This window comes from Legionella waltersii (assembly GCF_001468085.1).
GTDB lineage: Bacteria > Pseudomonadota > Gammaproteobacteria > Legionellales > Legionellaceae > Legionella > Legionella waltersii.
Genome location: NZ_LNZB01000038.1, coordinates 152,425 through 205,246, shown reverse-complemented (window position 1 = coordinate 205,246; position 52,822 = coordinate 152,425). Strand labels below are relative to the sequence as shown.

The following is a 52,822-nucleotide window of genomic DNA, read 5'->3' as shown; positions in this document are numbered from 1 at the left end:
TGATTTATTCAATAAATCGGACAAAGCCGCTAAAAAGGCAACAGAACATGAACAAGCGCAGCGAGTGCTCTATGAAAAAATCGGGGAACTTACAGTAGAGCGAGATTTCCTAAAAAAGTGCTGGAGCAAACTCCACGGGAACAACGGCGACAATTCGTGAACGTTGATAACAAGGATATCAGTCTAAGACGGCAATGTACGCTCCTTGGAGTAAATCGTAGCACGCTGTATTACGCCTCTAGAGCAAGAGATGTAGATGATGTGGGTTTGCTCAATGAGATTCGAGATATCTGGAACAAGTACCCATTTTATGGTTATCGCCGCATTACCATCGAATTACGAAAGCAAGGGCGTTCGGTTAATCGCAAACGTGTTCAGCGGCTAATGGCTCTTGGAGGTATATACGCAATTTATCCGGGGCCAAACACGAGCCGGCGCAATAAAAGGCATGCAGTGCACCGATATCTGCTAAGGGATATTGAAATTACAAGACCGAATCAAGCATGGATGGTTGATATAACGTATTTGCGCTTGGAGTCGGGCTTTGTGTATCTGGTGGCGCTTATCGATGTGCATAGTCGCTATATTGTCGGTTGGAGCCTATCGACTACACTTGAAACTGAGTTTTGCATGGATGCTTTAAAATCAGCTCTGAAAAACGCAACACCCGAAATAATTAATAGCGACCAGGGATGTCAGTTTACTAGTGAGGAATGGGTAAGTTGTTTACAAGAACATGGCATACAAATAAGCATGACAGGCAAAGGTCGGTGTCTTGATAATGCTTACATTGAACGATTTTGGCGCAACATCAAAAGGGAGGAGTTTTATCTTAACGCATATGATTCTATAAAAAACTTGAAAAAAGAGATTGCTAAATACATGAATTTTTATAATCATGTCAGGCCACATCAGGCACTCAGGTATAATACTCCCGCAAGCTTCTATTTTAATGAAGCGCCTGCGGCGGCTTCCTGATTTAAATGGGGTTCCACCCCAAACCCCGGGATATTTAAAGACGTGATTTAATTAACCGGAAAAAGGATTAGGACGGAATAAACCGCCCTAAATCACGTCACGGTCATCGGCGTCCCCGCCTGCACCGTGAACAAATTTTAACATAAATAAGAATGGCTGGGATCTCTCAAATATTTTTCGGATCGTGGTCTAGACATTGGGGTCACTTCAAATCAAATCACTATGTGAAGTATTAAATGAAAATAACATGAGGTTATTGAAAATAATTGCTGAGCAAAAGCCTGAATCAATTAAAGCGCTTGCTGTCCTAAGTATGCGTGAGCCGAGTAATTTGAGTCGGACACTAAATACAATGGCTCGTTATGGAATTATTGAAATACAGAAAACTGGGAAAAATTCTAAACCAATTGCTAAGGCTTTAGATTTTAATATTCAATATAGTGCTGCTTATTATATTCTTTAATTTTGAACTATCCGGAAATCCCGGATAGTTCATTTTGAGAATCTAAGCAGTGGGTTCCAAAATGGAACATACTGATGCTTAGATTTTTGAATTTGGCAGACACTGTCTATCATTTTTTTTGTTTTCTCTAATTTGGTACACGGTGTGTTCCAAATTAGAGATGATGATATATGGAACGCAGTGCGTTCCGAATCTATGTTATAAATTTACTTATAATTTGGATCTCATTGCGATCCAAATTGGATACGTTTGGCTTCACCATTAGCCTATGATTAATTGATGAACGGCCTCAAATTTGGGAGAAATTTCATTAAACGGAAGGTGCGTATTTATCAGATCGTATATATTAACTTTTCAAAGCATCCAAACTAGTAGTCAATTTTTTCATTAACGAAGTGTTATTTGCTTCTTTAAGTAATTCATCCCAATTATCTGGAGGATGTCCATTTTCCAGCATCTTTCGAAAAATATGAGAAGCATCTGCTTTACTCTCATATGCTCTTTTAGAACTGTCATCATTAACCCAAGCATAAATAATTATTTTACTTTCTTGATGGTATCTAAAAAATAATCGATATTGCTGAAAAAATTTAGCTCGAAACCAATGTTTGTGGTTATTTCCTAATGTTGATCCTTGTCGAAATTCTGTAGCTGCAGGATCGTTTGGAATTTTTTCAAAAGCTAATTTAGCAATGGCTGCTAATTTTTTTGTCGAGTTTCGTGTATGAAAATTTGAAGGGTCCTTTTCTTTTGCATTTTCTACCTCATTAGCCAATGCCTCTACTTGTTGCAAAAAAAGAGGATGGCATAAAATAACCCAGCCATTTATTGTTATTATTGAATTATCAACCATTAGCGAGTTACTCGGTTTTCAGTTAATTGTTCATCCTCGGTTAAAGGTTCATCTAAATTGACTTCAACATTTGCAACTAAAGAGTTGATGCGAGTTACTAAATCCTGATTTAAAGTTGTCAGATTTTTTGGGTTATTTTGAATGTCTTTAGCAATGAAATTCAAAAATTCAGCAATTACTGGATCTTCCTCTTCCTCTGCTCGAGTCATAAGAACATGACCGTCAGATTGAACGGTGTATCGAATTTTATCTCTTTTTCCTAGATGCAGGGCTTTTCTCACAGCATCTGGTACAGTTGTTTGATATCGATCTGTGAGGGTGGATTCGGTTTGTAGTAATCTAGCCATGATTTTCTCGATAAAAATGTATATATTATATGGTAATGCATATGCATTGTCTTGTCAAGATTCGTACATTTATTCAAATCCATGAGGCTCTTTTTTTATTTGTTCTAATGATATTATTTCCGCAGATTTTACTATGCCCATACATTTCAAAATGTAGTCTGTAATAAGCTGCATAGGCTTTCGTAACCGTTCAACATCAACAATAATATACCCAGCCGTCACATCATTACTCATTTTATGATTCATTAAACGCTTCAATGCATAAGCAGGGATATCCAGACTTTCTGCAATGGTGATAAAAGTTCTTCTCAAATCATGAACTGTGAAATAAACACCGGAGTTTTTTATCACATGTGCCATAGTCTTACGTGGTTCGATAATATGACCTGCAGCACCTGGTCCCGGGAAAATATAGTCATTAATTGCTTTTTCTTTTCTGGCAATCAGTAGATCATAAAGAAAATCAGAAAGCGGGAGGGTATGGGATTCATTGTTTTTGGTTTTATTGATAGTGAATGATTTTGCTTTTAAGTCGAGATCAGACCATTTCAAAGTCGCTGCTTCTTGTCGGCGTAAGCCCGTTAATAAGATTAATAGCAGATAGTCGTGTAATGTTTCATTATGGATTTGCTGTAAACCAGCATACCATGCTGCTAGCTCATGAGATTTAATATAGGTTTTTCGTCGTTCAATGCGATACCAGGCGCGTGTTTGTGACAGGCGTTTTACTGGGTTATCGATGAAAAGGGAGTGACCACTATTGTCTTCATACTGGCCGGCTGCAAAATTGAATAAGGCTCTTAGGATACGCATGGCTAAATTAGCATAAGCTTCTCCATGTTCGTTGCCCAGCTTTTCGTGGTATTTAGCTATGCGATCTCTGGTGATTGATAACATAGGTTTACTCTTCCAGCTCGTGAAGGCTTTATCTAATATGTGTTTGTAATTATCTATAGTTCTGGGCTTTAAGTTCTTTCTGGTTTTTAGGTAGTCTTTAAAGACTTGATTCAAAGTTATATCTCGAACCTCAGTTGCCTTCTTCTCAGCAACTGGATCAATGCCCATGGCGATTTGCCCTAAAAGATGCAGGGCTTTGTTTTTTGCCATTTCAGCAGTCAATTCCGGGTAATGCCCTAAAGTAATGCGACAACGTTTCTTATTTATGAATTTTTCAACGAAAAAGGCTTTTGCTCCTCCAGAAGTCACACGTATGCCGAAGCCTTTCAGGTTGTCATCGTAATATCTTTTTTGTGTCGTTTTTCCTACTTCCGTTGCCTGAGGAAGAGGGAGGTTTTCTACGTTTGTTTTGGTTATTTTCATAATTAACTTTTACACTCGTTTTTGAATGTGTCGCAACTGTGTCGCACTTGTGTCGCACAAATATTTAAAATCCATTAATAGAACTTATAACGTAATAATGCTGTAACATCAAGTAAATAAAGGGATATTAAAAGAATTTCAAAGAGTGTCTAATTGGCTAAAACCCATAATTCACTAATTCGTAATCAGAAGGTCCGCAGTTCGATTCTGCGCAGCGGCATAGTAAAATCAATAAGTTACAGATAATAAGTTAAAAATTGTAAAAATTTGGTACCTTTTTTGGTACCAGTTTTGAAATGTAATTGATAGACATTAATTGATATCAAAGTAACATTGGGTATTCTCTAAAATCTTGGCCACCCTTACATCCAATCACAACACCCTATGTCATACTCTATAATATAATGTTATTTCATTGCGATCTTTTATACATTTTCCAAATTTAGTAAAACAAGTCATTAATCAAATCAGGGTAGAGCTCAAATGTATCTTGAATCCAAGCAAATTGTATTCTCACCATCAGATCTCACACAGTTTATGGAGAGTCCTTTTGCTTCATGGATGGAACATCTCACAATCATACATCCGGATTTAATACCCTCCCCTGATGAAAGTGATGAGTTGCTGGATGTTTTGCATGACATGGGAAATCAACATGAGTCAGAAGTATTAGCTGAGTTTGAAACTAAAGGGTTAACAATTGCTAATTTGCGTAAGCGGTCTGATTCATACCAAGCTACTATTGATGCTATGAAAAATGGGGCAGATGTCATTTATCAGGCACATTTAGAATTGTTACCCTTTAAAGGGTATGCGGATTTTTTAATTAAGGTCCCAGGTAAAAGTATTTTTGGAGATTATTGCTATGAGATTTGGGATACCAAATTAGCAAAGTCAGTTAAAGCCTATTTTCTGGTGCAATTATGTTGTTATGCTGAAATGCTTGGAGTAATGCAGCAAAAGAGGGCTGAGCATATCACTATTATTCTAGGTAACAAGGAACAAAAACGATTTAGACTTAATGATTATTTTTATTTCTACCAGAATCTTAAACAAAAATTTTTATCTGAGCATCTACATTTTGAGCCAAATAAATGTCCAGATCCAGCCTCATCAAGAAGCTGGGGAAGATGGAGCACATATGCCGAAAGTCTGTTATTAGAAGCTGATCACCTGATACAGGTCGCTACCATTACTTCAGGACAAATCAAGAAATTGAATAAAGCTGGCATCAATACCATGACTGCTTTAGCCGAAGCAAATAGTAACACTGTAAAAGGCATGAAACCTGAATTATTTGAGCGACTAAAAGCTCAAGCCAAAATCCAAAAAGAAAGTATTGGAAAAGAAATACCAGCTTACCAATTAATCAATAATGATGATGGAAAAAAGCAGGGATTGGCTTTACTACCCCCACTATCCAAAAATGATATCTTTTTTGATATTGAAGGATTCCCGCTGGAAGACGGAGGTTTGGAGTATCTTTGGGGTGTTACTTATTTTGACGATAATAACCAGCGTCAGTACATGGATTTTTGGGCGCATAACAGAGATCAAGAACAAGAGAGTTTCAGAGCATTTATTGAATGGACTTATCAACGATGGCAACAAGATCCATCCATGCACATCTACCACTATGCCAGTTATGAAATTACAGCTTGTCGTAAACTAATGGGCAGATATGGTGTGTGTGAATATGAAGTTGACCAGTTACTACGCAATGAAGTATTTGTTGATTTATATAAAATTGTAAAAGGTGCCTTGTTAATAGGCGAACCACGTTATTCGATTAAAAATGTTGAGCATTTATACCGTGCCAAACGAGATACGGAGGTAGGTTCTGGAGGAGACTCGGTTGTTGTTTACGAACGGTGGCGAGAAAATCCTGACGGTGATACCTGGCAAACCTCCAAGGTATTGAATGATATCCGTTCTTATAATATTGATGATTGTAATTCTACTCAAGAGTTAGTAGTCTGGTTACGAGACAAGCAAAAATCCAGCGGCATTTGCTTCCTTGGTAAAACAGAATTAGTTGAGCCTGTAATTAAAGAAGAAATTAATGAGGGTATTAAGCTTCGCAATAACTTGCTGGCACGAGTCTCGCAATTAAAAGATGAGGGTAAGGAACAATTATCTAAAATTAATACTGTGATGGCATGGTCAATCGAGTTTCATAGACGTGAATCAAAACCCGTGTTTTGGCGTCTGTTTGATCGATTAGGGCTAAGTGAAGAAGAATTACTCGATGATATTGATTGCCTGGCCTTTTGTCATCGAACTGCAAAACTACCTTATAAGCCAACCCCCAAAGCTCGTAATTTAGTTTATGAATATTCATTTGATCCAACTCAGGAATTCAAGGGTAATGCAAAAGATTACTATTTGTTAGGGAATGAGACTCCGGATGGTAAAAACATTAAAGCGGCTTATCATGCAGAAGGTAGCGATTTGGATCATGGGATTATTGCACTGCAGATAAAAGATGAGCCAGATAGCCCGATCACTTTGATTCCGAATGAATATATTAAGCCTGACCCAATACCTCAAGCAATTACAAAGCAGGCGGAAGCGTTTGCAAAAGGGGAGCTTGCGCAAACAGCTATAGTTGATTTTCTGGGTAAATCTATCCCCAGAATCAATGGACATAATTCAGGTCAGCCAATCGCTCCTAGTCATGATCCTAAACAACGATTGAATGAAATCATTCAGGCAGTTATGAATCTGGATCACAGTTATCTGACGATACAAGGACCACCAGGAGCTGGTAAGACCTACACGGGTAAACATTTAATTGCTGAATTGATTAAACGAGGTAAGAGAGTAGGCATATCTTCCAATAGCCATAAAGCGATTAATAATTTATTGATTAGCACTGCTCAATACTGCCATAAAGAGGGAATTACGGGATATTTTGCTTGTGCAAGTAATACTGACCCAGCTATTGATGATTTGAAGATTAGTGTGCTGGAAAATAAAGATATTGCTGGCTTTTTGCAGGCTGGCTGTGTTGTAGGAACTACCGCTTGGGGTTTTTCCAGAGATGATCTTGAAAATGCCTTTGATTATCTGTTTATTGATGAAGCCGGACAAGTTAGTGTTGCCAATTTAATTGCTATGAGTCAATCAACCTCCAATATCATCTTAATGGGGGATCAGATGCAATTAGGTCAGCCTTCACAAGGAAGCCATCCAGAGGACAGTGGCTTATCGATTTTGGATTATCTGTTACATTCGACCCCAACTATACCTGATTCCATGGGTGTATTTTTGGGAACAACATACCGTATGCATTCGGCTGTAAACCACTTCATTAGCGAAGCTATATATGAGGGTAAATTGGAAACCGCTCCAGAGAATGATGAGCAATTAATAACTGTACCTGCAGAGTATCATGGTGTATTAAACAAGGAAGCTGGAATAATCACTGTACCCGTGATGCATGAAGGCAATACGCAAGCTAGTGACGAAGAAATTGAACAAATTGTTGTTTTGGCTCATGAATTGTTGGGAAGGACTTTTAATGCTAAAAACGGTCAACAAAGAATGATTGATTGGAACGATATATTGTTTGTTGCTCCATATAATTATCAGGTCAATAAACTCAAAGCGGCTCTTGGAGATAAGGCTAGGGTAGGGAGTGTAGATAAATTCCAAGGGCAAGAAGCGCCTGTTGTGTTTCTAAGCATGTGCGCAAGCAGTGCTAACGAGTCTCCTCGCGGGTTAAATTTTCTTTTTGATAAAAATCGCATTAATGTTGCGGTATCAAGAGCACAGTGTATGGCAATTGTGGTTTATTCTCCAGCGTTGCTGGATTCCATACCAAATAACGTTGATCAAATCACTATGATGAATTTGTTTTGCCAATTAGTAAATAGCAGCAATATTTGATCTAAATACAAACAAAATACGAGATAAATAATCATTTTGTGGGTTTATATAGATCATAGTGTAAAAAAACACTCCTTAATATGATTGTCTTGATGAAATAATGAAATTATAATCCGAACTGTTATTCAAGGATATTAATAAGGAGATGCTATGAACGTATATTATTCTAATAGAATTGATGCCGATGAAGATAAGGATGAATATATGCCTTGGTAAATAAAGGAGATATAAGTATCTCCTTTGATAGTTTTATATTGATATGAAATTAGTTTTTAACAATGATGTTCTCGCGGTCATTGATAACTTTCTAGAGCAACCATCTTTCGAAAAAATTTGGAATTTTATTCAAACTGAAAAATTCAAGTTTGTTCACTCTTCTAGATGGGTAAATGCTTTTACTCTTGAGGATGGTTCTCCTTTATGGGGAAGCGTCACTATTTCTCATCCTAGGCCTGAAGTTTGCACAACAGAGCAAATTTACCCTACAAACACTACCATTGATTTATTTATCAATGAATTAATTGCAAGATCCTCTGATTATTCTCATTTAATTGGTTTCAAGGATAGAGATTGGGATTTCTTCTATGCTAGACCTTATCTATATCCTAGAGGCTCAGGACTTTCTTGGCATACTGATGGTAAGTATAAAATTTCAGGAGCCTATGTATATTACTGCCATCCCATTTGGGACATAAATTGGGGAGCTGAATTATTGATTAATCCTACACCTCAACTTGACTTCGATTATCCTGAAGTGACGTTAATCAATAATAAGAAGAAAAAGGTAGGATACCATCTTAATAGCTCTGAATTGAATAAGTATGCTGATGACGGAATTGGATATTATATTGTTCCCAAACCCAATAGATTGGTTATTTTTAAAAATAATATTCTGCACTGTATAAAAAAAGTAGAAAATGCGGCAGGAAATCATGTAAGGGCATCGATAACAGGGTTTTTTATGAGTAATGACAAAATACATGAAACGAAAGAGGCAGAAAAAGAACATTCAATCTGACAATTATTTGAATTAGTTTAGTCCCGCCAGATTATAGATAACTATCAATCTTAATATATATGATTGGAATTAATTAATGAATTTAGTGCATGAAATCACACCTACACTAGCTCAAGAAAAGGTAAATTTTGTTATTTTGGTACCCAATACTGATGAGGCAGTTTTATCTAACTTTATACTTAGAGTAGAGGATATTCCTTATAATGAACAACCTGGTCATTATCAATTTAAAAAATGGTCTGCTTGGTGTTCTGCTCATTTCTCTTCTTATTACTACTATATTAAGTATAAAAATGCTCTCTTAAGATGTAAGCAATTTTTGTATGACTTTGGACCATTATCAACATTAGATCACGCCGCTCTATACGATCATTGGGTTTGGGAAATGAAACCCTATGTATTGAATCAGGAAAATGTTTGTTGGATTGGCTATGACTATTCAAAATCGAAAACATTAACTTATTTATCCCATGGGACTAATATTGAACTCCGTCTACTTGAAGGTAACTTGAACGATGAAGAGTTCTTAGAACTTTGTAAATTTTTTTCTCCTCTTTCATCATCAAATGAAATCTTAAAAAAGAATTTTTTTGAACTATCCTATTGGTCTCGTTACAACAACTGCCTAGAGAATGCATGTATTAATAGAAATGAATATAAACCACCTTCAAGTATATGGAATTTAAGATGGCCATTACATAATATTCTTAGAAGCAGCAAACCGGATCTCAATATAAAGTATTTAAACCAGCTTAACTTAGATTTTAATCTGGATAGTCAAATTATTTATGGTAATGGAAATCAAATTGAAGAGATTCAATTTGTTATGTTTCCGAAAAATGGAAAGAAAAACCAAATTGCGTGGTTTCGTGTTTTTAATAAAGCCTCCTTTCCAATAAAGAAACCAGCACTTTCTAGATTGCCTAATATGAACTCATTTAGTGGATATAGTAATTTTAATTTAACAGTCCTAAATCCGAAGAGTGGTTTGATTTCGAGCAATATATATATTGCAAGTTTTAATAATTGTTATGGACCACATGATGCACTTTGGTGGGATAATGAAAATGCTTATCTACTGCAACTGAGTGCTAGCACTAATAACTCTATAGAGTATTTGAAAGGAATTTTTGTTAACTTATAGAAGACAAATGATCAATAGATTTATGTATCTTTAGTATGGATATATTAAGCTAGCACCCAAAGCTACCAGGAATGCTCCAATCCACTGATATTGGGAAATCTTTTCACCAATAAAATAAGCAAATATTTGGGCAAATACCACTGAGGTATTACGAAGAGTAAGGGCTAGCCCAGCTTCAGCATGACGTAATCCAATTAAAAATAGTAAAAAAGATAATGCACTTATCATTCCGCCTATAGAAGTTATTTTCCAGTTGGATTTAAGTTGTTCTTTGAATATTTTCCTTTGTTTTTTCTTCATTAAAAGAAAAACACAGGGTAAAGCAATCCATAAAGCTGCAGAAAAGAGTGCAGCTGGGTTTGCACCATAGGCTAAAGACCGACCATAGCATAAATGATAACCAGCAATGCAGATGCCACATAGAACCGGAAATAATAATTGCCTTGATTGATCGGGGTTAAAAGTTTGGCTTGTAAGTATCAATCCAAAAAGAACAGAGGATACACCAATGGTATTAGATAAATTTATATTTTCACCAAGGAAGCATGCCGAAATAAACCAGACAATTACCATGGCGCTTCCTCGCATAATAATATAGGCTTTCCCAAGTGAAGACTGACTAAGACTGATAGCTAATGTGATTATGTAACCTCCTTCAAATAAACCAGAGGTTAGTGCCCATAAAAAGGAATCAGGTGTTTCAAACAATGGACCAGAGAAAAAAGGAATAAATAGAAGCGAAAATAGTGTTGCAAAACTCATAATTCCCAATACTTCGTAATAGGGTGTTGAATTGCGTTTGGCAAATGTATTCCATGCTGCATGGAGGATTGCGGATAAAATTATAAATACACCAGAACCCATTTCAGTTCATTTCGAGATAAATAATCGATTATTGTAACATTGGACCGACAGGCTATAACATAAATTTTTTAAAACCTAATAGAAGTTACAAAGTGATTTTAGAGCTTCAAGTTTTAAAAAAGATGCCCCAACGAGGGGCTTAATAGCTTGAAAAAATATATGCCTGTCTACCAAACTTTACCGAACAATAATCACTAATAAAAAGATCCCGTGCAAAAGCATCAAAATCAAAGTAGCAGATCAAACTATCCGGCATTTGATGGGCATAACAGTCATCAAATAACTGCCTGGCAAAATCAATCTCTGAATCATAACTACCCTGGTAATGTTCCTCCAACATAGTTTGTGCATCATCTACTGAATAATCACATAGAAGGGCTAAGCCTAGCTCTCCGTGTTCTTGAATAAATGAGGCATACTCCACAATATTGCTTATTCCTTCGTACTCATGGATTTTGATGCTGCCGAATCCTTCATAATCATGTATGGCGTATTCTTCAGCATTGGGTTCAGGGCTGTTATCCAACATTTCCCAGATTTCTTCCATGATGTCGTCTTCGCTTTGTGTGGCATCTATCCATACACCATGTAGAATGGCGTTGTTGTAAGAGGCTAAACAGGCGACGTAGATTGAAGGGGTGTCCATGAGATTATCTCCTTATGTAAATGGAGCAATCCCACACGGGAGCTTGCTCCCGTGGTAGGGTATGATTAAAACGGAATTTCTTCTGAATCCGGTTGCAACATTTCACGCATCTGAGCCATGTGTTGTTCTGCGGTTTTGTTACTGGATTCATCAGCTGATTTGGGTGGGCTGAGAAGCTGAATGTGGCTAACAATAATACTTAAAGCTTGACGCGCTTTGCCTTCATTATCAGTCCATTGATTGGAACGTAATTTACCTTCGAGGTAGACCTGCGAACCTTTCTTTAAATATTCAGCGACCTTTGTCAGCTTGCCAAAAAGCACCAGCTGATGCCATTCCACTCTGGTTTGCCATTCATCATTCTGTTTGAATGACTCATTAGTAGCCAAAGTGGCAGTGACAAAAGATTGTCCGTCTTTTCCGGCGATGCTTTTAGGATCAGCACCGAGATTACCTATTAATTGAACGCGATTTAAAGATGCGGTCATTTTATTCTCCTGTTATTGTTGGCGTGGATGGCATAACAGAAAAAGACCCGCATAGGCAGATGGTTTTCTGTTATGCGGATAAGGCTTTAATTACTTCAATTAACAAGCGATTCGTTGAGTATTGAACTGTTTGACAAAGGAGAGCAGTGATTCCAATTTGTTTAAACTTAGCTCTGCTTGCTGAATGTCATGGGTGTTAATTTGAAGTCGGTGGCGGCTTAAATCATTTACACAACAATTCAGCTCAAAGAGCAAATGTTCAATCTCAAGTTGTACTGGTTCCTGTTGTTGCATGGTATGCTCCTTAGGGGTAGGGAGGATTAGCCCCAAAAGGACTATTAATCCCAATTGGGTTATGCAAAAAAGATCACCGAAACATCGGTTGATTTACCTGGTTATTAATGATGACGTGCTTAAAGCACTCCTCGGGCGTAAAGCCTTAAAGATATCTCCTAATGGGTTTCCCTGCTAAACGCTTTGCCATGGAATTAGGGAACAAGATGGCATATCACAAGACCTAGGTTTCGTCAGAATTGCACTGACTCATCAGTTGTGTTGATTTCAGATTATCAAGCCAGTATGGGAAATCAAGAACTTTTTCCTGTTGATATTAAATGAACGTAATTGAATCATGATTAACTTTAATGTATTAGATATAAAATATTTATTCAGAGGAAATAATGAACCAACTTTACATATTAACTGGACCTCCAGGCAGCGGTAAAACATCAATTTTAGCTGAATTATCAAAGCGAGGTTTCCCCATTATTGATGAGCCTGCCAGGTTGGTTTTAGCACAGCAAAGGCTCATTGATGGAGATGGTGTTTATGACAAAAATCCCTTTTTGTTTAAAGAGTTGATGTTATCGCGGATGCTTTATGATTATGAGAGTGCTCCCAAACATGAGTTGGTATTTTTTGACAGAGGCCTTCCTGATCTGATTGCATATAGTAAATGCTTTAATTTAGATATCGGTTCTGAGCTAAAAGCTAGCCATGCTCATCGATATAATCCAACAGTGTTTTTTACTCCGGCATGGGAGAAGATTTATATCAACGATGCGGAGCGAAGACTTACTTTTGATGCGGCTCAGGTATTTGAAAATGACTTGAGACAGGCATATGCAGAACTGGGATATCAATTAATAGATATTCCTCTGTTGTCGGTTTCTGAGAGAGTGAATTTTATCTTGAATATTATTCAAAGTGTTTGAATAACAATTTATCATCCGGTTTTTTTTAATAATATCATGTTACGTATTACCTCCAACAAGGTCTCATTTTAACAAGGCCAATCGATACTTTCCAATTTCGTGAAAACCAAGGGCAAGGTATGCGCATATAGCGGAATTATCATTAGTGAACAAAATAGCTCTTTTAACTTGTTGTGTGGCTGCTTGCTTTAAACAGAGATACACGGCAACTCTGGCAAAACCTTTATTTCTTAAAGAGGGAGGGGTATAAACGGGACCGAGCTGTACAATATCAGGTAGATTGGCATTAAATCCACATAAGGAAACAGGAGTGTTATTTACAAACAAAACCCATCGATTTTGGCTAAGCTGTGTATCTTGAATTTCATCAATAATGGATTGTTCAAGTTTGGGGTTATTCGCATCGTCCCCAAGTGCTTCTATATGATAAGCGATAAGCCATTCTTTGATGACATCCATGTTACACTCTTGCATTGTTTTGAGTGTGTAGCTGTATGAATGAATAGCTTGAGGTATTGTCATTTTTTCAAGATTAAGGGAGAATAATTTTTCCTGATAATTAATAGCAAACAGTGCTGATTGTAAGCCCAGCTTTTCGATGACAAAATTGGCTTGAGAGTCTTCGCCCAGTATTCCAGCAATTGGTCTTGACCTTTTAAGTTTAAATTCATCTATTAATGATGATAATGCACAAAAATTTTCAGCTTGCATCATCACATTACCATTCCAATAATGAGCTAAAACGCCATTAAGCTGTTTGTTCTCAAAGGAGCCATAATATTCTCCGTGAAATGGTGCATCTTGGTAGGTAATTCCCGAGTGGTATAGATTATTCCTAATGAACATGGTCGTTTCTTGATAATGATTGAGATAGGATGACAATTCATCTACATGCAATTCGTCTAGTTTTTTTATCGCAATCATTTTTTCCTCGGTATGATGAATATTTTTAATACACTTTTAAGACCTATGTTAAGATAGCCCACTATTGAATATTATTAAATATAAAATCTTAGAATATGATTACCTTAGAGCCTCATAATCCTGCATGGAAAGCTGCATTTGAAATTGAAAAGGAACAGCTATTACAATTGGGTATCAAGAATATAACCCAAATTGAACATATTGGCAGTACAGCTATACCTGGCATTTATGCAAAACCAGTGATTGATATTTTAATTGGTGTTAAGTGTTTGAGTGAATTCACTTCCGAAGATATCCAAAAAATTGAATCATTGGGTTATCGATATAACCAGGTTTTTGAAACAGTTTTTCCACATCGGCGTTATTTCCAAAAAGACAATGAACAGGGTGAGCGAACGCATCAGATTCATTTGGTTACTTATCCATCTTCATGGTATGCGAAGCATCTGTTGTTTCGCGATTATTTGAGTCTTTACCCCAATATTGCCAAAGAATATGAAGCACTTAAGCTCAACTTGAGCAAAATCCATGACAATACGATTGATTATGCCAATGCCAAGAATGAATTTTGCCAGCTTATAGATAAGAAAGCCTTTTTACATTTTGGCTTTAATAAACCATTCATTGAAACCCCCCGCCTTATTGCATTTATTCCCCAAGTGGCTTTTCACGAAGACTATGCAATAATGCTTTCAAATCCTGAGTTTATTCAATGTTATGGTGTTTCATACAATGAGGATCAGGCTTTAAATCGTTTGGAATCGGATATGACGCATTACAACCAATATGGTTTTGCTCCCTGGATGTGGTATGACAAAGAAACCCACAACTACGTTGGGAGAGGGGGATTAAAGACTTTTATATTTGAGGGAAAAGAGGAAGTTGAGTTAACTTATCAAATAGCTCAAAGCTATTGGGGAAAAGGTTTAGCATTTGAAATAGGGCAAGCATCCTTGGAGTATGCCGAAGAGCACTTGGATTTGGCTAGCACTATTTGTTTTACCGCATACAATAATTATCCATCATTGCGCGTTATGGAAAAATTAGGTTTTAAATTTGAGTTTGATTTTGAGCATGCAGGTATTACGCACAAGTTTCATAGAAAATCTACAATAAAGAAACTATAGAGGGCTTAATGGATAAAATAAAAATTGACACAAATTTAGTCCAAAAGCTCATTGCCGAGCAATTTCCACAATGGAAATCACTACCAATACAGCCAGTTGCGCAAAGTGGTTGGGATAATCGAACGTTTCACTTAGGTGAAGAAATGGTGATTCGTTTGCCTAGTGATAAGGAGTATGAGCCACAGATTAATAAAGAATATCGATGGCTGCCATGGCTCTCCAAACAGCTTTCATTCCAGATTACACAACCTATTGCATTAGGAAAACCATCACCAGCTTATCCTTGGCATTGGAGTATCAATCGTTGGATTAAAGGGGAGTCTGCTTCAAGAGAGAATATTCATGATGTAAAATGTTTTGCAGAAGAATTAGGGAAAAGTTTAAAAGAATTTCAATCTGTAGATGCTATAGATGGGCCTTTGGCTGGCGCACATAATTTTTATCGGGGCAGTTCATTAAAGGCATATGATCATGAAATGCAACTTTCAATTCCTAAAATTAAAAACGTCCATGAACAAAGAGCTGCAGAATCTTTATGGAAACAGGCGCTTTCTTCTGAATGGCGTTTAAAGCCAGTATGGGTTCACGGAGACATTGCTGTTGGAAATATTTTAGTTCGTAGCGGAAGACTATGCGCTATTATTGATTTCGGCCAGCTTGCTGTAGGTGATCCTGCGTGTGATTTGGTAATAGCATGGAATTTTTTTTCCAGCGAAGAACGAGAAGTATTTAAAAATGCAGTTCAAGTGGATAATGATACCTGGATACGAGCTTTAGGATGGGCATTTTGGAAAACCTTATGTTGGCCAATTAAAGGTACTGATGTAAGAAGGGTTTTGCATGAAATTTATTCGGATTATGATACGATTAAATAACCCTGTCGGAAGTATTCAGTATTTAAAATGTGGGTATACAAATACAAACCAATCTTTTATCCAAGCTATATGAGTTATTCAATTATGAACATGAATATTGAGAGCAGATTTCATTTTAAACCAGTGAATAAAACACAAGAAGACCTTGTTCTTGACTGGATTAGTCAGCCACATATTAATGAATGGCTTCATGGTGATGGTTTAAGTAATACAATAAAAGATATTCATGAATTTTTGAATGATGGAGAATCTTGGGCTACTCATTGGATAGCATATGATCAGGAAATCCCTTTCGCTTATTTAATTACTTCTGAAATAGAGAAATCAGAAGAATATCCTGATGGTGCGGTTACATTAGATTTATTTATTTGCAGGTTGGATTATATTGGGAAGGGATTATCAGTACAGATGATACATGAATTTATCCTAAGTCAATTTTCTGATTCTAAAATCGTACTTATCGATCCTGAAATTTCAAATGAGCGAGCGGTCCATGTTTATAAAAAGGCTGGATTTAATATCATTGGGGAGTTTATAGCTTCATGGCATCCCGTACCGCATTATAAAATGCAATTGTGTATTGATGACTTAAAAAAGCAAAGATTGTCAGCCTAAGTAGATTTTTGTAATACTCAATCTCGAATGCCCAAGGGACTGGCTAATAATTTCCCTTGCGGTTCTATCCCAATATTTTTCAAGGGGATTCAGTTCTTTATATATTCTGCCTCCTTGAATTGGACAAATAAGTCCATTGCCCGTTTTGTCATAGGATTTTGTAATTTCATGATATCTTCGTTGAGCATAAGCATGGCGAAGGCCATGGCATTTGCTTAAGCCCATTTTTTCTATCACTTCATGATACTGAGCTAGATGATTTTTATAAGTCTTTTCTTTAGGAATGAGCGATTGTCCAGCAGGAACTTGCTTTGTAGCATTGAGTAGCCATAGTCGTTGTTGCTCATTCGTTAGTTTAATATCACGTCCTATTCCACCTTTTGTCCAACTGGGCTTTATAACCAATTTATTTCCTTGCCAGGCATCGCTTAGTACAATCTTCATGGATTCTTCACGACGGAGACCAAAAAGGGATTGAGCTTCCAAGGATAAACGGATCATCGGGTCTGAGCATTTGGAAAAATCAACGTTGTTGATTGCTTTATTATATTGAGGAATGTAATTACGTTTATTGATTTGATAGCTGTCGTTGCCTTGTTTAACCAGTTCTGGCTTGTTTAGCACTAAAGCTACTTTTCGTAATTTTGCCATGTAATTTTTTATTGTCGCAGGGTTTTTATTCTGGGCTTTCCAGAGATCAACCAGGATGTGAATGTGTTTTGGTTTTAATCCTTTTACGTGTGTGACCATGTAACCTAATTCGTGCAAGTCTTTAATGCATCGATTCAACATGTGTTTCATATCTGCTCGGCTGGCGTGGGAGTAGTTTTGGATTTTCTTAATACATTCATTGATTGAATACTGGGCATTTTTAAGTTTGGACTTACTCATTAAGATACCTCCATAATGAATCACGAGATTTGATGCCCATTTCGCTGTGAATAACCCAAAAGGCTTCGTATTTCCCCAACAGTGGTAAAAGATACTGAGCCATCTGTTTTGCGTAGAGATAGCGGTAGGCTTTGTTAATTGGTATGGCATGTTTTTTTAAAGTCTTTCGCCAGGCAATTTTGGTGTCTTCATAATCATTAAATTCAGCAATGGATTTACCGTGAGTCAGCTCTTTAATTTCATCGAGGATTGCTTTTTGCACTTCAAATCTGATAGGAATTGTTCTATCTAAGGAATTAAATGCAATGTTCCTGGTTATCCAGATGCTGTCATCTTGGATGTTAATTTCAGGTTTGATATAAATGGCCTCTTTAAAGGTCAGACCAAATTCTGTTTGTAATGCCATGATGAGACGTGGTATTGGATTGTCCCATGAGTGCCAGTGGTCGTGCTGGATTTTGAGTTTTCTTTTACGTTTCCTGTTGGTTTTACTAAGTTGTAAGGATTGATTGTCTATATTGGGAATAAGGCAATCAATGCTGGTTAGATAATGCCTGACTATAGTCATGTGATTCATAATCGTGCTGGCACGTATTTTACTCTTTTTCCAATGGGCTACCAGTTGATGAATATGGTGTGATTGGATTTTTTTCCAAGAGGAGGGTACCTCATCAATGGTATAGAGATCATCGATCATTTTACGAATGACATATGCCCGCTGTTTTTTGATTTTGTAGCTGCCTTGATTGCCGAGCTTTAAATATTGATTGGCAGTTTGTCTTAAGCTGTATTTTCTCATCATCCCATCCGATAAAAATTTATTTGCCCTGTCTTTGGTTTAGTGTTGAACGAGCGGCTCACTCAAAGATGAAACCTGGCCAAAGCCATAAAGCTCGAAGTAGGGGGCAAATCAATCGTTATAAGGCAAACGATCTCGCCGATTTACAACAGTTTTTGAGTGCTTATTTTCTCCTTGTTTTAATGATTAATAAAAACGACAAGACAATGGCTCTTGTCATACAAGTCCATGGTCAAATTGAAATAAATTGACTTAAACTCCCGAGGGAGTTGCCCTGCCGGATGACAGAGATTCCTAGATGGTTTTCCCTACTGAACGTCCAGCCACGGGGTTAGGGAATGAAGTGGCCTAGCATAAGACGTCGGTTGACGTTTCGCCGGGGTTTCACCAGCTCATCAGTTGTGCTTGATTCCAAATTAGCAAAGCGGTGCTTGCTTCGCAAGGGGTTTTGGAAAGAATTTTGTCCAATCCCGATTGGCGGGATCGGACAAAATGCTGAAATGTGTTGATTTTACGCGGTAAAATCAAGGTGATTTTTCTGCGTCACTGCTGGGAAATTTGCAGTGACGCAGAAATGCTATTTATCAAATTCAGTATCCTCTTCTAATGCTTCTTCAAGATTTATTTTGGTAAAATATTGTATTGCATAAATCACATTCACTAATAATGAAAAAAATAACCAAAAGAATAGTATTTTTCCAATTAATTTAATGCAAAAGTAAGGGATGTGTAAGCTATTAAATACTACTAGCAGTGTTAGTAGTATTGTACTTGTGAAACAGATGTAACCTAATAATAATGAGATAAATGATTTTCTGGAATGATTGATCTTTATTTTGTGCCCATTTTTATAGCAATGATAGATAACTGGTATTACTACTGAACTAAATAATTTATTACCCCATATTTTTTCAGATAGATGTTTTGATTTTAAGTTTGAAAAGCTAATCAACGCTGCAAATGAAAAAGCTGAAATAAAAGTCAGTACTGTATAACCAGAGTTTACAAGTTTATCCGTGTCGGATGTTCCAAAAATAGTCAATATGAGTGTCATCATCAAGGGAATAATAAAATGATAGGCTAATTTAGGATATCCTTCTGTATAAAATACATAATCAAGATATGGTTTAATCAAAAATTTTAAGCTTCTCATTGGTAAGTACCTCGTGGAGAACTTTTTGTACTACTTTCGGTATTACGTGGGTATAATTTACATCGATTACATTTTCATCAAATTCTAATATTTCCTTATGGAAAAAATATTCTTGTAATATCCCTTCTGGTGTCGTTTGATTGGAAAGTTCATATTCATTAGTTTTTGTTGTACCCGATAGATCTACTGTGACTTTTAGTCGATCATACTCTAACTTCTTTGTTCTCACCACTGTAGCTAAACCTTTTAACTGTTCATCTGGGGTGAGGTCTATTTTCTTTGGTGGAGTTAAAACAAGTTCACTTTTTCCTGTATATACAAAGGGTGATTCATCTTGATTTTGGTTTACAGGATGATTTCGTGTGAGTTTTATACCTATAACTTTACCGGATTTTAAAATTTCTTCGAGAGTTTCACCTTTTAATGCTAGTACTTCTACCTGGGGATGTACTGATATTTTTCGTTCATCTCTTTGATACTCAGTAGTCCAATCTCTTAAGATGGCATTTAATCCTTTTTGGATTTGATTCGGGTATATGTATGGGCGAGCTTCTAATGCTACAAAAAGATGAGATGATTTTGTTATTTTACTTCCAATAACTTTCATGATTATGTGAGAAACTAGGCGGACTCCTTCATAATCCTGTTGTTCAATTTTTCGCTCTGAATTTGTATTGAAATTATACAAATCATTTGCGTGTATATTTCTATTTGCATAGAAGAAAAGGCAAGCTGAGACTGTTTTTTGCTCATCGATAAACTGAAAATCATTAAATTTAATAAGAACGTTTTCTAGTGAATGAGTTAATTGAGTTGAATTTAAGTAATTTAAAAGATTTTCGATAGTGTATTTTTTTTTAAAATCAATATCATTTTTTAGCAACGAATCAAAAAATGTACGCTTATTTCGTTTTTTTTCCTCATCTGTAAGTTCGGGATCATTTTGAACAAAACGACCTGTTAAAGACAATTTAAGTTCAAAAATGTAAAATTGCGTTTCGTTATTTTTAAGCCCCATTGCTCATCTCCCGATAGGCCTTTTTTTAATCCATGAATGTCAAATTTGAGACATATAAACAATTTTCTGATTATAGCATTAAATACAATGTCATGTTACGTTGGGGGAGATTTGCACGTATGTGAGTCTAATATGAAAGGGATTCTAATTTCCAAACTTCATTTCCATTTACCAGAATATATGCCTGTCCTTTAGGCAAAGAGATAATATCATCGACCCAATCATAGGCACTAAAAAAGTCTGAACCCGATCCTCCTTAGTCGTATTAAAATATACTCCTTCACAAAAATAAATATTTATTGCTCACTTGGTTGAAAATAATGACTCTAATAATGGCTTTAGAAACGCTTCTTCTGATCTAATATATTTTATACACGGGATCATTTTTTCTTCGATAATTTCACGACCTTTTCGTATTTCAGCCTCATCAGTAGAAACCTCGCCTAACATACGATGTATGTTAAATTCAGTCCATGCCAATACACAATGCCCTAGCCACCCCATGAATGCTTGATGAGAAGATGTTACCCATGTTTTAGAAATATGTTGATTGTATGTGGTGATTAGTTTCTGCAAGAAAGGAACATTTGCCTTTTGATATAAAATAATACCACTCCATTCCAACCCATATCCGATTATTTCCAGCATAGGATTCATCAAACCGGCACTTTCCCAGTCAATAATATGTGGTTTATTTTGATTATCCCAAAGCACATTTTGAATGTGCATGTCTCTATGTGTAATAACAGATTCTTGTTTTAGAGCTGGGATTGCCTGAAAATAGGCTTGATTCCAATCTGAAATTACTGGCAATAGCGCCATCAAATCAGAGTGTTTGGAGCGCTCAATAAGTTTTACCCAATGCGGGTCTTCAAAATAATCGTACTGAGCTTCATCTATTTCAGCGTGATGAATATCTGCGGTATGAATTAACGAGTACAACTCGCCGATCGAACGTGCATGCTCAAGCGTTAACTTATACTCATCAAGTAAATGACCGTCGATATATGGATAGATTATGTAATGATCTTTAGCGATGTTAGTAACATACTCATCATTAAAAGATAAAGCATTCACCGCAGGTATTGCATTTTTAGCCATTTTATTGGCAATCTGTTCGGAGCACTCATACGACTTTTTAAAATGACTTTTATCGGTAATATGCGGATTTAATCGTTTAATTGCAAAGATACCTTTGCTTGTTTCTATTTTAATCATGGTATGTAAAGCACCGCCTTTAAGTAATTCAGGCTGTGTTTTTAACTCACCAAGTTGTAGCTTATCTACCAATGGTTGCATATTCATACTATTCTTCAATCAGGTTGATACAATTTGTTATCAAGTTGGTGACTTTATCAATCGAAAAATTGGGGCAATATCGAGGATACTTTCTATTCAAACCACCGGAATTTTTTTCTAATAATTGCAGGTTATATTGGAGCATATCCACTATATCAAATTTGTCCTTATCCCACTTGTTTTCTTGATGAACGCCAAAACCACCATCAAAAAGCAACCCGTTTGGTAATCTAATTAATACATGCCAACATTCATCAGAATTTTTTACCATGATAAAGGCAATATTTACTTTTTCAGTAAATTTTTGATTCCAAATTGTATAAAAAACATTAGCAAAAGGTCCACATGGGCCTGAGTTTATTGCCGGTTCCCCAAAATTTTCACCAGCAATTTTGACAAAGCCATATAGGTTATTTATTTGTTCTGATAGTTCATTTAACAGAATTAAAGTTTTATTTTCGTCCATATGATAATTCATGGCAATAGCCCAATTAAACGCATAGGCGCTTCGGTCGCTTGTCTAACTTTCAGTGGGAAGGCCATGACAAAACTACCTATAGATGGTAATTGCTCACTAATTGCAATGTTTTCCACGATGTATCGTCCTGAACCTAACAAGATGCGATGCACAGGATAACCATCATCTGGTCTATCAGGCGATAAGGTATCTATACCTAAACCCATAATATCCCGTGATACCAGCAAAGTGGCTGTTTCAGCCGAGATAGAGGGAAACTTATGGTTGTTACGATATTGAGTGGGGTTGTCCCAGAAGCGTGACCAGCCCGTTTTGATGATGACAAATGAATCAGGAGGAATAAGGTCATGTGTTTTTTCAAAATCAGCGATATCTTGGGGTGTCAGGCTGTAAAGTTCATGTGCCTTTTGGGATACATCAATAACTACACAAGGAGCGACTAATTGATCCAGCGGGATTTGATCTATAGAGAGGCCATTAGGGCAGCAGTGCGAGGGGGCATCCATATGCGTTCCCATTCCGGCTGGCATCGTGAAATGTTGGACGCGAAATGGAGTTTCACTAGTACAGTCCGCGTAATCCAATACTATTGATGACGTAAAACCACAGTTTTTTTCCCAGGCAGGACTGTTTGCATCTAAAGTATGGGTTAATTCGACGAGCTGAAATGGAAATTTCATTTGGTCATTTCACCTTTTTAGTAAACCATAATATCAAATCATCATCCAAACAAACCATTTTTCCTGGCTCAACTGGTTTATAGTCATAAGTGACCCCCAGTCCATCAGGAATATAGCCGCGTTTGATGTAAAGCCGTTGCGCTTGTCCATATCCCCCATCTTGTCCGACATATAAACCAACGCCAAGACCTACACGATCATGCTGACTTGCTGCTTTTTCTTCAGCGGTTGTTAGTAAAGTAGTTCCTATTCCAAATTTGCGAAAGGAAGGCAATACATTTAAGTCCATAATTTCTGGGATTTGTTTATGAGCAAGGGGTTCATAGAGTGATGTCCACTTTAAAGTAACATAGCCGGCAATTTGGTCTTTAAAATAGGCCAACCACACCATTCGCTCAGCGTCTTGCTGTTCTTGGTAATACTTTTCAAATAATGAGGCCGGCTTTTGCCAATTTGCTTTTTGAAAAGCATCGACCAGGCAGGGTATATCGGATAACTCCAGTGCTTTAATAACAATTGCTTGTTGGTTTATTGCTAGAGGTTCAAGCTGTTTCATCATATACGCCATATTCCACTCATATCCGGCGGGTTTTAAATCAAAAAGAGCTTTAAAACCAACCGATTGGTAGAACAGATACGTTTTAAGATAATTCTCTTCTGATTCAGAAGGGCTTAGCGTTTCAACAGTTATAGTTTTAGCATCTTGTGTTATAGCAAAATGACAAGCTTCATCTATTAATTGTTTTCCAACACCTTGACGGTGAAAATCACGTCTCACGGCCATCCAATAAATATTGGCATTATTAGGATAAGGAAAATCAATTGAAATGAGACCAATATAGTTATCATCCTTTTTCGCAGCGAAATTTATACGTTTTGTAACACCTATAGCGTAATGCTCATTTGCTTCGGGTAATCCGAAGTACTCCGGTAACTCCGCTGTAATTTTTTGACACAAGGCTTTAGCTAGTTCACCCGTTATTTTTTCAATTTGAATCATAGCATTTTCCCTGCCGCACTGTTTATGAGCATTCCATTCAGATGATTTGATGGATACGGAGTTGATTTATCTTTCTGAATTTCTTTATAAAATGTATGCATTTTTTCTGCAATAGGGGCATTTTTAGAAAGGATTTCATTTATTTTATCGGGCAATTTAATTGAAAGTTTATTTGCTAAGTAATCACTTAAAGTCTTGTCCCAATGTTCCTTTCCCGCATAAGTTGTTAGGACACCATGTAGCAAATTGACTGAATAACTACATCTATCATAATGTTCATGGTCTTTTACAAAATTATGTTCGGTCATTGATAAATCGAATTGCTTTGATAGTGCCAAACCAAAATCACTGAGGTAAATGTCATCTTCATCAGCTAAAATGTTATGAAAATGAGCATCCATATGAAGAAAACCATTTTCCTGCATAAATTTTAAAACCCTTCCAAATGATTTATTCAATTTTTCCAGATGGTTAATTGAATCTAATTCAGCGACACTTGATGACAAAACTTCTTTTAAATGTTGGTGTAAATTTCTCGGGAAATGCTCAAGAAATAATAAAACACTAGCGTTGGAACTATTCAGACCATGTACACGTTCTTTGATACTTTCGTTGTTTTCCCAATAAGCAAAATATTTTTCTGTAGATTCCCAATAGGAACGATCTGTTTTACTTGAAGAGTTAGGGATAATGCGCCAGCTATACAGAATTGGGAAATTGAGGCATTTACCACTGATCACCCAGTTGGTTGTCATGATGTGTGCTGCAAGCTCACGCCAAGCGCTAAAACCTGCTGAGCCTATACCATATTGATAGCACATTGGTAATTTAAAAATATTAGCCGTTGACATGAAGTTATCTGGCTTGAGTTCAAGTTCAGTAATTGGAACCCTTTTTACAAAAACCGGGATATTTTTTATATCTATTCCAACAGAAGTTCCTCCAATACCAGCATGCATCTCATTTCCGGTAGACAGTACTTGTTGTAATTGTTGGTTGCTCATACATGCTAATGTGTTAGAGACAATAATATATTTTTCAGTTCGCTTTGATTCAGTATTCATTCTTGTGCATTTCTGGTTATACCCTTAGAACTAAATCTTCATTAGGTGATTAGAATATAGTGCTTTGAATAAATTGTATCATATAGTGCGATTGAAGTAGGTGCTGAATATTGGCAATAATGTATTAGTCTATTTTTTGCAACTTATAGGTAGAGGAATTCGAATTTTGTATAGTTCTCCACCATTTACTATCATAAAAGCCTGTCCTTTAGGTAAAGAAATAATATCATCCACTCCAATCATCGGCACAGAAGATGTTTGTACTCTGTCTTCATTAGTCGTATTAAAATAAACTCCATCATCCCCATGTGGTGTGTCGTTAACCATAGAAACTTGGGTATGCCCGACAACACCTACTTGCGGCAGCACTTTAACCAATAGATTTGCCGTTTCCTCATTTTTAACTCTAAGCATTATCAAGGTATTAAAATTTCCCTCAGATACCTCAGCTTTTGCCCTGGAGCCAAGTGCCACCTCCATATCCTGAATAGTTTGGGCATAAGCAGTAACCTGAAACCCAGCTCCACCAGCTTTGTTGAGAATTTTCACGAAAGAATCCTGGATAATCTCTGATAGCTCATCACAATGCAGATTCAAGGTATAACGAGCATTGGGTTCTTTATAGATTTTGCCAGCAGTGGAAACAAGATCTGATAAGAAAGCCTTACCTACGGCCTGGGCGATATTAGGATTTGTCAGACTATCTAAGCCAATATAAAGTACCTTTTTATTTTTAATGACATCCATCAGTTCAATATCTCCTGGTTCAATTTTGGATGACAGAACTTTAGAAGCATTACTTTTATTAATTTCAGATAACACAGGACCGACACTGGCTGTGATTTTGTCATAGTAGTGTTTATCCATAATAGCTGCATCATAAAGGTCTATCAGGATTTGGTCGTGTAGAGCTTCGACATTGTTGCTTTTAATGGTTTTATTGATGTGGTCTTTGACATATTGAATGACTGCCTGATGGCGTTCCATAGGGGATTTGGTTTTATTGTTTTTACCAATTTTGCTGTCATGCTCCTCTATAATAGCTTCAATCTCTTGATGATAGTTGGGATAGTGATTGGGTAAAATGGTGTCGGCGTATGTCATCAATAGTTGATCTAATCGACTGATATAAAAGGCAATAGATTGATAGGTAATGGGTTGTTTCATTTCCTCAAGGCATATAGCCACAATGTTGACGTACTTCCAAGCAAAGGCTGCAAATTGTTTCCCTTCTCCTTCTGCGGATATTGCATCAGTAATTCGTGTAGCTACTTCACTAATTTGATCGTAGTTCTTGAGAGGGTTGTACCGTGCCGATTGATTTGCAAAGCCTAAGTGAACGATTTTGAATTCTTCTTTTCCTCCTGATACTTCACAGGCAGCCATCATGTCTCTAACCAATTCCTGGTCGCCTTTAGGGTCTACAACGATAACTGCGTCACCGTTTCGAATGTCTTGGTTAATCAGAATGCTGGCTAATCTAGTTTTGCCGACTCTAGTGGTGCCAACCACAAAAGTATGACCTACACGTACATCTTGAGGAATGTAAATGGGTTTATCTTCTTCTCCAACTCCATGCAGAAAGGGACTTCCTCCAACAGGAGGATCGGGTCTAAATAGATTTAACTTAGAACGCTTGTTAAACCACTTTGCTAATCGGGTGTGTTCATGGTTTTGGCAGAATTGTCTAGCCAGTTGATAGCAATAATCTCTTTGCATAAATTTTTCATTTTTGACTTGCTTGATCTGATGCAGCTTTTGGGTATGGCTTGGTCGCCATCGAAAGCCTTTGCCCAAGAATAACCAGTTTTTCGATAAAGGAATTTCTTTAGTGGATAGGGCATAGGTAGGCATGGCTAAAAGTCTGCGGTGATATCGCTTAACCTTTATTGTTTGCCATGCTCTATAGAGTCCAGGGATTAATAGGGCAATCGCTGCATACAGGCTCATAGTTTGGGTAAGCAAGAACAGATGCGGTTGGCTATAAGCAAGTAGAGCTAAGGACATACAGGTAATTGCTGACCAGGCTTCTGTTGGTTCTCTTAACAGGTTATTAATTGGATAAGTACTCATAGCATTCTCCAAATCATCATCGCATCAATAAACAAGAAAATAGCGAGTAGATACCAACGAACTTTCAGAGCTGTATTGAGTTGTTCCGAGGTGAGTTGATCATTAATACTCATGATCAACTTTGGCCATAACAAAACCAAAACCAGATAAAGTAGTCCATGTAAGCCCAGAAACAACGGCTGTATATTGGCGAATGTATGTTGCCAACGGGTGAGAAGATTTGTATTGATAATCCAAGGAGCAATTATCAATAAACCAATGATTGGTAAAATGGCTTGAATCAGTACTATAATGGACGAACGGATGTAATGTTTAATCATAGGGATAGCTCCAAATGAGAAAGGTATTTCGTTTGTTGGCAGTGGTTCTTGATGCCATTGTCGGAGTGGCAGAGGATAAACCTGCCAAACGCTATATGTCTGTTTATGAGGCTCAAGATAAGCTTGATAATGGCTTGATCACTATTCGTGAGTACAATGAAGCTTTTGAGCGTAAGGATGTGCTTTAACAAGTTCATCAAAGTCCTTTTGAAATAATTTTTATGCCTGTCTTGGCTACATGCATACCGGATTGAGCCATGCTTTCACTATTCCTATCCGCACCATTAACCAAATCCATAAGACCAGCCCCAGCGTCACCGCCAAAATGACTTGATAATCTCAGCAACAAAACAGGTGCTACGAAGTAGAACATCACAGCCATATTCTTCATGGCCGAAATCGCATCGTTTTCACCTAATGGGTCTAGCACAGAGCGTTCAAGAAAACCTTCCAGGTGCCAGAGATATTGCAGAAAAATTGCCATCAAAAATAGTGCACACAAACTACCCAACGCTCTTGGACTATAGCAACTTAAGGACAATACCATTGGCGTTAAAATGATTAAAAAGAACATAAAAAACGCTTGCATCACAGGCAGGGTTTGCATGATTGCTTCTCTTTTCAATGGAGTGGATGTCCAGGATTTGGTCCATTGTCCGACATTGACCAGGCTATGAGTAATGGCAGATGCGACCTTTCCATTGTTATTGTTCATGAGGTTTTGCATTGAACTTGTCTGCATGTCTTTGCTTTCTTGCAAGAGCATCTTGGCAATAAAATCTTCTGCGCTGATGTCTGCTTTCCATGCTTTGGGGTGTTTCACTTTATACTGACGAACCCTATCCAGCATGGCATAGTAGTTTAGGTGTTTATTAAAAACACTAGCCTGATTAGAGACTTCAACCAGGTCAGTTTTGATTTTATTCCACCATTGCTGACAGCTGGGATAACCATCTTCTGGCAGTTGTTCGGGTGGGATATCGCCACGATTAGCCGCTTTTTCAAGATTGCGATTAGGAGCTTGATGAAAGGTAAAGCCTGGGACGGGTTGGCGAGCATGAAGCTTAGTGTAATACATCTTTTGCAGGATTTTAGAACCCATCCAGTTTAAATCATCTTCACCGCCATAGCGTTTGAGCATGGGATCTAATTCACTGGCTTCATGCTTTTCACTGTTGAATTGCGTTCTCGCTTCAATAAAACATTGTTTATGAAAATCCAATGCCTGTTTGCGAACGCTCTGGGGTAGATAGGTTGATACCAGATCGCCTTGAATGGACTGTAAGCTATCGGTGCACCCCGTTACTTTCATGAGACTGTAAGTAAAGCTTGACATGAAATTCTGGATAATGGCAAAGCCTATAGGAATTTTGACCTGGTTAGTCAGTAGATCCGCAAATGCTTCATCATAAGTTGTGCCGCTGTCGCCAATGACCGCAGTTGTTGGGTTCTTCAGTCCACATAAGGGTTTAAATTGTAAGGCTTTAGTTTCCAACGGTACACAAGGATAGACAAATAAGCTGCATATCAGAAAAGTGACTGCCAATTCATAAAGAAAATTATTTAAAGCATGTTCAACCGCATAGAACGCACCCGCTGGATTGAGCACGTTTTTAAGAAAGCGATAACCAATGGCCAAAAAGCCAAGGTACAACAGCCCTGTTTGCCACAGGGCATTGAATAGAACCTCATACTGTTGCCAGCCTAGATAGGTGGTATAGAGGGATAAAGGATTAAAGACAATCATGATTAAGCTCCTTTATTTTCTTTGACATAGATAGCTCCATTTTTTACTGCTGGCTGTTCATGATCCTGGCCTGGGATATTTTGGTTTTGTGCTTGGTGTCGAATGTCCATGATGGTTCCTAAAGTCTCATTCATCATTTTTTTGCGGACATCGTTTTCAAAGGACAAAGAATGTATGTCATCATCCAGTTTTTTCAGGGCAAATAAGACCATGTTCATAGCAGGTTTTAAATTCTGAACTTCTTGCACTTGCAATCCTGCCTGTAAAATACGACGCATCATTAAGGCTTTATCCAACATGTTTTGGACAGCAATTTCCTCAGCTAATTTCGAGACTGTAAGCATCTGTTCTTCACGGGGCAAATGTTGAATTGTGATAATCACTTCATCAGTAATCAGTAAATTGGAGGCACTGACTTTATGCAGATTTTCTTCGGTCAGTGTCCATGTACCATTGACTAAATTCCATAAGGCTTTGGCAATGTTCTGACTACAGGTATTAGCATTCGCACAGCTCTGCAATAAGGCTGACAAGCCTATCCCTGCCTTAGCATCGTGATTTTGTTTGTTTTCACTGCTGCTGACTTGAATATCACCCAAAACCTTAACTGCCCAATTGGCTGCATCAGTGGGCGTTGGCCAGCTTAGAGTCATAGGAATTTTGGTACTTGGTTTCTCCAAGGAATTTAAAGGTTTTCTCTCCAAAAGAATGTTGTACCCAGCAATGACTACATCATTAATCACCTTAATGGGACGTTGGAATTTACCGCCAGCATTGCCTTTATCGCTGCCTATCCAGGGAAGACCGTATTCATCTCGTTTTTGGGCAATACTTTTTGACGTTTCGGTCACATCGACGTTTTCCTTCTTAGCTCGTTTGGCAGCATCGAGCCATCCCTGACTATCCGAGACTGATAACATGCCTTCCATAGGAGATTGGTTTTGTTCCAGTGCTTGTTTAACTTCCTGACAATCTTTAACTTTGAGAGAAAATTCATTTTGCGCGCTAGAGGCAGCATTTTGTAGAACATTGTATAAAGCAGGCATGGACTGCTGTAGCTTATAAAGCGGAAATCCTGCGACAGAGCCTTTCAAATTATCAATTACGCCGCCAGGGATATTTAATGCTGATTTCTTTAAATCCTGAAAAGTATTGGTAATGGATACCACAGGATTAAAACCACTACAGGAAAAGCCCATACGACCATCTATATCTGCACCAATAACCAGTGTTTGATCTTTATTGACTGGTGGAATAAATAAATTGGATGTTCCTCCTAATTCGTAATAGTAATCAGATTGGCTGGGCATAAAGCCGCCAGCATGGATCAGTGAAGGTATTAGTAAGATAAGCAGTAGTGATTTTTTCATGGCATCGTCCTATCGTTTTTGAGGTTGTTCTACTTTGGGAAAGGTTAAAAAGTTCACGAGTTTGCCTTCGTGCTGAATACAGCCTCGGTATTTACGCCAGAGGACAAATACATAATTACCATTACCCGCTTTGTCATCTTCTGTACCAAAATCCTGCGCATCCCCTGGGCGAATATTTCGATTAGTAGGGTAGATTTCCTGCCATATGACTTTGGTTTTTCTCGGGTCATAAATAGCATTAGCAACCACACAGTTTTTCCCACAGGAATTACGGGTTGATTTGCAGACATGAAGGGGATTTTTATTAGTGACAATATCTACAGCGTGCATTGCTGCAACAACTGAAGCTCTATAGTTATAGGGTTGAGTCACTCGCATTAATCTTGGAATTTCAGAGCCCCAATTTTGGGTGAATGTGCCAATGTCATGGTTAATTAATAGATGGGGATGAGTTCCCATATATAATAATTCAGCGGCTTCCGTTCTATCCATGACCGCATCAGCTTCTGCAAGATAATAAGGGACACCAAAACCAGTTTCTGGTTTGTGTGATAGATAGGGGATACGGTAAAACGCAGCAGGGCTGCCAATTACATCAACAATTCGGGTGCGTTCATCATTGATATGCAGATCGGTGGTTTGACCGCTGTCATTTCCAAACCCTAATTCAGAACCAGTCGCGGTTTTATAGGCATGTTGATATATTGTTCTTGCTGCCTTATTTTCGTAAAGCGTTCGTGCTTCAAGCCAGGGATTCTCTTCTGGTTTATTACTGACGGTAATGATTAAATCAGGCAAGAACTGCTCAATAGCAGGTGTGACCTCAAGTCTTGGCGGTAAACGACTTACAGTCCAGGTGCAAGAGCCAATCACTTTGTAATGGCTGTTTTGAAACAGTTTTTGCAAGACCCGTGTGGCTATGGTGAAGGTATTCGCAGGGTGAGGCGGGCTCGTGCTTTCTAAGGCAAAGGACAATTTAGTCATAAAAATAAGTCCTATTGTGAGTGTCCGTTTTAGGTTGTTCGAGTTTTTTAGCCATGATTTCAGCAGCTTCAAGGACATCATGTTCTTTCTCCAGAAGGTGGCGTTGAGCTTTCTCTGATTTTTCTGTCATTAACAGGGCAAGAAGGTAGCGAGGTGGAATGACACGAAACAATCCCTGATAACGTGACCCTAATAAAACTGCTTCTGCATACAAGCCTTTTTGCGAATCAATATCTCTGATTAGGGTTTCTTGTTGAGGTGTTAAGGATTTAAAGCGTTTTACATCAGTAATTTCTTTTTCATCAAGCCCCAATAAAATCCAGGTTTCAATCAACGATAAAATCTTGGTGGCTTTTTCAGAATTCATGTCAGTGACGTTTTGGGTAATGGCAACCAGCCAAAGCCCGAGCTTTCTTGCCACTTTAGCTACCAATAAACACACGGTCACAACAGAGGGTATTTGAAATTGCAAATGGGATTCATCAATAAAGAGAAAGGTTGGTCTGTTATCGTTCTGGGTGGCTTCTGCCATAGCCAGTATTCTTGGCAATAATGACACCATTATCAAAGCCAGCTTTCCGGTATCATCCTTAATAGCCGAAATATCAATATGAAAAATATCATAGTCACCTAAAGGCTCTGTCGGCACATTAAAAAATCGTGATTTGGCGCTGTTAATGACATAGCTGTTCAAGCGATCGTGCATATCCAGAATGCGGTCTTTCTTGCGAGCCACCGTTTCTTTATCCAATCGCCGTTTAAACGCACTGACTATATGTTCAGTGAGCATTTGCGGTATGTTATTATTAAAGGATGTTAAAATAGCATCACTTAACACCTCTATTAACAGCGTTTCATCAGCCAAGGTAAATTGTTCTTCTTCCATAGCATTGGCTTCCGTAATCATGGTACGTAAAGCTAGAGCAAGCTCGGCCAGATAGGAGCGGTGACCATCACCACAGATCACGTCTTCTGAATTAGCAGGTTCTTGAAGATTGCCCTTTAATTCCATAATTTTTTGAGCAATTAAAGTAGCCTGCTCTGTACTTAAATTATCCGTGATTTCAGGAATGGCTTTATATGCTTCACAAAATGGATTTAATGGAACTGCTTCATCTTTCTTATTGCTCAGTAATAACTGTTTGGTCTTTTTACCGTGCGCCTTGGCATGAATGAGTATCCTGTCAAAAGAGTTTCCCATTTCAAAGAGCACTACTCGGGCATTTTTCATGGCCAATAACGATTGAATCATCCAGCCTGTCAAAACTGACTTACCACCTCCTGAGTTGGCGAAAATAGCGCAATGAGAATTTTGACTAACAAAATCATGATGCAGTAAGTCAAAGAAAACAGGTTCACCCAAACGATTGAAAAAGGGGAAACAAGGTAAATGCCTTGCTCCTTGGTTACGGCCATATACCGGAAGTAAAGCTGCTAGTTCAGTGGCATACATAAGTCGGTCAAAGCATAAGTATTGACGGGCATAGTGAGGATCAAAATTAAACGGCAAGGCATTGATCCAGGAATTTAGAGGATGAAGATCATACCTGGAATGAATCAATGGCATTTTGGCATCGTTGAAAATCGTATGCAGATTTTTTTCTATGACTTGAGCTTGTTGTTCATCTTCTGCTTGATAAAAAACGGCCTGATTAACCCAGAACAGTCGATTGCCAGTACTTAATTCATTACGAGCTGTTCTAATATCATCTCTAACTTCTTGAGGTTTTAGACTGGTTCCTACGATTCCTTTTTCCAATCGCGTTAAATGAGAATCAAGATTTTCATCATGACTAAAGACGACTTGGATTGTGTAGATGCTTCCTTCTGGCAGAGTGTCTAAAAGTGCATATCGGTGCTTGGGATTGGCTTGTTGTCTTTCTCGTGAGACTAAACCAATGATAGGAGCTTCTTTTAACCCATCCACATATAGAATTCTTTGTTTCATTCCTTCTAAGATGAATCCTTGCTCATCGCTTTCTGGCGGCGTAAAAAATACATTTTGGGCTAGGTTAAAACCCGCTGGTATCGGATTAGGATAAGGGTATTGTTCTAATATCGCGTCAGCTGATTTGGGATTAAACCAACGTACCCACCACTGGTAATAATCTTGTCCTTTGAGGCGTTTGATTTCTAACCCAGGTGAACGCAGTTTGGTTTCAATCTGGCTAATGACTTCTTGGTGTTCGAGAAGAATTTGTTCTCGGGGTAGGGTAGTTTGATGTAATTGTCTATAAAACAAAACTCTGATTCTTCGTCTTCGTCCACGATAGGGTGCACCTGTTTTAGGATCGATAAATAAGCCTTCGGGTTGGGTCATTTTATTGTAGAGATCGTGCAGGCGTTCTAAATAATCTTGTGTTAATAAACTTTCTCTAAATTGTTGGGGAATTTGGGCTTTAATATGCGTGATAACGGGATCAAGGCAATATTCGTCTTGAACAAACATCTGCATGACCCAAGGGTCAACGGCATGGAGAGGAACCACAGATGCAAAGGTATCCCGAATTTTATTAAACACAGCCTGTAAGTACTCAGGAGAAGCGGCTTCTGCTTGAATGTCGCCTAATTCAAACCCTGAACCTAAACTTTTGCTATCGGCAAATAAAAAGACCTGCTCTTGTTCATTAAAATCAACAATAGCGAGTCTATCGGCAAATGAGGGTAAAGGATTGGAGTAATACTTTTTAACTGCTTGTTCCTTTATAGCTTGGGGATTCATTTCCCCAAGCAACCAGTTAGATAATCGTTTCATCATGGCTCCTTAATACAGTTCTGATGCCAAGGCATACTGGTTTTGCTTGTAAAGGAAAAAGCGTGTCGTGTAGGCAGGTTTGATGATTTGTTCATCACCCAATTGCGCCACATGTGCGAAAACATGGATAGGCACTTCAGGGTTAGGCAGTTGCTTAAATTCTTCACCTGAATCATCAAAACGCGTCTGCTGGTAAACAGGTTTTTGTATGGGTTGTTGCAGGCTTTGCTGATACAACTGGCTCACCGTTAAACCCTGTTCAGGAATGGCGTTTTGCGACATCCTGGCAGTGGAACAAGCGCTTAACGCCAGGCTAGCGCAAAGCATTATCAAAGTTTTTTTGTTGATGGTAACCATAATCTAATACCCTCCCTTGGTGTTCTTTATCAATGGCTATGGTTTGGCTGAAATGTAAACTAAGTTGATTAGGGATAAATCCTGAATGGCTGCGGATACTGGCAGGAACAAAGACCATATCGAAGCTGCCCTGGATTCTTTTCTCAATCCAGTCAGTAATCTTTTGACTGCCTTCGTTGATTGCCCCTCCCGCGGCAAAGTGTGCTAAATCGCCTGTAGGCGTGGCAATGGCAGAACCGCCCTCAGCTTGATAACTCATTTGCCATTTAGACAGAGCATTTCCTGCACCTTGAATGCCGCCAGCTGCCATGAAGGCAGTTAATACTCTGGGGGCATTTGTGATGTATTGTCCTTTGATGCATGGGTTGCCGAATTGGGTAGTCAAATAACCAATGCTGTCGTTATTCACCAGTTCCGCGGAGCTTTTCATTTGTTCTTGGCCGACACTCACAAAATGCCCATCTTCAAAGACAAATAAGGCTGAGGTGACATAGGCACGAACACAACTGATGTTATCGAGAAAGGAACCAACGCCAATCGAATAACCGCTGATTTTCATACCAGTGATTTCTTCGGGTAATTGCATTCCATTGGCTGACATTAAATCCCCTCGACTTACCATTGCTGTGAAGGGAAATAAAGGCTGCATGAGTTTACCTTCAATAGGCACTTCACCGATTAAAGCTGATAACAGCGTGATTTTGCTGAAATCACTGCCAGCTGGAATGGTATAAAAGGGCGTTTTAGTAAGTGCTTCTTCCTTGGTCGTTGTGGCATGTTCGGTGAAAATTTTGCTTTCTGTCGGAGCTTTATCCAACAAGGTATCTAGATCTTTAATTTGACCAGATACAGGAGCTTGATTGCCTTCCATGGGGTAAGATTGCGTTTGGTGTTCAGTGAGTGACGCAAATTTTTCCTTTAATGCGTTCAGTTCATCTTGCAGTGCAAAACTTGTTTCTTGTTTGGGTTGTTTTAATTGTTTTTGTAGCGATTTATTTTCTTTGTGCATTTGCGCTAATTTCTTTTCTGTTTCTAATAATCGTGCGGAAACATCTCGAATGTTGTCATTGAATTGGCTTGCTATAGCTTCGCCAAAATTATTAGGGTTAGGTGTATTGTCGCTAACAGGTGCGCTATGGCGGCTATTGATAATGATCATAATGACCGCAAAAACCACCGAGCCTGCCAGAATTTTAATCCCACTGTTTTTATTCATCGGCTGTACCTCGTGTGTTGGGTGAGTGCTGTTGCAAAAGGCTGATCAGAGATTAAAAAGACAGTAGTGCTTTCATGTTGATTGCGTGGTGGCAGTTCGCTTTTAGGATAAAAGCTGGCGGTTTGCCAATGCCCCATTAGTTTGGTGAATTGCAGCTTTGCAGGTTGATTCAGCAAATTTTTTAAATCCACTGCGGTAACATAAAGATTGCCGCCACGCCATGAAGCCAGGGGATGAGCTTCAATACTTGCTCCATAAAACAAAGAGATGGTTTTATTGGTTTGCATGGGTGAACGGTAAATTCCCTCTGGAATTTCTCTGACTCGTTCAGGCGAATACAAGGCTTGAATGGCAAAACGTGTTAATTGAATGGCATTATATTCGTACTGACTGGCTCCTGCATTGTGGGTAGTTTTAGGATCATCAATCAGAATCTCAATTGGTATTGTATTGATTGCTTTTTCATTGGCGTTAAGGTTAAGAATAATTACCTCACCTTCAGGCATTAGCTGGACAATCAAGCGAGAATCTTTGAATGATTCTTTGGCTTTAAGATAGAGGCTTCCTTTGACTTTCAGAATATCAAGATTGGCGCTGAGTTGTTGATCAATCACCTTAATGGCCTGGGGAAACTGAACTAGCCTTTCTTTATTAATAGGTAATTCAATCGTTAAAGGGACTTTTTCCCAAACCAGATGTTCACTTTGCAAGGCATAGCTTAGGTGCATTACGATAAAGCCCAGAGTGAATAAGCTAATTTTAATGAGTTTCATGGTGTTCCTCCGTGTCGACCAGTAAATCTTGTAAGCGTTCTTCAGGACGGGTATAGCCATCCAGGGCTAATTGAAAGGGGTTATGCAGACGCGACAGATTGAGCTTGACCACGCGAAGGTGATAAGCCACTACTTTGTCAGCAATGACCATGGCAGAGTTATCTTTGAGTCTTTGCGTAATGCGTAGTATCAGTTTGACTTCCCAGGTATCAGGACCAATTTTTTTAATGTCTTGCGGTTCCATAAAGCGATAGAGACTTGCTACTTGAGTGCGGTCAAAGAGTTGAGCGTTTTTATAAGCTGCCAGGGTTTCACGAAGTAACTGCTCATGCCGTGGGGTGAAGTAATAATGAAAAGCTTTAATGTTTTGGTTGAATTCTTCTTTGCCCTTATTAGACCAGCTGTAGAGTGTGGGCATTAAGGAAGTCACATATCCTTGCACGTATTCGTTCGGTATTTCACTTACTCTCATTAAACCACCACTAGCGGCCATATTAGGACTAAGCCAGAATTCATAGCGTTTGGGCATGGTCATCAGGTTAATAATTAATGCCAAAACGATGATTGATAACACGCCGACAAAAGCCAGTAGTAAACGATTGTGGTGTTGTAGGCTGTCGATTTTTTTCCAGTAGTTAAACATGCGGCTCTCCAACAGATTTATTTTTTTGCCAAGTTCCCTGGTAATGAATCCAGGGTGAATGTTTGAGCCTTAATCGCACCATCCACAGAATCGTTTTCTTCATCACATATCCGTAAGGTTTGCCTGCTTTGATGCTGGAAACACCTTTAGGCCACACAGTAATTGATAGAATGAATCCAATCACAAAACCTATGCAGCCAGAGGCCAGCGGAAACCCAACCATTACTCCTAAAAGAACGAAGAACAGTGTAGTTGCTGGGGTGGTGGTGATCACAATCCAGAACAATTCACGCAGACTTAAGCCTTTCCAGGCTGGGAAGTCATGTGAAAGATGGCGCGAAGAAGGCTGACTCATAGTTTCACCTCCTATATTTTGAACTTGGTAATCATGGTGTAACCCACATAACCAGAAGCAATGCTAATGGCTAAATAGGTGATGCCCATTACGGCGAAAGTACCAAAGGCCACCATAGAGCCTTCGTTCTTTTTGGATTCTTCAATACCATGTTGTACCGTGGTAATGAATTTAATAAAGGTCACGACAGCGGTAATGAAGAGCAATAAACCCAGACCTTGCTTAACGTAATTTCCTGTTACTGACATCATGCTTTTAGAGCCATCTCCGATGTTGTCCGCATCGGAAATTTTAGGGAACCAATTATCTGCCAATAGCACAGGGGCATAAAAGAGATTGATGGCTCCAAAATAGATAGAGCGAAGCATTGTTTTCATGTTGTCTCCTTAACAAATAAAACCAGAATGAAGATCATCAGACCAATCACTAATCTAATGAGCCGAGAACCCAGACGCAGTAGGTATCCATGTTGTTGTTTTTCCTCTGCATCCATCATGTGGTTGACAGACCACATCACCGCTAATATCACCAGGGCTATGGCAATAAAGCGGATACTGCCGGAAAAGACTTGTGCCGATATGTTATTGCTTGCTTGTTTAAAGGAAGTGGCAAACATCCTGGCTATCTCGTCTTTACTCATTAGGGTTTCCTCACAAAATCCATTTCCAAGGCTTTGATCTTGCGTGGTGCAATGATGGGTTGATTGATGTAGTCAATCAGGCCATTGCGAATATTCAGTAAATCTTCTCTAAGGCCTGCATGATGTTGGTCTTTAATATCTTCAAATCCTTCAATTTGTAATTGGATACGAGCATTGGGTGTTATCTGCGTTTGTGCTTCCTCAAGCAGGGGCATGATGGCGTTAATCTGGTTAATGATGCGCACCAGGGTTTCATTTAAATCAGGGTTATTCGCCCAGCTGTGCAGGCTTATCATCATTAAGGTCAAACAAAGCAATCGTTTCATGGTTACTCCTTATAAATACTTCTTAAAGCGACTAGCCGTCATGGCTACCATTAATCCCATCAATAAACTGATAGGTACAAAGACATAAGCTGGGGTGATGCTGACAGGCAGGGCAAGCCAGAGCATGAGTAAAATCACCAGTCCCTTTTTTAAAAAGTGGTTAAGTCTGTGGAACACATAAGAAGATTCTCGGCCTAAACAAGCGGTGCGTACGGCTCTTTGGTTAAGACCATCAACCAGACCTGCAACCATGGTCAGGGCAAACAAAGGCATAGCAGCAAATAAAATGAGGAGTTTAATAAGCAGGCATTGACTGCTTAATAAAACCAGCTGGAAAAACTGTTGCGATTTTTCAAGTAAGTCTGCTGCAAATTCATTAATTGCTAATTTATTTAAATAGGGAATGGTCAGCGTCCAGCTAGGTTTGGCATCTAAAGGTAGAGCTGCCAAAAGTGAACCTTGATAAACAGGGGTGATGGCTTCTCGTTGAGTATTTACAAGGACATTGACCTTATCAAAGGCAAATGGATAGCCATGAAGTAGCCATTGGCTTACAGCCCAGATAATCAACGCTAACCAACCTAGAAAGAGAACCAATGTTAATTGCAAGGTCATTTGTCTGGAATATTGTTTTATTGCCATACAGCCCCCTCAGCAATAATTAAGGGGTAATGCTGTACATGAATGTAATTCAACAGAGGATCAACATTGACGGGTAGTAGCGGCAATTTAAACTTTTCTTGCAGAGCTGCAATGGTTTCAAAGTCATTCACATTGGTGATGAACCCTGTGGCTTGTATGGATTTTAATTGCTCTTGATTTTGTTCTAACCATTTGATGGATTCTCTATCCGCACCTATTACAAATAAGGCCATGGTTAACAAATTGGTATCCAATTTTTTGCGACTCACTTTGCCAAAAGTTGCTTTGCTCTTAGCTGGTACACCAATTGGGCTAGACAGATTAAGTCTTAATGACGCATCACTTTGTGACAGCGTTAAAGGAATCACATTCATGCTATGAACATTGAAAGTGACTAACAGCAAGAGCAAAATCCTGATCATTAAAATCTCCCTAAATCGACGACTTGCGAAGTTTTGCCTTTGGCCAGTAAGAGCAGGGGTGTTTGTTTCCTATCTAGCTTTAAGCCTTCATATTGTTGGTTACCTGGGTTTAAAGTAATTTGTTGATTGGTCACCAAATAGATAGGGATTTGATGTCTGTTAGCCCAAAGTTGGATGGCGTTATTATCCATATCCAGTAAAAGAAGATTGAGTTTGGTGTTTGGAGTACGGCTAATAGCATCGACCAATTGCAGTAAAATGGTGGTTACAGCGTCATCGGGTCTTATAAAGAAATAGAGCGTTTCACTTTCTTTTAATTGAATGGGTTGATGTGCATAGGGAGAGTAAGGAGATGGATCAAAATCACCGACTACAGGCACATCTTTAAATAACTGGTTATAGGCTTTGTAAAAGGCATTGTTCCAGGCTATGTTTTGCGCGACCTTTTGGGCTTCTTGAAGGGCAGCAAGTTCGGCGAAGTGCGCTCGTTCCACATCATTCCTGGCATTTAGTCCAAGAATATCAACAGGTGTCATACGGAGGTCTTTGTAGTAAATACTGCTTCTGCTTTGCATTAGTTGCAGATAGCGTTTTTCTTCTGCCTCACTTAATCCCCAGGCTTTTGCCTCCTGTTTTTGTAAGTCGTTAAGTTGAAAATCTTTATCGGCGATAACTTCATCATGAAATTCAGCCAGCCCCGCTTTCGTCAACGCATTATCAGCACTTTGCATAGGTGGAGTGGCAATGCCTGGGATATATAAACCGGCAATTGCCTGTTGTCCCAAGAGTAGCCCAATTGTTAGTGTGGACAACTTAAGCATGGCTCACCTCTTGTTGATTCAGACGAACCAGCGCATGTACTTTGTCGGGATTTTCAAACTCTATGGTTTGCTTGGCAAAGTCGATTGCAAAGACAGTCCATCCGGCAAAAGAATCACCTTTTTCCAATGCTTGGGTTTTATAGTGGTAGGAAACAGAGGCAACAGGAACTTCTTGAATACTGTCTATGCTCAAGACTTTAAAGGGTAATTGGTTTGCTGGAAGCATTTTGACAGGCTGTTTTTTATCATCCAGATGACGCAATAAATCAGTAATTCCTTCGAGCTGTTTCTTAATGGCAATTTGTTCAGTGGTAAATATTTCACCTAATTGATGATCGTCTTTGTTTTGTAGTTGCTGAACGAAATCTCCTAATTGTTTTATGTTTTGAGTAATAGGTGATAGATCTAGTTGTTCAACAGGTTGGTTGAGTTGTTTTTGTATAGTGGTTAAACGCTCATCTAGCGTATTAAATTTATTGCTCTCAACAGAGGGCTGGCTTTTTAAACAAACGAATACAATCAACAATCCATTTAACAAAAGAAGACTAAGCCATTTGGCATCCATATACTTTTTCATTCTGCTCTCCTTGCTATCAGGCTAAAATTGACATCTCTTAACAGGTCATCCTGCTTGAGATTGAATAGATGCTGGCCGACCAATACCGTCAGTCCTTCGTTAATTGTTAAAGGACCTAAATTTCGGCTAACCTGCGGTAGTGGTTGTTGAAATACTTGTTGTAGGCTTTCGCTTTGTTTTTCTTTGGGAGCAAGGTGATACCCTGAATAACGAAGCCAGTAATTAACTGCTTCCCCAATGGTTTGTATGGATGCAGGAAAATGAATCTGTTGAACGGTTTTCAAGGGATTAATCTGGGCTGCCAAAGGTTTGTTGTTGACAGTGGCATAGCGACCGACTTGCGTTATATTAGCTGCCTTAGCATTGAGGCTACATAAAACAAAACCGCAAAGTAGATATTTTCTAAGCATTACTGTCTCCTGGCTCTGTGGATTTATCCCGTAGTTTTTGAGCCAGGGCATGTTGTTCCATTGCTTTTTGGATAAAGACCTCTTTACGTTCAACGTCAACATGTTTGGGAGCATCTATACCTAATTTGATTAGTCCTTCATTTTCAGAGATCAGAAGGACTTTGATTTTGCCTTTATCTATGTAAATTTCTTCGCCCATACGGCGGATTAGAATTAGCATGATGTTTTTTCCTTAATTTCTTTGAAGAGGTAGTTTTTCATTTGGTTAATATGAAGTTGGACGATTTTGGGATCGGTAGGGACATGCGGTTCAGTTTTTTGTTTGAGCGCTTCTTGACGTGCTTGGTTGCCTTTTTGGATGTTGGTGCAGTATTCATAAAATATCGGCAAACAAGGAGGAACAGCCAATTTCTTCTTCATTTGTTCCAAAGCAAGTTTCAGTACTTGATTGTCAAATTCTTTCAAGCCTTCTGACCATTCACGCTTTGAAACTTCAAGAAAATTAGTGTTGCTGTAAGTTGAGACCCATAGATAGCCGTAAATTGCTGCAAGACGCATAAACAGTGTATCCATTCTCTTATCGTACTCTGGTGTTGTCGAATGAGAGGACATTGCTTCCTGACTCTGAGGGTTCATCAAAGTCGAAATCGAAGTTTGCATCTTTGCAGGATTCAGTAAGGATATCTGTTGCTGATTTCTTTCGAGAACGTGCTTTATTGGCTTCATTCTGCTGCTCCTCTTGAGTTTTTAAGGTAAGTAATTCATCGTTCCAACATTTACGTGCAAGCCAAGTGGCTGGGTATTTCCAGTTTGGTAGCCACTCTCCGATGAACTCCATTTCTTCACGATTATTAATTTGGGCTTGCAGGGCTGTTAGGATTTGTTCAACCAACTGTGCATCAGGTTTTAAAGAAGCAAATTCACGCCATGCTTTAGTTCGGTCTTGTTTTAAAGGATAAAGAGACCAAAAATTTTCAAATTGCTGCTGTAAAAAAATAAAAAGATCTTTGGAGTTATGAGGTGTGTCGGGTTTTGTGTTTTGCCCTGTGCTGAGTTTTTGATATTTTTTGTCGTAACTTGATGATTTAATATTATTTTTATCGTTCTGGTTTGTGCTGGGTTGATGTGTCGGGTTTGTGTCGGGTTTATTTTGAGCAGATAAATCCGAATTAGCTAATAAGCATTTTAAAATGAGTTGTTTACCAATAGATTTGATCTCCACTAACCCAGCGCGTTCAAGCGCATAGATGATACGACGTAATTGCGGACGACTAGGGCTACCTGAATGTTCAAAACCTTGGTGGGGTTCAACATAGAGTGCTTCAGCAAGCTGCTGATAGCTTATTTTACGCTTAACGCCTACTAGAAAGGTATTGCGATCCATATATGGACGAATCCCAAGCAAATAGGCTGATTGTTGAATATAAGGCAATCCCATCAGTGCGGATAATTCATCGGTATTAACAAATAAAAATCCCATTTATAAATTTCATCCTTCAAAAAACTGCTAAAAGCAGCACTTGCACTATCAAATGATTTCAATTAGTATCAATCAATAACACGAAACGTGTTGTTGGTAACCCATTGTAAATAGGCACTTTTTAGAGTCAATGGGGTATTTCCGTTTGATAGCAAATGAACTTAAATGAATATGAAAAAAATTATTGGCAGTAGGATTACGCAAGCTAGAAAGGCGAATGGATTGACCATTAAAATTTTGGCTGAAAGGACAGGATTAGGGGCTGCCAGGATTGGGAATTGGGAGCAGGGTACACGGAGTCCTGGCCCAGAAGAGACTAAAACTTTGTCTAGGGAGTTAAAAGTTGCAGGGGCTTGGTTGCTTTGCTTAACAGATGATCCGAGGGGTGAAAACGTTGAGACAGGGAAGCACTTTGATAAATTGGATTGAAAATTATGTTTAATACAAAAACGCTGTTTATTCTTGGTGCTGGCGCTAGTGCACCTTATGGCTATCCAATTGGTAAACGGCTTATATATAACATCATTGAAGATATGGAAGATTATATTTTTATACCTAAATATCAATCAAAGAAACCTACTCCATATTGGAATGATAATGATAAAAAGCGTAATGTGTTATATGATTTTAGTTTGTGTATTGAAGAACTTGAGCAGATAGCAGTATATGCAGATAAAAGTGAACAAGGGCATTATGAACAGTGCAGTGATGATGGTCTTTTTAGGATTTATTATATATCTAAAAGTAATCCCGCAAACTATGCACACAAGTTCTTTTTTAAAACAAAAATAAGCCAAGTAGATATATTCGCTGAGTTAAAAAATGCATTAGAAATATTAGACCCCGTATCCATTGATGCATTTTTAAGGGACAACCCCTCATATGCTCTGGCGGGTAAAATGATGATTCTGTATTCTCTATTAAAAAGAGAGAATCCCTTAAAATTTAATATTAATCAAAGCGAAGACAATTGGTATTCCCTTTTGTTAAATGATTTGGTTTCTGAATGTGCGGACAGCCCTGAAAAGCTAAGCGAAAATAAAGTTAAATTTATTACTTTTAATTACGATGTTAGCCTCGATTATTTTCTTCATTCAAGGCTTAAAAAGATTGAGAATTTTGTAAAAAGGGATGATAAATCCGACTCCCCGGCAGATAGCTTTCTCAATGAATTGGATATTGAGCATGTTTATGGTCAATTGTATTCACTTATTAATTCGGACCAATATGGAAAATATATAGATATAAGTGAAGATAATAAACTTCCAAATATTCAGATTTCATGGGCGGGTGGTACAACCCAACAATCGTCATCTCCGTCTTTAACCTCGCTAAAGTTGATACAAAACTTTAAACGATTCATTTTTAGTTTTGAGCAGTACAACAACATAAAAACCATGTATGACGAAAGAAACAACCCCACTGAAAGAGATCAAATAATCGCTAAACATAAAGAGGCGATACAGTGGGCTGAAGAGATAATTTTCATCGGTTTTGGTTTTGACAGGGATAACCTCAATATGCTTGGCATACCAGATATTTTATCTGAATATACTCAAATGTTACCTGGGAAAACAATACGATACTTAAATTACAAAGGGATGATGACATCATTGTCTTTTGAATTTGAAAATATTCAAAACGAGCGAAATGCTGCACTGAACTCCAATTCACGTAAAGATAAAAGCAAAACTATTAATATAATTCAATCAACAGCAGATAACATTAGTTGTGCTTATCAGAATGATTTTAAAAAATTTTTATTTAAATAAAAAATACAGAGGTAATGATCCTAATGGCGATAAAAAAATCAGAATTATACTCATCACTTTGGGCAAGTTGTGATGAGCTTAGAGGTGGGATGGATGCTAGCCAATATAAAGATTATGTATTGGTATTATTATTTATCAAGTACATCAGCGATAAGTATGCTGGTAAGCCCTATGCGCCAATTATCATTCCCGAAGGGGCAAGTTTTCAGGATATGGTAGAGTTAAAGGGAAAGCCGACCATTGGAGATGATATCAATAAGAAAATCATTGCCCCCCTTGAAAATGCCAATAAATTAACGGGCATGCCTAATTTTAATGACCCTGAAAAATTAGGCAGTGGTAAGGAAATGGTAGAAAAACTTACAAATCTGATAGCCATTTTTGAAAAACCAGAGCTTAATTTCAGTAAAAACCGTGCTGATGGAGATGATATTCTTGGGGATGCTTATGAGTATCTCATGCGCCATTTTGCAACTGAAAGTGGAAAAAGTAAGGGCCAATTCTATACGCCTTCAGAAGTCAGTCGTGTAATGGCCAAAATAATAGGTATTGATAAAGATCAAACATCTGCAACAACTACTGTATATGACCCAACTTGTGGTTCAGGATCATTATTATTGAAAGTGGCTGATCATGCGCCAACAAAGGTATCTCTTTATGGTCAGGAAAAAGATGCAACAACCGCTGGTTTAGCGCGCATGAATATGATTCTTCATGATAATCCCACAGCAGAGATAAAGCGTGAGAATACCTTGGCCAATCCCTTATTTAAAGATGGTGATGGATTAAAAACCTTTGATTATGTGGTTGCCAATCCACCATTCAGTGATAAACGTTGGAGCAGTGGGCTAGATACAGAAAATGATCCTTATAAGCGATTCGATGATGGGGTACCACCAGCAAAAAATGGTGACTATGCTTATCTGTTACACATTATCCGCTCTTTAAAAAGTAGAGGTAAAGGCGCGTGCATTTTACCACATGGAGTTTTATTTCGTGGTAATGCCGAAGCTGATATTCGGGAGGCTTTGGTTCGTAAAGGTTTAATTAAAGGCATAGTAGGTCTTCCAGCTAACTTGTTCTATGGTACGGGTATTCCTGCATGCATCATTATTATTGATAAAGAGAGCTCAGTTGATCGTAAAAACATTTTTATGATAGATGCGGGCAAAGGATTTATTAAAGATGGAAATAAAAATCGCCTGAGAGAAATGGATATTCATAAAATTGTGGATGCATTTACCAAACAGTTAGAAATTGATGGTTACAGCCGATTGGTAGCAGTTGAAGAAATTGAAAAGAATGACTTTAATCTCAATATCCCCCGCTATATCGACAGTAGTGAGCCTGAAGACATACAAGATATAGAAGCTCATTTAATAGGTGATATACCAAAAACCGATATTGATGCTTTAGAAGACTATTGGCAAATCTTCCCCAACTTAAAAAACACTCTATTCAGGAAGGCTACGCGAAGCGATATATACTATACGATCAATGTTGATAAGGCAGAGATTAAAGACACTATCTATCATCATAGTGAATTTACTCAATATATGGATGAGATGGATAATGTGTTTGATGGCTGGAAGAAAAAAACAACTTTGATTTTGAGTGCTCTAGAAAAAGATTTTCATCCAAAAGAGCTTATCTATCAAATCAGCGAATCATTGCTAAATACCTATATCGGTAAACCTCTTATCAACCAATACAACGTGTATCAACATTTGATGAACTACTGGTATGAAGTCATGCAGGATGATTGCTATCTAATAGCTGCTGATGGCTGGAAAGCGTCTACTTATCGAATTATAGAAAAAAACAATAAAGGAAAGAAAGTTTATAAAGGATGGACTTGTGATTTAGTGCCTAAAAATTTGGTTATTGAGCGTTATTTTCAAAAGCAGCAACAAGTGATTAATGAGCTAAATGCTAAATTAGAAAAAGTACAGGCCCAAAAAACAGAAATGGAAGAAGAGCATAATGTTGATGATGGAGTTTTTTCAGATTTAGACAAAATTAATAAAAGTACTGTTACAGCCAAACTGAAAGAATTGAAATCTGAAACTAATACTTTGGAAGAGCAAAATATCTTAAACCAATATCTGGAACTTTTAGCACAAGAATCAAGTTTAAAAAAATCCATTAAAGAAGCTGATGCTGAGTTGGATGCGTTGTTATCAGATTTTTATCCTAACTTGTCTGAAGCGCAAATTAAGGAATTGGTTATTGCAGATAAATGGTTATCAAATATCGAAAACGATATCCATTCTGAAATGGATCGTATTAGCCAGTTACTAACACAAAGGATCAGAGAGTTAACCGAGCGTTATGAATTGACATTGCCAAACTTAAAGAGGCAAATTAATGAATTAGAGCAAGCCGTGAATCAACATCTTGAAAAGATGGGGTTTGTATGGAATTGAAAGAAGATTACAAAATTACCGAGTTAGGTTTATTGCCTAAGGATTGGGACATTGATTATGTTAAAAATCACTGTTCCATAACTACTGGAGATAAAAATACTCAAGACCGAATAGATAATGGTAATTTCCCTTTTTTTGTTCGTTCCCAAACTATTGAGAGAATAAATAGTTACTCATTTGATGGAGAAGCAGTTCTAACGGCAGGTGATGGGGTTGGTACTGGTAAAATTTATCATTATATAAATGGTAAATTTGATTTTCATCAGCGCGTTTATAAAATGAGTAATTTTTCTAACTCATTAGATGGTTATTATTTTTTCCTTTATTTTAGTAATAATTTTTATAATAGAATTTCACAAATGACTGCTAAGTCTTCAGTCGATTCTGTACGTAGAGACATGATTGCAGATATGCAAATTCCAGTTCCTAAATCAATTAATGAACAAAAAGCCATAGCCAAAGCCTTAAGCGATGCGGATGCATGGATACAATCCCTTACTCAACTAATCGCCAAAAAACGCCAAATCAAGCAAGGTGCTATGCAAACTCTGCTAAATCCTTATGAGAATGGAATGCTTAAAGAAGGTTGGAAGTGTAAAAAATTAGGGGATATTTTAGCTATTTGCCATGGAAAGTCTCAAAAGGAGGTTGTTGATGAAAATGGAGCATATCCAATTCTAGCTTCTGGAGGTGTAATTGGTAAAGCAAACCAATATCTCTATGATAAGCCATCTGTTTTAATTGGAAGAAAAGGAACTATTGATATTCCACAATATATGGATAAACCTTTTTGGACAATAGACACGCTTTTTTATAGCAAAATAAATTTTCCTAACAATGCTAAATATATTTTTTATCTGTTTAACTTAATTGATTGGTATTCTTTTAATGAGGCATCAGGCGTTCCTAGTTTAAGTGCTAACACTATAGAAAACATAGAAATTTTTATTCCTCAATCAGAAGAACAGAATGATATAGCGAAAGTCCTTTTGGATATGGATAAAGAAATTTCTAACCTTGAAGAGAAACTTTTGAAAGCCAAACAAATCAAACAAGGCATGATGCAAAATCTATTAACAGGAAGGATACGCTTGATATGAGTCAAACGGTAAACAAACCTGAACGCGCAACTCAACAACGAGTCGTAAACTTATTTAAGGGCAAATTAGGATATACCTATCTAGGAAATTTGATTGATAAAGCTGATAACAGCAATATCGAAGTGTCTTTACTAACTCGATATTTAACACAAAAAGGCTATAGCACGGATCATGTTAATAAAGCGCTTGATAAATTACTATCAACTGCAAATAGCCATGCTCACAATTTATATCACAATAATAAAAATGTTTATGAGTTATTGCGTTATGGCGTACCTGTAAAAATTGAGGCTGGTTTACCAACAGATACCGTTCACCTAATCGACTGGTTGCATCCTGAAAACAATGATTTCTATGTTGCTGAAGAAGTCACGTTATTTGGTAATAAAGAAAAGCGCCCGGATGTCGTTTTATACGTTAATGGTATTGCGCTAGCAGTACTTGAACTCAAGAATAGTAGGGTTTTCATTGGTGATGGTATTCGTCAATCTTTGGTGAATCAAAAACCTGAATTTATCGGCTCCTTCTTCTCAACAGTCCAATTTATCTTTGCTGGTAACGATTCAGAAGGTTTAAAATATGGAACTATTGGTACTAGAGACAAATATTTTCTTAAATGGAAAGAAGATGAAGCCGACAACAAAGGTTATAAACTAGACAAGTATTTAATTAAGATTTGTAATAAACAGCGTTTCATTGAAATTATTTATGACTTTGTACTGTTTGATGGCGGGGTAAAAAAATTACCTAGAGTGCATCAATATTTTGGAATAAAAGCAGCTCAAGAGCATATTCGTCTAAAAGAAGGTGGAATTATTTGGCATACACAAGGTAGTGGTAAGAGTATTGTTATGGTGCTTTTGGCTAAATGGATTTTAGAGAATAATCCACATGCTCGGGTTGCCATCATAACTGATCGGGATGAATTAGATAAACAAATTGAAACAGTTTTTACCGATGCTAATGAAAAAATCTATCGAACCAGCAGTGGTCGAGATTTGATGGAGCAATTGGGGCAAGCAACCCCTCGCTTGTTATGTTCGTTAATTCATAAGTTTGGTAAGCGTGATGTTGATAATTTTGAAAAGTTTATTAAAGAACTAGAGGCTCAACCTAGTCATGCTGTTGGTGAGGTATTTGTTTTTGTGGATGAATGTCATCGAACACAAAGCGGTAAACTACATCGTGTCATGAAGGCAATATTGCCTAATGCTGTATTTATCGGTTTTACTGGAACACCTTTATTGAAAAAGGATAAAGCCACTTCATTAGAAGTATTTGGTAAATATATTCATACTTATAAGTTTAATGAGGCGGTTGAAGATGGTGTTGTTTTAGATCTCATCTATGAAGCGCGAGATATCGATCAACACTTGAGCTCTCAACAAAGGGTAGATGATTGGTTTAGAGTGAAAACAAAAGGAATAAATGAGTTTCAGCAGGCTGCTCTTAAAAAGAAATGGAGTACGATGCAAAATGTATTAAGCAGTCGCCCTCGTATGGAAAAGGTAGTTGCTGATATCGTTTTTGATTTTAGTGTAAAGCGTCGTTTGAATTCTGAGCGAGGCAATGCCATTCTAGTTGCCTCCAGTATCTATGAAGCCTGTCGATATTATGAAATGTTTCAAAACCCCAATACTGGTTTGAGAGGAAAATGTGCTGTTGTTACCTCCTATAATCCACAAAGCAAAGACATTACCACTGAAGAAACTGGTGCAAATACAGAAAGTGATAAACAGTACATTTTCAATACTTATGAAAAGTTACTTGAAAGCGTTAAGCCAAGAGCTGGTAAAAGTAAAACTGAAACTTATGAAGATGCTGTAAAGAAGTTATTTAAAGATGAACCTGCCAATATGAAATTATTGATTGTTGTCGATAAACTTTTGACAGGCTTTGATGCACCAAGTTGTACTTATCTTTATATTGACAAATCGATGCAAGACCATGGTTTATTTCAAGCTATATGCCGAGTCAATCGATTAGATGGTAGTGATAAGGATTATGGTTATATTGTTGATTATAAAGATTTATTTCCAAAAGTGGAAAATGCAATTTCCGTATATACCTCTGAGTTAGCATATGATGGGTTTGAATCTGAAGACTGTGATATCTTATTAAAAGAGCGGCTAAAGGTTGGTAGAGAAAAGCTTGATACCTCTTTAGAGGCACTAGAAATGCTATGTGAGGATGTTAAACCTCCTAAAAGCGATCTTGAATATATTCATTATTTTTGTGGCAATACCGAAATACCCGAAGATTTAAAATCTCGTGAACCGCTCCGATCTGCTTTATATAAGGCAACAGTCTCATTTATTAGAGCTTATGCAAATATTGCTGATCAGTTAGAAGAAGCCGGTTATAGTGAAAATGAAATCCAACATATTAAACAGCGCATAGATTTTTATGTCAAGCTACGTGAGGTGATTCGCAGAGCAAGTAATGAAACATTGGATTTAAAATCTTATGAAGCTGATATGCGCCATCTTTTGGATTGTTATATCCAAGCTGAAGACTCAGTTGTGATCTCACCATTTGGCGATACACCTTTAATTGATATTATAGTCAAAGCAGGTATTGATGAGGCGGTTGATTCTATTCCTGAAGGGCTTAGGGGAAATAAAGAAGCTGTTGCAGAAGTCATCGAAAATAATGTACGTAGTATAATTACAAGGGAACATCTGCTCGATCCTGCCTATTTTGAACGAATGTCAAAACTACTTGATGAGTTAATAAAGCTAAGACGTGAAAAGGCCATTGCTTATAAAAAATATTTAGAAGAAATAGCAGAACTAGCAAGAAAAGTAGCAACAGGTCAGGCAGATAATACTCCTTCAAGCATGGATACCCCTGCTAAAAGAGCCTTATACAATAACCTTGATAATAATGAATCACTTGCTCTGCAAATTGATGCTGCTGTCAGAGTGAGCAAAAGTGATGGCTGGCGTGACAATACAGCTAAAGAAAATGAAATTAAAACAGCTGTTTGGAAAATAGTACAAGATGAGGATGAAGTTGAAAGGATATTCAAAATAATCTTTGAACAGGAAGAATATTAAATGACGGATTTGATAATAAACAATATGGATGTTGAAGTGGTTCAGAAGAATATTAAAAATGTTCATTTGAGTGTAAATCCTCCCATTGGACATGTTCGGGTTTCTGCTCCAGACCAGATGCCACTTGATGCAATTAAAGCGTACGTAATTTCTAAACTAAATTGGATTAGAAAGCAGCAAAATAAATATCAATCACAAAAGCGTGAGACTCGAAGAGAATATATTGAAAAGGAAACCCACTACTATAATGGCAAGAGTTACTTACTAAAAGTTAGCGAGTTGGATTCTTCTCCAAAAGTAAAATTGCACCATTCTCAGATTGAGTTACAAGTTCGCCCTGGATCAAGCAGAGAAATGAGACAAGAGATTTTAGAGAGGTGGTACAGGCAGCAAATAAAATTAAAACTTGCCGAGCTTATACCTTTGTGGGAAAAAAAACTCAATGTTTCAGTTTCATCATTCATTGTTCGTAAGATGAAGACAAAATGGGGAAGTTGCTCGCCTCAAAAAGGCGCTATAAGAATCAATCTCGAGCTAGCAAAGAAGCCAATTGAATTTCTCGAATATATTGTTGTTCATGAGATGGTTCATCTAATAGAGCCATCTCATAACAACCATTTTATAAATTTGATGGACAACTACATGCCCAAATGGCGGTTTTACCGGGATGAGCTTAACCAACTTCCAACTTGTTATGAAGACTGGAAAAGTTAATCAAAAACTATAGGCCTTTTTTATTATCCTCAAACTCACACGCATCCCTAGGATGATGCTTTTTTAAATAGTAATGTAGAGGTTGTGGAGTTTCTTTTTATAAACATACAACCCATGGCTGCGAAGACGAGAATAAATACTAGCCATGATGGTGATGAAGCAACGCTTGTTTTTTTGACCAAAATCAAGGAAATCAATGGCGCTAATCCAGCTGATAAACTAGCGGCTGTAGAGTACAAAATTGACAAAACAGTACAGCGTAATTTAATAGGGAACATCTCCGATAATATCACTGGAACTGTCGCATTGTCATTCAGCATGCTAAAGGGACCGTCGATCAGCAGCTAATGGGACCGCCTAAAATGTCAAAACGGTACCTATCAAACTGGTCCACTTTTAGTTAATTATAACCTATTATTTTCGCTTTTTTGTTTCTCTCTCTCCTCTGTAACTTGGACCATCTAATGTAACCCGGTATGCATTATGTCTTAACCTATCGATAGTAGCTGCGGCAAGTAATCGATTAGGGAATGCAGAACCCCATTCGCTAAAGTCCAGATTGGATGTAATGATCGTTGATGCACGCTCATATCGTTCCGAGATTAAGTCGTGAAAATCCTCATCTTGTGGGTTGCGTAATGGTCTTAGTCCAAAATCATCGATGATTAGTAGAGGCATTTTCACAAGCTCC

Annotated in this window: 58 protein-coding genes; 18 read left to right on the top strand and 40 right to left on the bottom strand. The window is 37.8% G+C overall.

Features of this window, described 5'->3' with window-relative positions:
- Positions 1–117 precede the first annotated feature (117 nt).
- Entirely contained in the window at positions 118–978 is an 861-nt protein-coding gene (locus Lwal_RS08615) for an IS3 family transposase (RefSeq protein WP_083500071.1), read from the top strand.
- A gap of 196 nt (positions 979–1,174) precedes the next feature.
- Positions 1,175–1,441, top strand: a complete 267-nt coding sequence (locus Lwal_RS08610; RefSeq protein WP_133141266.1) for an HVO_A0114 family putative DNA-binding protein — start codon at positions 1,175–1,177, stop codon at positions 1,439–1,441.
- A gap of 346 nt (positions 1,442–1,787) precedes the next feature.
- On the opposite strand, the gene Lwal_RS08605 is transcribed toward Lwal_RS08610, so the two are convergent.
- From Lwal_RS08605 to Lwal_RS08595, 3 genes are all read right to left on the bottom strand, one after another.
- The gene (locus Lwal_RS08605; protein WP_058480388.1) at positions 1,788–2,294 is read right to left on the bottom strand and encodes a type II toxin-antitoxin system YhaV family toxin; all 507 of its coding nucleotides are present in this window, start codon (positions 2,292–2,294) and stop codon (positions 1,788–1,790) included.
- Entirely contained in the window at positions 2,294–2,641 is a 348-nt protein-coding gene (locus Lwal_RS08600; RefSeq protein ID WP_058480387.1) for a type II toxin-antitoxin system PrlF family antitoxin, read from the bottom strand. Before Lwal_RS08600 ends, Lwal_RS08605 begins: the two co-directional genes overlap by 1 nt.
- 69 nt (positions 2,642–2,710) lie before the next feature.
- Positions 2,711–3,961, bottom strand: a complete 1,251-nt coding sequence (locus tag Lwal_RS08595; RefSeq protein WP_058480386.1) for a tyrosine-type recombinase/integrase — start codon at positions 3,959–3,961, stop codon at positions 2,711–2,713.
- A 483-nt stretch (positions 3,962–4,444) separates the two neighbouring features.
- Between Lwal_RS08595 and Lwal_RS08590 the strand changes: the two genes are divergently transcribed.
- The 3 genes from Lwal_RS08590 to Lwal_RS08580 all read left to right on the top strand — a co-directional run bounded on the left by Lwal_RS08590 (position 4,445) and on the right by Lwal_RS08580 (position 10,014).
- Positions 4,445–7,852: a TM0106 family RecB-like putative nuclease gene (locus Lwal_RS08590; RefSeq protein WP_058480385.1), complete on the top strand. Its 3,408-nt coding sequence runs from the start codon at positions 4,445–4,447 to the stop codon at positions 7,850–7,852.
- 259 nt (positions 7,853–8,111) lie between these two features.
- Positions 8,112–8,870, top strand: a complete 759-nt coding sequence (locus Lwal_RS08585) for a 2OG-Fe(II) oxygenase (protein ID WP_058480384.1) — start codon at positions 8,112–8,114, stop codon at positions 8,868–8,870.
- A gap of 76 nt (positions 8,871–8,946) precedes the next feature.
- Entirely contained in the window at positions 8,947–10,014 is a 1,068-nt protein-coding gene (locus Lwal_RS08580) for a hypothetical protein (protein ID WP_027270658.1), read from the top strand.
- A gap of 30 nt (positions 10,015–10,044) precedes the next feature.
- Here the strand turns inward: Lwal_RS08580 and Lwal_RS08575 are convergent, their stop codons facing one another.
- The 4 genes from Lwal_RS08575 to Lwal_RS08560 form a co-directional block, all read right to left on the bottom strand.
- Complete coding sequence (locus Lwal_RS08575; protein ID WP_027270659.1) at positions 10,045–10,878, bottom strand: EamA family transporter; 834 nt, start codon at positions 10,876–10,878, stop codon at positions 10,045–10,047.
- A 139-nt stretch (positions 10,879–11,017) separates the two neighbouring features.
- Positions 11,018–11,524, bottom strand: coding sequence for an antirestriction protein ArdA (locus Lwal_RS08570; protein ID WP_027270660.1), 507 nt, complete (start codon positions 11,522–11,524; stop codon positions 11,018–11,020).
- Positions 11,525–11,589: 65 nt separating this feature from the next.
- A complete protein-coding gene (locus Lwal_RS08565) occupies positions 11,590–12,012 on the bottom strand; it encodes a single-stranded DNA-binding protein (RefSeq protein WP_027270661.1) in 423 nt (140 codons plus the stop codon).
- A 99-nt stretch (positions 12,013–12,111) separates the two neighbouring features.
- Positions 12,112–12,306: a hypothetical protein gene (locus Lwal_RS08560; protein WP_027270662.1), complete on the bottom strand. Its 195-nt coding sequence runs from the start codon at positions 12,304–12,306 to the stop codon at positions 12,112–12,114.
- Positions 12,307–12,692: 386 nt separating this feature from the next.
- On the opposite strand from Lwal_RS08560, the gene Lwal_RS08555 reads away from it, so the two are divergent.
- The gene (locus tag Lwal_RS08555; protein WP_035905921.1) at positions 12,693–13,226 is read left to right on the top strand and encodes an AAA family ATPase; all 534 of its coding nucleotides are present in this window, start codon (positions 12,693–12,695) and stop codon (positions 13,224–13,226) included.
- A 63-nt stretch (positions 13,227–13,289) separates the two neighbouring features.
- Here the strand turns inward: Lwal_RS08555 and Lwal_RS08550 are convergent, their stop codons facing one another.
- Complete coding sequence (locus tag Lwal_RS08550; RefSeq protein WP_058480383.1) at positions 13,290–14,150, bottom strand: GNAT family N-acetyltransferase; 861 nt, start codon at positions 14,148–14,150, stop codon at positions 13,290–13,292.
- Positions 14,151–14,245: 95 nt separating this feature from the next.
- On the opposite strand from Lwal_RS08550, the gene Lwal_RS17080 reads away from it, so the two are divergent.
- The 3 genes from Lwal_RS17080 to Lwal_RS08535 all read left to right on the top strand — a co-directional run bounded on the left by Lwal_RS17080 (position 14,246) and on the right by Lwal_RS08535 (position 16,767).
- Positions 14,246–15,277 carry a bifunctional GrpB family protein/GNAT family N-acetyltransferase gene (locus Lwal_RS17080; RefSeq protein WP_058480382.1) on the top strand — a complete coding sequence of 344 codons (1,032 nt, stop codon included), beginning with the start codon at positions 14,246–14,248 and terminating at the stop codon, positions 15,275–15,277.
- Between the two features lie 8 nt (positions 15,278–15,285).
- Positions 15,286–16,152, top strand: a complete 867-nt coding sequence (locus Lwal_RS08540; RefSeq protein WP_027270666.1) for an aminoglycoside phosphotransferase family protein — start codon at positions 15,286–15,288, stop codon at positions 16,150–16,152.
- Between the two features lie 84 nt (positions 16,153–16,236).
- Positions 16,237–16,767: a GNAT family N-acetyltransferase gene (locus Lwal_RS08535; protein ID WP_027270667.1), complete on the top strand. Its 531-nt coding sequence runs from the start codon at positions 16,237–16,239 to the stop codon at positions 16,765–16,767.
- Here the strand turns inward: Lwal_RS08535 and Lwal_RS08530 are convergent.
- Positions 16,759–17,658: a phage integrase N-terminal domain-containing protein gene (locus Lwal_RS08530; RefSeq protein WP_058480381.1), complete on the bottom strand. Its 900-nt coding sequence runs from the start codon at positions 17,656–17,658 to the stop codon at positions 16,759–16,761. The genes Lwal_RS08535 and Lwal_RS08530 overlap by 9 nt on opposite strands.
- Positions 17,651–18,457 (bottom strand): phage integrase N-terminal domain-containing protein, encoded by an 807-nt coding sequence (locus tag Lwal_RS08525; RefSeq protein ID WP_027270669.1) that lies wholly within the window; start codon positions 18,455–18,457, stop codon positions 17,651–17,653. Before Lwal_RS08525 ends, Lwal_RS08530 begins: the two co-directional genes overlap by 8 nt.
- 68 nt (positions 18,458–18,525) lie before the next feature.
- Between Lwal_RS08525 and Lwal_RS17925 the strand changes: the two genes are divergently transcribed.
- The gene (locus Lwal_RS17925) at positions 18,526–18,708 is read left to right on the top strand and encodes a hypothetical protein (protein WP_027270670.1); all 183 of its coding nucleotides are present in this window, start codon (positions 18,526–18,528) and stop codon (positions 18,706–18,708) included.
- Between the two features lie 326 nt (positions 18,709–19,034).
- On the opposite strand, the gene Lwal_RS08515 is transcribed toward Lwal_RS17925, so the two are convergent.
- The 9 genes from Lwal_RS08515 to Lwal_RS08475 all read right to left on the bottom strand — a co-directional run bounded on the left by Lwal_RS08515 (position 19,035) and on the right by Lwal_RS08475 (position 27,542).
- Entirely contained in the window at positions 19,035–19,610 is a 576-nt protein-coding gene (locus tag Lwal_RS08515) for a hypothetical protein (RefSeq protein ID WP_027270671.1), read from the bottom strand.
- On the bottom strand, positions 19,585–20,628 hold the full coding sequence (locus Lwal_RS08510) for a hypothetical protein (RefSeq protein WP_027270672.1): 1,044 nt from the start codon (positions 20,626–20,628) through the stop codon (positions 19,585–19,587). The genes Lwal_RS08515 and Lwal_RS08510 overlap by 26 nt, the downstream gene beginning before the upstream one ends.
- A gap of 303 nt (positions 20,629–20,931) precedes the next feature.
- Complete coding sequence (locus Lwal_RS08505) at positions 20,932–21,933, bottom strand: phosphotransferase (protein WP_027270673.1); 1,002 nt, start codon at positions 21,931–21,933, stop codon at positions 20,932–20,934.
- A 1-nt stretch (position 21,934) separates the two neighbouring features.
- Complete coding sequence (locus Lwal_RS08500; RefSeq protein ID WP_035905939.1) at positions 21,935–22,393, bottom strand: hypothetical protein; 459 nt, start codon at positions 22,391–22,393, stop codon at positions 21,935–21,937.
- A gap of 8 nt (positions 22,394–22,401) precedes the next feature.
- A complete protein-coding gene (locus tag Lwal_RS08495; protein WP_027270675.1) occupies positions 22,402–23,085 on the bottom strand; it encodes a cyclase family protein in 684 nt (227 codons plus the stop codon).
- A gap of 4 nt (positions 23,086–23,089) precedes the next feature.
- Positions 23,090–24,085, bottom strand: a complete 996-nt coding sequence (locus tag Lwal_RS17075) for a GNAT family N-acetyltransferase (protein WP_080334603.1) — start codon at positions 24,083–24,085, stop codon at positions 23,090–23,092.
- Positions 24,082–25,149: a protein kinase family protein gene (locus Lwal_RS08485; protein ID WP_058480380.1), complete on the bottom strand. Its 1,068-nt coding sequence runs from the start codon at positions 25,147–25,149 to the stop codon at positions 24,082–24,084. The genes Lwal_RS17075 and Lwal_RS08485 overlap by 4 nt, the downstream gene beginning before the upstream one ends.
- A gap of 129 nt (positions 25,150–25,278) precedes the next feature.
- Positions 25,279–27,222, bottom strand: coding sequence for a type IV conjugative transfer system coupling protein TraD (gene traD, locus Lwal_RS08480; RefSeq protein WP_058480379.1), 1,944 nt, complete (start codon positions 27,220–27,222; stop codon positions 25,279–25,281).
- The gene (locus Lwal_RS08475; RefSeq protein WP_058480378.1) at positions 27,219–27,542 is read right to left on the bottom strand and encodes a hypothetical protein; all 324 of its coding nucleotides are present in this window, start codon (positions 27,540–27,542) and stop codon (positions 27,219–27,221) included. The genes traD and Lwal_RS08475 overlap by 4 nt, the downstream gene beginning before the upstream one ends.
- A 14-nt stretch (positions 27,543–27,556) precedes the next feature.
- On the opposite strand from Lwal_RS08475, the gene Lwal_RS17640 reads away from it, so the two are divergent.
- Positions 27,557–27,730: a hypothetical protein gene (locus Lwal_RS17640; protein ID WP_095197566.1), complete on the top strand. Its 174-nt coding sequence runs from the start codon at positions 27,557–27,559 to the stop codon at positions 27,728–27,730.
- Positions 27,731–27,738: 8 nt separating this feature from the next.
- Here Lwal_RS17640 and Lwal_RS08470 read toward each other — a convergent pair whose 3' ends face one another.
- The 20 genes from Lwal_RS08470 to Lwal_RS08375 are packed head-to-tail and all read right to left on the bottom strand — an operon-like array spanning position 27,739 to position 43,060.
- Complete coding sequence (locus Lwal_RS08470; protein WP_058480377.1) at positions 27,739–29,289, bottom strand: conjugal transfer protein TraG N-terminal domain-containing protein; 1,551 nt, start codon at positions 29,287–29,289, stop codon at positions 27,739–27,741.
- A gap of 2 nt (positions 29,290–29,291) precedes the next feature.
- On the bottom strand, positions 29,292–30,659 hold the full coding sequence (locus Lwal_RS08465) for an integrating conjugative element protein (protein WP_058480376.1): 1,368 nt from the start codon (positions 30,657–30,659) through the stop codon (positions 29,292–29,294).
- Between the two features lie 9 nt (positions 30,660–30,668).
- Positions 30,669–31,643: a TIGR03756 family integrating conjugative element protein gene (locus Lwal_RS08460; protein ID WP_058480375.1), complete on the bottom strand. Its 975-nt coding sequence runs from the start codon at positions 31,641–31,643 to the stop codon at positions 30,669–30,671.
- Positions 31,636–34,398, bottom strand: coding sequence for a conjugative transfer ATPase (locus Lwal_RS08455; protein WP_058480374.1), 2,763 nt, complete (start codon positions 34,396–34,398; stop codon positions 31,636–31,638). The genes Lwal_RS08460 and Lwal_RS08455 overlap by 8 nt, the downstream gene beginning before the upstream one ends.
- 9 nt (positions 34,399–34,407) lie before the next feature.
- Positions 34,408–34,755 (bottom strand): hypothetical protein, encoded by a 348-nt coding sequence (locus Lwal_RS08450; RefSeq protein ID WP_058480373.1) that lies wholly within the window; start codon positions 34,753–34,755, stop codon positions 34,408–34,410.
- Positions 34,712–35,971 carry a TIGR03752 family integrating conjugative element protein gene (locus tag Lwal_RS08445; RefSeq protein WP_058480372.1) on the bottom strand — a complete coding sequence of 420 codons (1,260 nt, stop codon included), beginning with the start codon at positions 35,969–35,971 and terminating at the stop codon, positions 34,712–34,714. The genes Lwal_RS08450 and Lwal_RS08445 overlap by 44 nt, the downstream gene beginning before the upstream one ends.
- Complete coding sequence (locus Lwal_RS08440; RefSeq protein ID WP_058480371.1) at positions 35,968–36,744, bottom strand: TIGR03749 family integrating conjugative element protein; 777 nt, start codon at positions 36,742–36,744, stop codon at positions 35,968–35,970. The genes Lwal_RS08445 and Lwal_RS08440 overlap by 4 nt, the downstream gene beginning before the upstream one ends.
- The gene (locus tag Lwal_RS08435) at positions 36,731–37,387 is read right to left on the bottom strand and encodes a DUF2895 family protein (protein WP_058480370.1); all 657 of its coding nucleotides are present in this window, start codon (positions 37,385–37,387) and stop codon (positions 36,731–36,733) included. The genes Lwal_RS08440 and Lwal_RS08435 overlap by 14 nt, the downstream gene beginning before the upstream one ends.
- Positions 37,380–37,742, bottom strand: a complete 363-nt coding sequence (locus Lwal_RS08430; RefSeq protein ID WP_027270688.1) for a TIGR03750 family conjugal transfer protein — start codon at positions 37,740–37,742, stop codon at positions 37,380–37,382. The genes Lwal_RS08435 and Lwal_RS08430 overlap by 8 nt, the downstream gene beginning before the upstream one ends.
- Before the next feature lie 11 nt (positions 37,743–37,753).
- The gene (locus tag Lwal_RS08425) at positions 37,754–38,119 is read right to left on the bottom strand and encodes a hypothetical protein (protein ID WP_027270689.1); all 366 of its coding nucleotides are present in this window, start codon (positions 38,117–38,119) and stop codon (positions 37,754–37,756) included.
- Entirely contained in the window at positions 38,116–38,382 is a 267-nt protein-coding gene (locus tag Lwal_RS08420) for a hypothetical protein (protein ID WP_027270690.1), read from the bottom strand. Before Lwal_RS08420 ends, Lwal_RS08425 begins: the two co-directional genes overlap by 4 nt.
- Positions 38,382–38,708, bottom strand: coding sequence for an RAQPRD family integrative conjugative element protein (locus Lwal_RS08415; protein WP_058480369.1), 327 nt, complete (start codon positions 38,706–38,708; stop codon positions 38,382–38,384). Before Lwal_RS08415 ends, Lwal_RS08420 begins: the two co-directional genes overlap by 1 nt.
- A gap of 9 nt (positions 38,709–38,717) precedes the next feature.
- Complete coding sequence (locus tag Lwal_RS08410) at positions 38,718–39,350, bottom strand: TIGR03747 family integrating conjugative element membrane protein (RefSeq protein ID WP_027270692.1); 633 nt, start codon at positions 39,348–39,350, stop codon at positions 38,718–38,720.
- Positions 39,341–39,772 (bottom strand): PFL_4695 family integrating conjugative element protein, encoded by a 432-nt coding sequence (locus Lwal_RS08405; protein WP_027270693.1) that lies wholly within the window; start codon positions 39,770–39,772, stop codon positions 39,341–39,343. The genes Lwal_RS08410 and Lwal_RS08405 overlap by 10 nt, the downstream gene beginning before the upstream one ends.
- Positions 39,772–40,593, bottom strand: a complete 822-nt coding sequence (locus Lwal_RS08400; protein WP_027270694.1) for a TIGR03759 family integrating conjugative element protein — start codon at positions 40,591–40,593, stop codon at positions 39,772–39,774. The genes Lwal_RS08405 and Lwal_RS08400 overlap by 1 nt, the downstream gene beginning before the upstream one ends.
- Positions 40,586–41,170 carry a hypothetical protein gene (locus tag Lwal_RS08395; RefSeq protein ID WP_058480368.1) on the bottom strand — a complete coding sequence of 195 codons (585 nt, stop codon included), beginning with the start codon at positions 41,168–41,170 and terminating at the stop codon, positions 40,586–40,588. Before Lwal_RS08395 ends, Lwal_RS08400 begins: the two co-directional genes overlap by 8 nt.
- Positions 41,167–41,580: a PFGI-1 class ICE element type IV pilus protein PilL2 gene (pilL2, locus tag Lwal_RS08390; protein ID WP_058480367.1), complete on the bottom strand. Its 414-nt coding sequence runs from the start codon at positions 41,578–41,580 to the stop codon at positions 41,167–41,169. The genes Lwal_RS08395 and pilL2 overlap by 4 nt, the downstream gene beginning before the upstream one ends.
- Positions 41,573–41,800 carry a carbon storage regulator gene (locus Lwal_RS08385; protein WP_058480366.1) on the bottom strand — a complete coding sequence of 76 codons (228 nt, stop codon included), beginning with the start codon at positions 41,798–41,800 and terminating at the stop codon, positions 41,573–41,575. The genes pilL2 and Lwal_RS08385 overlap by 8 nt, the downstream gene beginning before the upstream one ends.
- Complete coding sequence (locus Lwal_RS08380; protein ID WP_058480365.1) at positions 41,794–42,153, bottom strand: hypothetical protein; 360 nt, start codon at positions 42,151–42,153, stop codon at positions 41,794–41,796. Before Lwal_RS08380 ends, Lwal_RS08385 begins: the two co-directional genes overlap by 7 nt.
- 4 nt (positions 42,154–42,157) lie before the next feature.
- Positions 42,158–43,060, bottom strand: a complete 903-nt coding sequence (locus tag Lwal_RS08375) for a hypothetical protein (protein ID WP_058480364.1) — start codon at positions 43,058–43,060, stop codon at positions 42,158–42,160.
- A 165-nt stretch (positions 43,061–43,225) separates the two neighbouring features.
- On the opposite strand from Lwal_RS08375, the gene Lwal_RS08370 reads away from it, so the two are divergent.
- From Lwal_RS08370 to Lwal_RS18200, 7 genes are all read left to right on the top strand, one after another.
- Positions 43,226–43,489 (top strand): helix-turn-helix domain-containing protein, encoded by a 264-nt coding sequence (locus Lwal_RS08370; protein WP_058480363.1) that lies wholly within the window; start codon positions 43,226–43,228, stop codon positions 43,487–43,489.
- A 5-nt stretch (positions 43,490–43,494) separates the two neighbouring features.
- The gene (locus Lwal_RS08365) at positions 43,495–44,832 is read left to right on the top strand and encodes a hypothetical protein (RefSeq protein ID WP_058480362.1); all 1,338 of its coding nucleotides are present in this window, start codon (positions 43,495–43,497) and stop codon (positions 44,830–44,832) included.
- Positions 44,833–44,855: 23 nt separating this feature from the next.
- Positions 44,856–47,258, top strand: a complete 2,403-nt coding sequence (locus Lwal_RS08360; RefSeq protein WP_058480361.1) for a type I restriction-modification system subunit M — start codon at positions 44,856–44,858, stop codon at positions 47,256–47,258.
- The gene (locus tag Lwal_RS16785; RefSeq protein WP_065235660.1) at positions 47,249–48,358 is read left to right on the top strand and encodes a restriction endonuclease subunit S; all 1,110 of its coding nucleotides are present in this window, start codon (positions 47,249–47,251) and stop codon (positions 48,356–48,358) included. The genes Lwal_RS08360 and Lwal_RS16785 overlap by 10 nt, the downstream gene beginning before the upstream one ends.
- Positions 48,355–51,417 carry a type I restriction endonuclease subunit R gene (locus Lwal_RS08350; protein WP_058480360.1) on the top strand — a complete coding sequence of 1,021 codons (3,063 nt, stop codon included), beginning with the start codon at positions 48,355–48,357 and terminating at the stop codon, positions 51,415–51,417. The genes Lwal_RS16785 and Lwal_RS08350 overlap by 4 nt, the downstream gene beginning before the upstream one ends.
- Positions 51,418–52,131 carry a M48 family metallopeptidase gene (locus tag Lwal_RS08345; protein ID WP_058480359.1) on the top strand — a complete coding sequence of 238 codons (714 nt, stop codon included), beginning with the start codon at positions 51,418–51,420 and terminating at the stop codon, positions 52,129–52,131.
- 114 nt (positions 52,132–52,245) lie between these two features.
- Entirely contained in the window at positions 52,246–52,479 is a 234-nt protein-coding gene (locus Lwal_RS18200) for a hypothetical protein (protein ID WP_058480358.1), read from the top strand.
- 66 nt (positions 52,480–52,545) lie between these two features.
- Here Lwal_RS18200 and Lwal_RS08335 read toward each other — a convergent pair.
- Positions 52,546–52,822 (bottom strand): ATP-binding protein (locus Lwal_RS08335; protein WP_162264098.1); only part of this gene is annotated, 277 nt, incomplete at its 5' end.

What these genes read in the sequence shown, in the direction of transcription:
- Lwal_RS08605 (WP_058480388.1), bottom strand. Translation starts at nt 2,294, where the DNA reads ATGGTTGATAATTCAATAATAACAATAAATGGCTGGGTTATTTTATGC.
- Lwal_RS08600 (WP_058480387.1), bottom strand. Translation starts at nt 2,641, where the DNA reads ATGGCTAGATTACTACAAACCGAATCCACCCTCACAGATCGATATCAA.
- Lwal_RS08595 (WP_058480386.1), bottom strand. Translation starts at nt 3,961, where the DNA reads ATGAAAATAACCAAAACAAACGTAGAAAACCTCCCTCTTCCTCAGGCA.
- Lwal_RS08590 (WP_058480385.1), top strand. Translation starts at nt 4,445, where the DNA reads ATGTATCTTGAATCCAAGCAAATTGTATTCTCACCATCAGATCTCACA.
- Lwal_RS08585 (WP_058480384.1), top strand. Translation starts at nt 8,112, where the DNA reads ATGAAATTAGTTTTTAACAATGATGTTCTCGCGGTCATTGATAACTTT.
- Lwal_RS08580 (WP_027270658.1), top strand. Translation starts at nt 8,947, where the DNA reads ATGAATTTAGTGCATGAAATCACACCTACACTAGCTCAAGAAAAGGTA.
- Lwal_RS08575 (WP_027270659.1), bottom strand. Translation starts at nt 10,878, where the DNA reads ATGGGTTCTGGTGTATTTATAATTTTATCCGCAATCCTCCATGCAGCA.
- Lwal_RS08570 (WP_027270660.1), bottom strand. Translation starts at nt 11,524, where the DNA reads ATGGACACCCCTTCAATCTACGTCGCCTGTTTAGCCTCTTACAACAAC.
- Lwal_RS08565 (WP_027270661.1), bottom strand. Translation starts at nt 12,012, where the DNA reads ATGACCGCATCTTTAAATCGCGTTCAATTAATAGGTAATCTCGGTGCT.
- Lwal_RS08560 (WP_027270662.1), bottom strand. Translation starts at nt 12,306, where the DNA reads ATGCAACAACAGGAACCAGTACAACTTGAGATTGAACATTTGCTCTTT.
- Lwal_RS08555 (WP_035905921.1), top strand. Translation starts at nt 12,693, where the DNA reads ATGAACCAACTTTACATATTAACTGGACCTCCAGGCAGCGGTAAAACA.
- Lwal_RS08550 (WP_058480383.1), bottom strand. Translation starts at nt 14,150, where the DNA reads ATGATTGCGATAAAAAAACTAGACGAATTGCATGTAGATGAATTGTCA.
- Lwal_RS17080 (WP_058480382.1), top strand. Translation starts at nt 14,246, where the DNA reads ATGATTACCTTAGAGCCTCATAATCCTGCATGGAAAGCTGCATTTGAA.
- Lwal_RS08540 (WP_027270666.1), top strand. Translation starts at nt 15,286, where the DNA reads ATGGATAAAATAAAAATTGACACAAATTTAGTCCAAAAGCTCATTGCC.
- Lwal_RS08535 (WP_027270667.1), top strand. Translation starts at nt 16,237, where the DNA reads ATGAACATGAATATTGAGAGCAGATTTCATTTTAAACCAGTGAATAAA.
- Lwal_RS08530 (WP_058480381.1), bottom strand. Translation starts at nt 17,658, where the DNA reads ATGAGTAAGTCCAAACTTAAAAATGCCCAGTATTCAATCAATGAATGT.
- Lwal_RS08525 (WP_027270669.1), bottom strand. Translation starts at nt 18,457, where the DNA reads ATGAGAAAATACAGCTTAAGACAAACTGCCAATCAATATTTAAAGCTC.
- Lwal_RS17925 (WP_027270670.1), top strand. Translation starts at nt 18,526, where the DNA reads ATGAAACCTGGCCAAAGCCATAAAGCTCGAAGTAGGGGGCAAATCAAT.
- Lwal_RS08515 (WP_027270671.1), bottom strand. Translation starts at nt 19,610, where the DNA reads ATGAGAAGCTTAAAATTTTTGATTAAACCATATCTTGATTATGTATTT.
- Lwal_RS08510 (WP_027270672.1), bottom strand. Translation starts at nt 20,628, where the DNA reads ATGGGGCTTAAAAATAACGAAACGCAATTTTACATTTTTGAACTTAAA.
- Lwal_RS08505 (WP_027270673.1), bottom strand. Translation starts at nt 21,933, where the DNA reads ATGAATATGCAACCATTGGTAGATAAGCTACAACTTGGTGAGTTAAAA.
- Lwal_RS08500 (WP_035905939.1), bottom strand. Translation starts at nt 22,393, where the DNA reads ATGGACGAAAATAAAACTTTAATTCTGTTAAATGAACTATCAGAACAA.
- Lwal_RS08495 (WP_027270675.1), bottom strand. Translation starts at nt 23,085, where the DNA reads ATGAAATTTCCATTTCAGCTCGTCGAATTAACCCATACTTTAGATGCA.
- Lwal_RS17075 (WP_080334603.1), bottom strand. Translation starts at nt 24,085, where the DNA reads ATGATTCAAATTGAAAAAATAACGGGTGAACTAGCTAAAGCCTTGTGT.
- Lwal_RS08485 (WP_058480380.1), bottom strand. Translation starts at nt 25,149, where the DNA reads ATGAATACTGAATCAAAGCGAACTGAAAAATATATTATTGTCTCTAAC.
- traD (WP_058480379.1), bottom strand. Translation starts at nt 27,222, where the DNA reads ATGAGTACTTATCCAATTAATAACCTGTTAAGAGAACCAACAGAAGCC.
- Lwal_RS08475 (WP_058480378.1), bottom strand. Translation starts at nt 27,542, where the DNA reads ATGATTAAACATTACATCCGTTCGTCCATTATAGTACTGATTCAAGCC.
- Lwal_RS17640 (WP_095197566.1), top strand. Translation starts at nt 27,557, where the DNA reads ATGAGAAAGGTATTTCGTTTGTTGGCAGTGGTTCTTGATGCCATTGTC.
- Lwal_RS08470 (WP_058480377.1), bottom strand. Translation starts at nt 29,289, where the DNA reads ATGATTGTCTTTAATCCTTTATCCCTCTATACCACCTATCTAGGCTGG.
- Lwal_RS08465 (WP_058480376.1), bottom strand. Translation starts at nt 30,659, where the DNA reads ATGAAAAAATCACTACTGCTTATCTTACTAATACCTTCACTGATCCAT.
- Lwal_RS08460 (WP_058480375.1), bottom strand. Translation starts at nt 31,643, where the DNA reads ATGACTAAATTGTCCTTTGCCTTAGAAAGCACGAGCCCGCCTCACCCT.
- Lwal_RS08455 (WP_058480374.1), bottom strand. Translation starts at nt 34,398, where the DNA reads ATGAAACGATTATCTAACTGGTTGCTTGGGGAAATGAATCCCCAAGCT.
- Lwal_RS08450 (WP_058480373.1), bottom strand. Translation starts at nt 34,755, where the DNA reads ATGGTTACCATCAACAAAAAAACTTTGATAATGCTTTGCGCTAGCCTG.
- Lwal_RS08445 (WP_058480372.1), bottom strand. Translation starts at nt 35,971, where the DNA reads ATGAATAAAAACAGTGGGATTAAAATTCTGGCAGGCTCGGTGGTTTTT.
- Lwal_RS08440 (WP_058480371.1), bottom strand. Translation starts at nt 36,744, where the DNA reads ATGAAACTCATTAAAATTAGCTTATTCACTCTGGGCTTTATCGTAATG.
- Lwal_RS08435 (WP_058480370.1), bottom strand. Translation starts at nt 37,387, where the DNA reads ATGTTTAACTACTGGAAAAAAATCGACAGCCTACAACACCACAATCGT.
- Lwal_RS08430 (WP_027270688.1), bottom strand. Translation starts at nt 37,742, where the DNA reads ATGAGTCAGCCTTCTTCGCGCCATCTTTCACATGACTTCCCAGCCTGG.
- Lwal_RS08425 (WP_027270689.1), bottom strand. Translation starts at nt 38,119, where the DNA reads ATGAAAACAATGCTTCGCTCTATCTATTTTGGAGCCATCAATCTCTTT.
- Lwal_RS08420 (WP_027270690.1), bottom strand. Translation starts at nt 38,382, where the DNA reads ATGAGTAAAGACGAGATAGCCAGGATGTTTGCCACTTCCTTTAAACAA.
- Lwal_RS08415 (WP_058480369.1), bottom strand. Translation starts at nt 38,708, where the DNA reads ATGAAACGATTGCTTTGTTTGACCTTAATGATGATAAGCCTGCACAGC.
- Lwal_RS08410 (WP_027270692.1), bottom strand. Translation starts at nt 39,350, where the DNA reads ATGGCAATAAAACAATATTCCAGACAAATGACCTTGCAATTAACATTG.
- Lwal_RS08405 (WP_027270693.1), bottom strand. Translation starts at nt 39,772, where the DNA reads ATGATCAGGATTTTGCTCTTGCTGTTAGTCACTTTCAATGTTCATAGC.
- Lwal_RS08400 (WP_027270694.1), bottom strand. Translation starts at nt 40,593, where the DNA reads ATGCTTAAGTTGTCCACACTAACAATTGGGCTACTCTTGGGACAACAG.
- Lwal_RS08395 (WP_058480368.1), bottom strand. Translation starts at nt 41,170, where the DNA reads ATGAAAAAGTATATGGATGCCAAATGGCTTAGTCTTCTTTTGTTAAAT.
- pilL2 (WP_058480367.1), bottom strand. Translation starts at nt 41,580, where the DNA reads ATGCTTAGAAAATATCTACTTTGCGGTTTTGTTTTATGTAGCCTCAAT.
- Lwal_RS08385 (WP_058480366.1), bottom strand. Translation starts at nt 41,800, where the DNA reads ATGCTAATTCTAATCCGCCGTATGGGCGAAGAAATTTACATAGATAAA.
- Lwal_RS08380 (WP_058480365.1), bottom strand. Translation starts at nt 42,153, where the DNA reads ATGGATACACTGTTTATGCGTCTTGCAGCAATTTACGGCTATCTATGG.
- Lwal_RS08375 (WP_058480364.1), bottom strand. Translation starts at nt 43,060, where the DNA reads ATGGGATTTTTATTTGTTAATACCGATGAATTATCCGCACTGATGGGA.
- Lwal_RS08370 (WP_058480363.1), top strand. Translation starts at nt 43,226, where the DNA reads ATGAATATGAAAAAAATTATTGGCAGTAGGATTACGCAAGCTAGAAAG.
- Lwal_RS08365 (WP_058480362.1), top strand. Translation starts at nt 43,495, where the DNA reads ATGTTTAATACAAAAACGCTGTTTATTCTTGGTGCTGGCGCTAGTGCA.
- Lwal_RS08360 (WP_058480361.1), top strand. Translation starts at nt 44,856, where the DNA reads ATGGCGATAAAAAAATCAGAATTATACTCATCACTTTGGGCAAGTTGT.
- Lwal_RS16785 (WP_065235660.1), top strand. Translation starts at nt 47,249, where the DNA reads ATGGAATTGAAAGAAGATTACAAAATTACCGAGTTAGGTTTATTGCCT.
- Lwal_RS08350 (WP_058480360.1), top strand. Translation starts at nt 48,355, where the DNA reads ATGAGTCAAACGGTAAACAAACCTGAACGCGCAACTCAACAACGAGTC.
- Lwal_RS08345 (WP_058480359.1), top strand. Translation starts at nt 51,418, where the DNA reads ATGACGGATTTGATAATAAACAATATGGATGTTGAAGTGGTTCAGAAG.
- Lwal_RS18200 (WP_058480358.1), top strand. Translation starts at nt 52,246, where the DNA reads ATGGCTGCGAAGACGAGAATAAATACTAGCCATGATGGTGATGAAGCA.